Source organism: Vibrio sp. TRT 21S02 (genome assembly GCF_050113675.1).
Lineage (GTDB): Bacteria > Pseudomonadota > Gammaproteobacteria > Enterobacterales > Vibrionaceae > Vibrio.
Genome location: NZ_JBNJOI010000007.1, coordinates 173,014 through 220,367 on the forward strand (window position 1 = coordinate 173,014; position 47,354 = coordinate 220,367).

Below are 47,354 nucleotides of genomic sequence, written 5' to 3' on the forward strand. Positions count from 1 at the left end.
TATTAAACTGAGCATCAAACTGAATCGAGTCATCACTGGAGATACGTTGGCGATTACGACGACGATCGTTATACGCAGGCATCATCGGAGGCCTACCAGCGAAATTGGTTGTGTCGTAATTGTCTGAATGGCTTTCGGTCTGCTGATAACTGAGTTTCCACAGCAACTCATCAGCAACCACTGTATTCATGGTCCATTCATGTTCGAAGCCAATACGCATTCTGGTATTGTTATCTTTTGCCGATGAGTCGGAATAAACAAACGTCGGCATGATTTCATAGCCTTCTTCGGAAGCTAAGAACGAATCATACTGGTAATCATAATATTCAAATGTTAAGCCAAGTCGGTGGGCTTCGTTAGCTTGATAGAAAGCTTTTATCAACCCATTGTATAGCGTTGAATCCGCGGGATCCGCTGCACCGCGATCCGGCCCCAGAATATTCGCCCCATCCCCATGCGTCTGATACTCATTGCCATCCGCATACGTGAGCATGGTAATGGTTTCCCAATCGCCCTGACGCATCGCCCAAGTTAGCGTATTCTTAAACTCGTTATTGACTGAGGCATAGCTGGTTTTGATGCCAAAGCGATGTTCGTCTCCTTCTGTTACCAAAACATCATCCGGATTCTTGGTACGGAACAACACAACACCACCCAATGCATCTGAGCCATACAGGCTGGACGATGGCCCCTTATTCACTTCCACTGCGACCAGAGTATCGGTTTCAATCGTGTTAGGGAATTTGCGTTGCTGGCTTGCGCCTGGGTTATAAGGCACAGGTTGTTGCACCCCATCCACCATAACTTTAACCCGACTGTCTTCCATACCACGGATATTAAAACCAGAGACGCCAAAGCGTCCACTACCTTGAGCATCAACGCCCGGCGTGTATTTCAATGTGTCTTTTAGCGTTGAAGTCATGGTCTCATCCAACTGCTTGCGATCGACAACCGCAACAGAAGAAGAGATATCTTCCTTATCTTGTTCAATCCGCGTTGCGGAAACGACAACTTCATCAAACGAGTAGACTTCTTCAGCAATGGCAGGAGCGGCGAGCACAGCACCAACAACCAGAGCTAATTGTGTTTGCTTAATCATGAATGTATCCATTTCAATAAGGTAAGTTACACTCGGCTATAATGATTGATGTTTGAGTGAACTTAGTTCTTCGTGTAGTTATTGCTTCAAACGTGCTTTCTCTGCTTTTACATGCCCTTCTGTCAGATGGACAAAATCAAGCAAATCATTCCCAGAAACTTCAAACGCCTGCCCAAACCCTTTCACGTAACGTCCGGATTCAGGAACCAACCGATACAAATTGAAATCACCAAGCTGGCTCAGGTTGTCAACAATGTCTCCAAAGCGTGCTTTTAGTGAAGCCACGCCACGAGACCACGCGTGTTCCTCTTTGTTTACTAATTCCGCATGCGTATCAAACGTTAAGCGCTTGCGAGCATAGACTTGCTTGCATTCACTTTCATCTTCAATCATCAAAATGGAAACATTGCGGTTGGTTTTAAGATTTTTGCCATGTGCAGCAAGATCACTCACTAGGATGTAATAGGCTTGGCTATCAAAAGCGAAAGGCGCATAAGTTGCATTAGGCGTACCGTCTGAACTGATTGTCGCCAGTTGCAACGTTTGTCTGGAATCACGAAACGCTTGGATCTCAGGTTCTAAACGGTTTTGTAGGCGCTCACGGCGGATTTCTTCACGCTCTGCTAGTGGCTCTTGTTGTACTTTTGTTGGCTGACTTTGATCCTTCATGCGGCAAACTCCGTTTTCATCTGCGTAAATGCCTCCACTTGTTCCGCGAGTAGTTGACGCTTTTTGTCTCGTCCTACATACACCTTAAAGACACAATCACCTTCACCATTGAAAAAGCCAATGTAATGACTTTCCATGCCGCGAAACGGTTTGCTGACAAAGGCAATATGCTGAACTAAATCTAAGCGAAGGTGACCATGGAGCTCACCTTCCTTCCCCATCAAGTTGTAATAACCATGAGCTAATTTGCCTTTTGGAAAGCGGGCTTTGCTTTCAAAGATGGAACCAAACGAGTGAACAATCGTGGTTACGTTGCCCCATTCTGGTAACTGCTCCAAAATGGTTTGCGCATGTTCTCCGGATACGCGAGTGACCATCTCATCAGGCAGGGCAAAAGTAATCGCGCCTTCAGATAGTCCCAGTTGGTGTGACATCTCTGAAACAGGTGTTGCGGTATCCTTGGCAAGGGCTTCATTCACTTTATGTTTTACTTCTGTTTCAGAACAAGTGGTGTACATGTTTTCTCCAATGACTTCGTGTTTACTTAAGCGACATCAGCCACTGCTGTCGCTTGACTTTGAATAACTTTGATAGCGTTACTGGCGAGATTGACAGACCAAAACTGGCCAGCGAGTGTGAGTTCAACGGCTTGTGGAGTAATGTTGACTAAACCACGCGTTTGCCAAGCTTTGAAAAGTGGCATCAACGCATCAAACCATTCACCGAAATGGTGTTTGAGCAAAACACCCTGATCAAAAGCGGCCTTAAGGTTATTATGAATCGCAGCATTTTGATCGGCACGAAACGCCATCGCAGCGGGAATGAGGGTTTGGTCAATCGCTTCAATATATGACGTCATATCTCGATACTGCATCGTGCTGATGCCGTTAAAGTGACCTCCCGCACCTGCCCCTATCGGCAGCACCTCTGCATTAGTTTTTGCCAAACTATTGTAGATGCTGCGCTCCCGATTCCCTGATGCCCAATGATTGACGCTAAGCCTTCTTTGATGATGCTCAGCCATATACGCCACACCCATTTCAAACATGGTAGCTTTGGTGGCGGTGTCTGCTGGGTTGGGAAGTTTCCCTTGTTCGATCAGGCGAGCCATCGGCAGGTTTTGCAGCTCAAGCAATTGGTATAGATCAACACCATCTACGCCTGACTCCAGATAAAAAGCCAAGTCACGCTGCCAGAGTTCTAACGTTTGATGTGGCAAACCGTAAAGTAAATCGATCACAATGGGCGCGGCGTTATAACGCACCATTTTCTGCAAGGTCTCCATCACCACATCGCCATCGTCTAGACGTTTTGCGGCCCGACGCACCTTGGTATCAAAACTTTGAACACCAAGAGAGAAACGGTTAAATCCACCTTCTAATGCGGATTCAAATTTTGCTTCATCAAATCGATTGACTCGCCCTTCAAGGGTAATTTCACAGTCAGGTGTCAATGGGAAGTGATGATGTATCAAATCACCCAATTGCTGAATTTGTTCAGCGCTCAAATCAGTAGGGGTTCCCCCACCGACATACACCGCTTGAAATGGATGACTCTGCGTCCATGGATAAGCAGATTTTCGCTTGATCTCAGCAACCAATGCTTGAAAGTAATCAGCGATCAGTTTGTCACTTGAGGCGTATTGGAAGAAATTACAGTAGGTACAACGTACGCGGCAAAACGGAATATGAATATAAAGACAACGACTCCCTGACTGACCACGGCTGTGCAGAGCAGCGTCTATAGCCACTTGCGTTTTTTCAGGCGATATCGGCACCATCGCACCACCAGCATGTGGCCCTGTTTTAGCAGAAAACGCAAAACGCAGCGGATCAGGAGAGTCTCTCCCCACTATCTGCTCATCTGATACATCAAAAATCATTGGCTTCATAACTACCGCCTTATGCTCTTAACTTTAGGCTTGGCTTTTTAAATAAGCTCAAGCAATAAAAATTAAAAAAAGCATACGTTTATAAAATTGTTAATAAGAATATTGTTCGCTATAATACCGATCATCAATGATAATACAAATGATATTTGATCTCATTCTTATTTGATAGATAATAAGCATTGTTTGTCCTATGATTTCCTCAACACGGTAGCCCAAAATGGCAAAGTTTCGGTATCTTATCGCTGGCTTGATTGCATGCCTTATTCATGGCATTGCACTCTCTTATACGCCAGAAAAAAAAGCCATAAAGGTGTCCACCGAGCAAGGCAATCAATCATTACAAATTCAATTAATGACGCGCGTTATCCGTGAACCGAGTGTAGAAAAAACTGCCGTTGATAAACCGGAACTCCAAAAAGCACCCACCGAACCCGTGGTTACAAAACCAACGCCAAAAACAGCGCAGAATGCAAAAACACTTGATAAGAACAAAGCGGCAGTAAAGAAGGTTAAACCTTTGCCCACGAAACCTAAGGTCATCCCAACTAAACCCAAGGCTACCGTGCAAAAGGTCGCTAGCATAACGCCAGAAAAACCGTCGCCAATCACTGAAAAAAAACCACCTAAACCGAAAACTGAAACTCCGACACAAGCCGCAGCGGAGAGCCGAGCCCCCGTATTGGTTAACAAGCCAAAATTCAGCGCCCGCCCAACACCGGTGACGTATCCCAAGCTGGCACGTAAACAAGGGCTCGAAGGAAGAACAATGATAGAAGTCTGGTTAGATAAAGACGGAAAGCAGATAAAACGCAGAATCCTTCAATCCAGTGGGCATCGCGTACTCGATGAGCGCGCACTAAAAACCATCAAGCAATGGCAGTTCTCTCGGCAGGTTGAACAAGGACAAGCCATTGCCCATCGCGTACATATTCCAATTAATTTCCAATTACAGTAGTTACTACTATGCAAACTCTGAGCACTATACAAAACCAACTGGGCATGATGACATGGCCTTTGATCATCATGTCGTTTTTAACCATGGTTATCCTGATTGAGCGCACCATCTATATGCTGCTCAATAGCCGTACTCACACAACAGAAATCCTAAAACGAGTACATCAGCTTGATTTTTCCAATCCGAATCACGTCGATGCTTTTATCGAACAGAAACTTCAAGGAAAGCAACTGATCTTTCAATCAATGCGTATGTTGCTCAGCCACCGTCACTTTACCAAGCCTTTGCGAGAAGAAGCCGTTGGGATCTGGCTATTTAAAAAACGACAACAGTTTCGTTCTGGTATCCGCCTGCTTTCAATGATCGGGGTGATCAGCCCGTTAATAGGCTTGCTCGGGACCGTTTTGGGGTTAATGGAAATGTTTAAAGGCATCACTTCAACAGCTGGTGCTATTTCTCCAGCCACCTTGGCTGATGGACTTGGCCTTGCCATGACCACGACTGCAGCTGGCCTTATCATCGCACTTCCAGCCATTACCGGAGCGCAATTGCTCAGTATGTGGGTTGAGAAAACGCTGGCGAAGATTGAATACACTTTAAACCACAGCAATTTGCATATTGAAGGGATCTCTATCGATCCCTTTGCTGGCAATCCAAGCACGCATCGCGTGATCACCGACGAGGTGGTGTAATGATTCAGTCACACTCTCGTTTCAACGATGAAGAATTTAAACCCGATCTCACACCAATGATCGACATCATCTTTATCGTCATGGTCTTTCTACTGCTCACTGCAAACGTCAGCGTTCAAACGCTCAATATCGACATTCCCAAAACGGAAGAAGTCACTCAATTATCCAGACCGGACAAACCCGTGATTTCAATTGGGATCCTGCATGGCGAGGAACAAAAATGGGCACTCGACGGTCAGCGTTTCAGTCACTGGGATGCCTTTACTCAAGCACTTTTAACAGCTCGTAATGAAGCACCAGATAAACCGTTTGTGATCGCAGCAGATAAAAAAGCCGATGTGGAGTCCATGCTCAACTTACTTGCCTTTATGCAGAAACACCAAATTTCCGCCACCAATATTGTTATGGAAGAACAACGATGAAAACCCTTATTTGGGCACTTAGCCTACTCCTCTCATCGACAACAGTGCTTGCTCATCATGAAGCAACACATCAGAACCGCATTATTAGTGCTGGCTCCAGTATCACGGAACTACTCGTGGCACTTGGCGCCAAAGACCAACTCGTTGCGGTCGATGTCACCAGTAAAAAGTACAATGTCGATGATCAACTGCCTCAAGTGGGTTATCACCGCCAATTATCCGCTGAAGGGCTCATGGCACTCGCTCCAACACACCTTATCGGCTCGCATGAAATGGGGCCAGAAAGCACATTAACTTTGCTCAAGAATGGCGGCATTAACGTTGTTACTGTGCCATCAGGCGACACCGAACAAGATCTGTTTGCTCGCATTGATAAGATTGCGCAGATCACAGGCACAGAAACCAAAGCGAAGGCGCTCAAAAGCACGATACATCAAAAGCTGACAACCATGCAGTCACGTCATATTGAACAAGCACCCAAGGTCATGTTTGCCATGCTGACTAAAGGACGACCAGCAACCATTGCCGGTGATGAAACCACCATTGATACCATCATCAGTCTCGCCGGTGGCAACAACCCGGCTAGAACCGAAATGCGTTCCTACAAACCGGTTTCGCAAGAAGCCATCGTGGAGATGCAGCCCGACTATCTACTGGTCACCAAGCGAGCTTGGAATGCACTTGGAGGTAAGGAAGGCATTCTCAAAGAATTCCCACTTTTAGCAGCCACACCAGCCGCCAGCCAAAACCGTATTGTCGCCGTCAATGGCAGTGCCATCATTGGTGGCTTGGGGCTTGAGAGTTTGGAGTTAGTCGATGAGCTCTTTCAGAGTTTTACTCAAACATCAGCCCAATAGACAGGCTCTAAGATGACTGACGCGCGTATGCTTTCAGCCAAATCATTGTGTATTGTTGCCGCCATCGCTTTATACCTAGCCATGGTTGCTTCCATCAGTGTCGGACCGATGAACATCAGTTTTTGGGATAGCATGAAATCACTGATCCCTGCCAGCAGTGACGGATTGCCGGCCCATATCACCATGATCGTGCAACAAGTGCGCCTGCCGCGAACGTTGCTTGCCATTGCTGTGGGTGGGATTCTTGCAATCAGTGGAGCGGTGATGCAAGGGCTATTTCGCAACCCTTTGGCTGATCCGGGCATTATTGGTGTGTCTTCCGGGGCGGCATTAGGCGCTGCGATTGCCATTGTTCTGTTTGGCGAGCTTGCCGCTCAATACCCTAACCTCTTACTGTTTGGAACTGTCCCTATGTTCGCCTGTATTGGCGGCGCATTAACTACCTTTATCGTCTACCGACTTGGCACTGGAAGCACAGGCACCTCCGTGACAATGATGCTGCTTGCTGGCGTAGCGATTTCAGCATTAGCAGGCGCTGCCTTGGGCCTACTCAATTACTTTGCCGATGACCAAGCACTGCGCGATCTCTCTTTATGGACCATGGGATCATTAGCCGGTGCCAATCCCAAAGGCTTATGGCTTGCGTTTAGCACTTTACTGATATTATTTGTGGTGTATTACCGCGATGCCAATAAGCTCAATGCCATGCTACTTGGCGAAGCCGAAGCTCGTCATATGGGTATTAATGTTCAAGCACTAAAACGCAGGCTCATTATCCTTGCAGCCGCAAGTGTTGGGGTCACCGTCGCACTAAGTGGCATGATTGGTTTTATTGGTTTGATCGTGCCTCACTTGGCACGCATGATGATTGGGCCAAATTATAAATCGCTGTTGCCCGTGACTTTGCTGATGGGTGCACTATTACTTTTGATCGCCGATATGATGGCTCGGACTGTGGTTGCCCCATTGGATATGCCAGTGGGTATCGTTACTGCCTTGCTCGGTGCACCATTTTTCGTCTGGTTGCTGATCAAACAAAAAGGACACCTCTAATGTTTGCCGTATTTAATCAGACTAAGCAGAATCAACCTGAGCAAGAGATTTTATGTCAAGGCCAACAAACCGTTGCAATTCAGCAACTTTCAGTGTCTTTAGGTGGCCGAGATGTTTTACAAGATATCGACCTTACCCTAAACCGCAGCGAATTTACTGCATTGCTCGGCCCAAATGGCACAGGCAAAAGCACGTTGCTGAAAGCATTAACTGGAGAGCTTGCAGCACAGGGACAGTTCGAGGTGTTTGGCCAACCGCGTGACACTTGGCCAACCAGCACACTAGCAAAACATCTGGGGGTACTGCCCCAAAACAGTTCATTATCATTTAATTTTACCGCCAGAGAAGTAGTAGCACTTGGCGGTATTGGCCTCACCATGAGTAACACTGAACTTGCTCAGGTGGTGCAAGACTACATGACACGAACCGACGTGTTCCACTTAGCTCTACGCGCCTATCCCACTCTTTCGGGTGGTGAAAAACAACGTGTTCATTTCGCCCGAGTACTGACTCAGTTGCATCAAAGTGGCAGTAACAAAATCCTGCTACTGGATGAACCAACCTCGGCACTGGATATTCATCACCAGCACAGCACACTTGCTCTGGCCCGATCTTTAGCAAAAGCAGGCGCAACGGTTGTTGCCGTGTTGCATGATTTGAATCTGGCGGCACAATACGCAGACAGATTGGTGATTTTGAATCAAGGAAACATTGTCGCCGATGCCCCACCTGCATCAGCATTGCAGGTCGATATCATTGAACAGGTCTATCACCACAGAGTCGCGGTGATACCTCACCCAGAATATGGTCATCCCGTCGTCATAGCTTCTTAAACAAATCTAAAACCAGATTGAAAGAAATCCTCCCATGGGTTTCTTTCACACTTCTATCTTACAAGTCATTTATTTAAAACATGATAAGCAAAACTTATCATCAATATAAACTCTAATGATTAGTGATAAATCATTCAAATTAATAACCTATTCGCATACCAAATATGAACGGGACACTTAATAATGAAAAAGTCACTTATCACTCTAGCACTGCTATCTGTTTCTTCTGCTTCTTTTGCATTCAACGTTTGGCAAGGCATCGCGACAGTAGACATCACAGAAGGCCACAAAGGGAACTATGACGTTGTTTACCATAACTCGACAGGCGAGAAAATTCTTGGTTCTATCGATAGAAATGGCAAAGTGCAGATCGGCGGCGTCTCAGGTATTGTGATAAAAAACACAGATGGCACCTACACATTTCAAAACGAAAAAGGTTCATCACTATTCACTGTAAATGAAAACGGAAATGTAATTAGTGGACATATACCAGATATGTCTCCAGGTGTTCCATCCAATCCAATTGAAGACAACGATGTGTCTCAGAGCTTACCGGGATGGGGAGTAGACACCCCAAACGTTGATACCGACTATCCACATGTCGCACCAGATTACGGCCGCAGCATTGCTGCAGTAGAGCAAGACTTGTTCTTGTTTAAACAAGAAGTTAACCAACGCTTTTTAACTATGGAAGATCGCATTGACCAAGTAGGGGCAAGCCTACACGCTGTAACAAATGCACGTCCAATGGTAAGCGCGGGACAAACCGCTTTTGGTGTTGGTATGGGCTTTTCAGGGAGCGTTGAGGCCATCGCTGTCGGTGTTGGTCATGCGTTCGGAGACTCAGGCTGGAGTGCATCTGGCACAATAAATCATGCAACAGGCACTGGTAATGTAGGCTCTGATACGTCGGCTGGTTTCGGTGTTCAATTTGCTTTTTAACAGCAAAAAAATGGCCGCCTATATGGCGGCCAACTCTTATATGGTGAGGTTACTTAGTGATGACCTCTGGCCCCATTAAGGTCGTCGGTAACCAAGTGGACACCCAAGGAACATACGTCACGATAATCAAGAACAAGAACATCACCGCAACCCATGGCAATGCGGCTTTCACCACTTGCATCATCGACATTTTGGCGACCCCGGCGGTCACAAACAAGTTGAGACCAACAGGCGGGGTGATCATGCCGATTTCCATGTTCACCACCATCATGATACCAAGATGAATTGGATCAATACCGAGTGCGATCGCAATTGGGAAAACCAAAGGGGCAACGATGATCAATAGCCCTGAAGGTTCCATAAATTGGCCACCAATTAGCAGCAATAAATTCACCACAATCAAGAAGGTGATTGGTCCAAGCCCGGCAGAAAGCATCGATTCAGTGATCATTTGAGGGATGCGTTCTTCTGTCAGTACGTGCTTTAAGATCAGCGCATTGGCGATGATAAACAGCAACATAATGGTGAGCTTACCCGCCTCGTAAAGCGTGTGTTTGGTGTCTTTGTGGACAAAAGCTTGCAACACTTTCACCAACATCGGCTTGGTGTTCTGCTGATCAGCAAACGGGCCCATGTCTTTGTAAACAAAGTTAGCAATCAAGAAAGAGTACACCGCGGCCACGGCAGCGGCTTCCGTTGGGGTAAACACACCCCCGTAAATCCCACCTAGGATGATCACCACCAGCAATAAACCCCAACTGGCGTCTTTAGCTGACTCAAACATTTCCTTCCAACCAACAAATGGCTGTTTAGGTAAGTTCTTCACTCTGGCTGCGATATAAATTGCGATCATCAACATCACACCCGCTAAAAGGCCCGGGATCACGCCACCCAAGAACATTCGGCCCACTGACACATCAGTCGCCGCGGCATACACCACCATAACGATTGATGGCGGGATCAAAATCCCCAGTGTACCTGCGTTACAAATTACCCCAGCGGCAAATTCTTTGGAGTAGCCGTTTTTGATCATCCCCGCAATAACAATACTACCGATGGCCACAACCGTTGCAGGCGAAGAACCTGAAAGCGCAGCAAACATCATACATGCCACGACCGACGCCATTGCTAAGCCGCCGCGGAACCAACCGACCATCGCAATCGCAAAACGGATGATCCGCTTCGCCACGCCACCGGTCGACATAAAACTGGAGGCCAAAATGAAAAACGGAATCGCCAATAAGGTGTAGTGCCCAGCAAAAGCGTTAAACAATGTTTGAGCAACAGAAGCCAACGAGGCATCAGAATGCATCATCAAAAAGAGGATACTGGATAGTCCCAGTGAGACAGCAATTGGCACACCAATAAGCATGAAGCCAATCACCATTATGAATAAAATCAGAATATCCATGGTTTAGCGCTCCTTGCCATTTTGATTGTTATCAGATTTTGCCACCATCGCCTCGCCGGCTTGTGCCATATCGGCTTTTAACGCCTCTAAATCTTCTTCTGCTTCATGGCCAGCAATCAAGCGATCAAGTTTACCCGTCGCGATTTGAATCGTTGCTTGAAGAAAGCGAAACGTCAGCAAAGCCATGCCGATCGGTAATGCCATGTAAGGAATAAAACGAGGTAACTTCTCGTAGCGTTCGCCTTCGTTGAGCCAATCTGCAAGAAACTGCAGCATTTCAGGCATCGGAATATCGTCGGTTTCATACCACGCACGTTCAGTGGCAAACGGATACCAATAATTCCATGACCCAATGAGCAACAATATTGAAAACGCTAAGCAGCAAGCCGCTGCCAACAGCGCATACACTTTACGTAAGTTATCTGGGGCAAGGTTAATGATGACATCGACGCCAATGTGGAAATGCTTTTTCACGCCGTAGGACGCGCCAACCAGCACCATCCAAGCAAACATGAAAACCGTAAGCTCTAATGCCCAAAGAATGTTGTCGTTAAATACGTAGCGAAAAATCACGTTGGCAAATGTCAGCAACGTCATCGCTCCAAGAAAGAATGCAATCAAGCTCTCCTCAATTGCATCGGTTACTTTTCCGACCTTAGAAAAAATAGACTGATCCATATACTACTTCGCTCTAATTATAATGTTGCATGCCACCGAAAAGCAGGAGCTCTCGTTCCCGATACGAAGAGCCCCTGTTCGGTGATTTAGTTGTTTGAAGCTAATGCCGCTTCAATCAGATCAGAACCGATGTCCTTTTCAAACTTCTTCCATACTGGCTGCAGTGCCGTTACCCAAGCTTGGCGTTGCTCTGGCGTCAACGCGCGCACTTCACCACCCGCTTCAATAATGTTGTTCTTATTGGCTAAGTTCACGGCGGTAGATTCCGCATTACGCTGCTGAGTTACCTCTTGGATAATGGTGTTGAGCTGCTCACGCTGATCAGCTGGTAGCCCTTTCCAAAAGTCATTCGATGTCACAACTAAGTAATCAAGAATTCCGTGATTGGTTTCTGTGATCCCGTCTTGTACCTCGAAGAACTTTTTACCGTAGATGTTCGACCACGTATTTTCCTGACCATCAATAACTTTGGTTTGTAGGCCACCATACACTTCTTTGAATGACATCTTCTGTGGGTTAGCACCAAGCTGTTCAAATTGAGCAACTAAAACATCCGAAGCTTGAACACGGAATTTCAATCCTTTGGCATCCGTTGGAGAAAGTAGCGGTTTATTTGCCGACATTTGTTTCATGCCGTTGTGCCAAAATGCCAGACCTTGTAAACCGCGGCGCTTCATTGCATTTTTCAGTTTTTCACCAGATTCTGAGTTTTGGAAACGGTCCACCGCTGCTACGTCTTCAAACAAAAATGGCAGATCGAAGATACGGTATTTTTTCGTGAACTTTTCAAACTTGGAAAGAGAAGGGGCAGCAAGTTGCACGTCACCATTTAACAGCGCTTCCAGCACTTTGTTGTCATCATAAAGCGTCGAGTTTGGGAACACCTGCATACACACCTTGCCATTCATCTCTTCATTCACGCGTTGTTCCAGCAGTGAAGCAGCAATGCCTTTTGGGTGTTTGTCGGTATTGGTCACATGGCTAAATTTAATGACGGTTTCACCCGGATCACAATTTGCCATTGCATTAAAACTGGTGAGTGCGACAGCAGATACAGACAGTAGAGTCAAAGGCTTAAACATCGTTATTCTCCTTATTAATGAAACAACCCCATCTTTGGGTGTTGATAATCAATAAAGAGCAAAGAACAGACCAAGAATTTACATTTTAATAACATTCGTTATTTTTCAATTAGTTAGAAGAAAAATACGGGATTTATTGAGGTAAGTTAGACAAGTACATCATCTATTTTGGGTGGGAAATGACCCATGATAAAAAAGAAACGGGTGGGAATTAACACAATTCCCACCCGCAGAGCAGGAGTTCATAAATGTGAGGAGAGGGACAAGTGGAAGGAGACTAAACCATGCCCTCTCCTCCATCTAAGATTAGTAGGTACGCTGTTGATGTGCCACATAAACCGATAACCTTGCAGCCATACAAAAACCTCTCGTACCACTATGTATAAGCATAGACGCTATTGATAGATTTGTAATCACAATCAAATGAAAGGGGTACATCCTCAACCTAGTGGCAAGCAACACCAGTTTATCCCCCGCAAGCACCGCAGCCAAAGCCGCGGATTGAGGATGTACGAATTCGAATTAGAAGTCGATGCGTTGCTCTGTTTGCGCGTCAAAATAAACGGCTTTATCTAAGTCAAAATGCAGCCCTGCCAATTGCCCCACTTGGACATCAAACTCTGGCGATAAGCGACACGCCACTTCTTGATCATTGACTTTAATCATCGCAATAGTGTCTGGCCCCGTGGGTTCCAGAACCTCTAATTGAATATCAAGTTGAGTGGTCGCTTGTGATTCAGGATTTTGCTTTTCGGTAATGTGCTCAGGGCGAAGTCCAATCACAATCTCTTTGCCATCTTGTTCACGCATAGACGCTGGCAGCTTAATGTGATGCTCTTGATTGTTGCTGCCCTTCACTTTAATTACTGGCTGCTCCTGTTGATCCAAATCCACCATGGTTTTAATGAAGTTCATTGACGGTGACCCCATAAAACCAGCAACAAACATATTGTTTGGTTTGGTATATATCTCGTGAGGCGTCCCTAGCTGTTGTAAAACACCATCTTTCATCACCGCGATACGATCAGCTAATGTCATAGCTTCAATTTGATCGTGCGTGACGTAAACAATGGTGGTGTTGAGCTGCTGATGCAGACGTTTGATCTGATGGCGCATTTCCACACGAAGCTTGGCGTCAAGGTTCGAAAGTGGCTCATCAAATAAATACAATTTAGGTTTGCGAGCCAGCGCTCGACCCATTGCGACTCGCTGACGCTGACCACCCGACAATTGGGAAGGTTTACGATCCAGTAAGTGGTCAATTTGCAGCATTTCTGCCACGCGCTGTACTTCTGCATCGATTTTCGCTTGCGGCATTTTGCGAATTTTTAGCCCAAACTCGATGTTGCCACGCACCGTCATATTCGGATACAGCGCGTAAGACTGAAACACCATCGCGATATCACGATCTTTCGGTTCAATTTGAGACACATCTAAGCCATCGATAACAATCTCACCCGAGCTAATATTTTCAAGCCCAGCAATGGTGTTCATCAAGGTGGATTTTCCACATCCCGACGGGCCAACCAAAATCAAAAACTCTCCCGAGTCGATGCTGATATCAATCCCTTTTAAAGTCTCTTGATCCGCTTTTGGATAGGTTTTGCGGATCTGTTTAAGTTCAAGTGTTGCCATGTTAATTATCCTTTTACTGATCCCGCTGTTAATCCACGGACAAAGTATTTCCCTGCTAAAACATAAACCAACAACGTCGGCAGTGCGGCAATGATGGCGGCCGCCATATCAACGTTATATTCCTTCACCCCGGTACTGGTGTTCACCAAGTTATTCAGCGCGACGGTAATTGGCTGGGTTTCTGAGCCGGAATACACCACACCAAATAAGAAATCATTCCAAATCGCGGTAAACTGCCAGATCACCGTCACCATGATGATCGGAGTCGAGATCGGCAGCAGAATTTTGAAAAAGATGGTGAAGAAACCCGCGCCATCCAGCTTCGCGGCTTTGATCAGTTCATCAGGGACCCCGATATAGAAATTGCGGAAGAACAAGGTGGTAAAAGCCATGCCGTATATCACATGCACCAGCACAAGCCCGGTGGTGGTATTGGCTAAACCCAGTTTCCCGAGCACGGCTGCCATCGGTAATAAGATGACTTGAAACGGGATAAAGCACCCGAACAGCAACAAGCTGAAAAACAGGTTTGAACCACGAAATTGCCATTTGGTCACAACGTAACCATTAAATGCCCCTAATAGGGTTGAAATCGCCACCGCTGGGATCACCATTTGAAATGAATTCCAGAAATACCCTTTAACCCCTTCACATTTCACGCCGGTACACGCGCTATCCCAAGCCTTATACCAAGCATCAAATACCCACTCTTTTGGCAAACTCATCAAGTTACCCGCTTTGATGTCTGGCAAGGTTTTAAACGAGGTGATCACCATGACAAACAGAGGCATCAGGTACACTAAGCAGAAAAAGGTTAACGCGCTGTAGATAAACAGCCGTGCAAAATTGATCTGACTACTCATGATTTTTTCTCCCTCAATTCGGAATAGAGGTACGGCACTAGAATCGCCAGAATGCCAGCAAGCATCATCATGGCACTCGCTGCACCAAGACCTATCTGACCACGAGTAAATGAGTGGGCGTACATAAATAACGCAGGTAAATCCGATGAATAACCCGGTCCGCCAGCGGTCATTGCCGTCACTAAATCAAAACTCTTAATCGCAATGTGAGAGGTGATGATCACCGCACTGAAAAATACAGGACGCAGGCAAGGTAAGATAATGCGCCAATAAATGGTGGGTAGGCTCGCCCCATCAATTTGCGCCGCTTTGATGATCGAGGAATCAATGCCACGTAGCCCAGCCAAAAACATGGCCATCACAAAACCAGAAGACTGCCACACCGCCGCAATCACCAGCGTGTAGACCGACATCTCGGAATCCACCAGCCAGTTAAAAGAAAAGTCACTGAATCCCCAATCTTGCATCAACTTTTCGATACCAAGACCCGGGTTGAGAATCCATTTCCACGCTGTACCGGTCACAATAAACGACAGCGCCATCGGGTAGAGATAAATTGTGCGAATCGCGCCTTCCTGACGAATGTTTTGGTCCAGCAAAATCGCGAGCCCCACACCCAGTCCAATGGCGACCAGCATGAACAACAATCCAAAAATACCAAGGTTGGTGATCGACGTGATCCAGCGATCATTGTCCATCAACTTTTCATACTGATCGAAACCGATGAAGTTGAAACTTGGTAAAAAGCGCGAGTTGGTCATCGACAGCGCTGCTGTCCAGAATATGTAGCCATAGATGCAGACAATAGTGACCAATACCGTAGGTGCTAATACGATTTTTGGTAACCAATGTTGCAACTTATCGGCAAAACTGAGCTTCGGTGCTGACTTCTTGCCAGACCGATTCAATACATGCTCCATAACGAATCCTTACGTTTTAATGCTGAGCATTGTTCCGGCTCAGATAAGGAAAGGGCGAGACAGGCTCCCCACAAGCCTGACCGCCCTTGGGGGTGTACGGTGGTTCAGGCCAATTAAATGGCTGCTTTAACCGCTTTAGCCAGCTTTTGCGCCGCTTGTTTTGGATCCGCTTTTGGATCATTGAAGAAGTTCGTCACCACATCAAAAATCGCACCTTGTGCGTAACTGGTGGTCGATAGGCCATGCGCCATGCTTGGCACCAAGTCACCTGATTTCGCGCTGGCTTTAAAGGTTGCCATTGAATCGAGGGCACATTGGTCAAATTTCGCCATGTCCATATCCAAACGAACCGGGATAGAACCCTTGTTGAGGTTAAATACTTCTTGGAAGTCTTTCGTCAGAATAGTACGCGCCAAATCTTGCTGCGCTTTTTGATTGTCTTTATCGCTTAGCTCAAAGAAAGCAAAGCTATCGATGTTAAATGTGAACTGACCATCCGTCCCCGGAGCTGGCGCACAAATGTAATCTTTACCCGGTACTTTCCCGGCAGCACTGAACTCACCTTTGGCCCAGTCGCCCATGATTTGCATGGCGGCTTCACCATTGATCACCATCGACGTCGCGACGTTCCAATCACGTCCCGGTGAATTGGCATCAATGTAATCACGGATTTTTTTGAACTTAGTGAACACTTCCACCATTTTGTCACCAGAAAGGACGTCCATGTCGAGGTCAACAAAGGCTTTGTTGTAGTCTTCGCTACCTAAAACGTCTAACGCGACCGCTTCAAAAACCGTAGCGTCTTGCCAAGGTTGACCACCATGAGCCAATGGTACAAACCCTGCTGCTTTGATTTTTTCTGCCGCGGCAAAGAACTCATCCATTGTGGTCGGTAGGCTAACACCAGATTTTTTCAATACTTCTGGGTTAGCCCAAATCCAGTTTACACGGTGAACATTGACCGGTACTGCAACGTACTCACCATCAAACTTCATCACTTGGGTTACTACCGATGGAAGAATGCCATCCCAGTTTTCTTGTTTGGCCGTGGCATCAAGTGAAGTGAGAAAGCCTAAACCACCCCACTCTTGAATATCGTGGCCTTTGATTTGCGCAGCTGATGGCGGATTACCCGATACGGCGCGTGTTTTAAGCACCGTCATGGCAGATTCACCACCACCACCGGCGACCGCAAAATCTTTCCATGTATGGCCTTGCTGTTCGAGCATTTGTTTGAGTACCGCAGCCGATTTCGCTTCGCCACCAGCAGTCCACCAGTGTAGTACTTCGACCTCACCAGCTTGAGCAAAGCTGGCGGCAGACATCAGCGAAAGAGTAAGTAGGGTTTTGTTCATTTTCATTGTTATCTTCCATGTATTGGATTAGACACTGGGTCGACAGCTCTCTGACCCCAAGCATTCTTGCCTGTATAAAAACCAGTCTATCCAAATAGAATTTTTTGATTGAAACAAACCGTAATGCCAATGTAACACGTTTGTTACACTACACCTCTAACCCCGGTGGAATAAAGACTTGTGCCCGAAGACCGCTATTTGGCAAGTTATCAATAATGAGATCTCCGCCATGTCCGTGAAGGATATTACGGCAAATTCCCAGCCCTAAACCGTGGCCTTTATCATCTTTGGCTAAGCGAAAATACGGCTCGAACACCGCTTCTAATTTGTCTTCTGGGATCCCTTGTCCTTGATCAGTTATCGTTACAGTGATCCACTCTTCAGAACGTGAAATCGTCACCTCGGTTTCACCACCGTACTTAACCGCATTTTCAATAAGATTACTCAGCACACGCTTTATCGCCAATGGCTTTGCTACCACTGGCCCTATATTGACTGGCGTAAAGTGCACCCACTCTTGCGCTTGGTTATGCTGCTCGATGACCGAATCGATCATGTCATTAAGATCAATGTAGGCGTTATTTTCGTGCATATCCGTATCTTTAACGCACTGCAATGCCCCTTTCACCATCATCTCCAACTCATCTAAGTCTTTGTTAAACTTGCTGCGTTTCACATCACTTTCTAACAGTTCCGCTCGCAAGCGCAACCGAGTGATTGGAGTTTTTAAGTCGTGAGAAATGGAAGAAAACAAGTGTTCTCTGTCAGCGACATAACGACGGATCCGCTGCTGCATCCGATTAAACGCCCGAGTTGCCGTCACCAACTCACTGGCCCCATCTTCTTGGATTGGGGGTTGATCAATATCCATACTCATTTCATTTGCTGCTTTGGCTAAACGCTTAAGCGGCTTCACCTGACGACGCACCAATAAATAGGTAAGAATGAGCAAAATCGTAGTCGAGAGGAACAAAAACACTATCTGTTCCCTGTCAATCAAAGTGTCATCAAGCGTGACGTATGGCGCTGGCAAAAGCGCAGCAATATAAACCCACTCCGACGGTGCGATTTCGATTTGCACCACCAAGACTGGTGGGTCAATCGGCGACAAGGTAAGTGTATGATGCGCCCAAGATTTAGGAAGATCATGCAAGTAGATGTCGTTTTTCAGCAAACGCAAATTATCTGGATGAGAAAAGTCCACTGAGATGGCAGAGGCCTTGGGAAGTTTATTGTTCAAGACCTGTTCAATGGCGGCTATCGAGGCCATTTTTAATTGAGTGTCGGCAATCGGTTCTACAACCAACTGAGCTTTATTAAAAGAAACGAAAAAGCGCGTCCCGCCCATATTACGGATTTGGTCGAGCACAATATGGCGATAGCGCACCGGCAGAGATTGGAAAAAGGTCACGGTGGAGGCAAACATATTGGCCATGCTTTCAGATGCATCACGAATACCTGCCAGCTCTTTTTGTTTTGATTCGCTATACCAAATCGCTGTTGCTATCCCTTGCGCCAATAATACAGCCAACAAGGTCAGCCCCAACGTTCTTGACACCAAAGAGTTGGGCTTCAAGCTTTTCAACCAGCGCCATGGATTAATGTTCATAGCTGACCGGCACTGCCAAAATGTACCCATTCCCACGCATGGTTTTTATGTATTGCGGGTACTTGCCACTGTCGCCCAATCGCTGGCGCAAACGGCTTAACTGCACATCAATCCCGCGTTCAAATGGCAAGGCTTCACGCCCTCGCGTTGCAAAAGAAATGGTATCGCGATCCAACACTTCATTCGGGCGATTTAAGAACAGCATAAGCAACGCAAAATCACTGCCAGATAAGTCATGGGTTTGCTGATTCTCAAGGTGAGTAATTCGATGAGCCAAAGTATCCAATTGCCAGTCACCAAAGGTGATTTGCTTGGGTAAACTGTCGCTTGGTTTCTCTTCTGGTAATTGAACTCGTCTTAGCACCGCTTTAATCCGAGCCGTTAAATGACGTGGGTTGAATGGTTTGGCAATGTAATCATCAGCACCAATTTCTAAGCCAATAATTTGATCGGTATCGTCCGAGACCGCCGTTAACATAATAATCGGGATACTTGACTCTCGCCGCACCTGTTGGCACAGCGTAAAGCCGTCATCACCCGGAAGCATGACATCCAATAGGATCAAATCAGGAAAGCCGTGATTGTTCAGGTGTTCTCTCAACTGTTCCCCATCGGCAACCGCCATCACCTGATAGCCAGTTTTTGTTAGGTATTCGTCTAACAATTCCCTAATTTCTTGATCATCATCGACAACAAGTATTTTCGCGTTCATTGCTCAGACCGCTCGCTACTACTGAAATTAAGGGTAGTTTAGATAGTTGCCTCTCGCATTCTTATTGATAAGTTTGAAGAATTTGAACAGATAGCAGATTTACATCACATCTTTTTAACAAAAAAGACATTAAAGCAATTCCCTCTCCAAAAACGACACTTTATGTCTAAGCTTTAGCTTAAAGAACGTCAAACTTAGGCATGAATAATAATGAAATTACTTGCTGATATTACTGGTGTCATGTTGAGCCTAGATATCACTACCTCTACTTCTGCTCGCATTAAGTCCTTAAATCAATACACACGGAAATAGGTAGAGATTATGGGGCTGGCAAAAAAACTGACTGCACTAATTGTTGGGATCACGTCATTCATCATTCTGATCACAGCCATCATAATGTATAAAATCGCTGAGCAAGCGTTTGAGCGTAGTGTAAATCAACAACTTTCCGGTACGCTTGAACTCGTCAGTGGCATCATCGAAGAAAACAATACCGCCACTTTATCCATCGCGGAACTCAACGCCCAAAACCGGAACATTAAAAAGGCAATTGATACTGGCATTAATCGAGGCATTGCTCAGTCACTCAATGATGTTGTCAAAACACACGACTTCATTAACTACATCATCATTGTTGATTACGACGGGACCGTATTCGCAGCATCAACCATCACCAGCAATAACCGACGATTCAACAGTGAGCCCTGGTTGTTAACCAATGTGGAAAAGTTTGATGTTTTCTCTAGCCTGATGACAGATAGAGCGCTCCTAAGCCCCCCATCGACAGACCCGTTGATTTCATCCGATGATAAAAACACCTTGTCTCAATGGGTGGCCAGTCCGATTTACCTGCGAAATCAGTTGGTCGGCTGGGTAATGCTCTCGCTCGACTGGGAAAAGCGCTACTTCTCTTTACTTTCTGCAACTTACGAAAAGCTAAGACATGCGTATTATCCGATTCAAGCCATTGAATTAAGCTTTGCCAACTCAAAACAAAAAATTCAAGTCAGTAATCATGAACCGATTTCAGCCGTGATCACCAAAGAACATGATGTCGCGGTCGGTATGGCACAATACCAATTGAAGATTCACTTTGACCATCAAGCCGTATTCGCCGCTTTAATTCGCATTCGTGACATTGCCACACTGATATTAGTCCTTTCTGCTGTTGTACTATCAGTAACGCTGTTCATGAGTTTGCAACAGCTCCTGATCCATCCCATCACTCATCTCATTGAGCAAATCAACTTACTCGGAAGCAATGGCCTTGGTTATCGCCTGCCTCGCTTTAACATTCGCGCTATCGACTCCATTGCCCAGTCCATCAATACGTTAACGGGAAAAATCGAGCAAAATACCACCTCATTAAAACGGCTGGATTTAGAGGTAAAGGAAAAAGAGCGCCTAATGAGCCAGCAGCAAGAAACAAAGCAACGGCTCGAAGCGGTGCTTGATACGGCTGCTGACGGCATCATCACCATCGACAGTCAAGGGACCATCTTAACCTTTAACCAATCTGCACAAATGATTTTTGGTTACTCCGAAAATGAAGTGGTTGGCCAACCCGTCGAAATGCTGATGCCCAATCAGTACAAAGCCCACCATCAAGGCTATATCGACCGTTATCGCGCCACAAAAGAAGCCAAAATCATTGGCATCAGAGACACCCTTGGGCAATTAGGGCGCGAGGTCATTGCCCAGCGAAAATCGGGGGAACAGTTTCCAATACAGCTTTCCATTGCCCCAATAGAAACAGAAGAAGGCATGTTCTTCTCTGGCATGGTGCGAGATATTGGTCCATTAAAAGCATCACAGGATGCATTGATTAAAGCTAAGGAGAATGCAGAACGAGCAGTAAAAGCTAAAAGTGGACTAATGAGCCAGCAACAAGAAACGAAACAACGCCTTGCCGCAGTGCTCGATACCGCCGCAGACGGCATCATCACCATCGATAGTCAAGGGACCATCTTAACCTTCAACCAGTCTGCACAAATGATTTTTGGTTACTCCGAAAATGAAGTGGTTGGCCAACCCGTCGAAATGCTGATGCCCAATCAATACAAAGCCCACCACCAAGGCTATATCGACCGCTATCGCACCACGAAAGAAGCCAAAATCATTGGTATCAGAGACTCCCTTGGGCAATTAGGACGCGAAGTTATTGCTCAGCGAAAATCGGGGGAACAGTTTCCAATACAGCTTTCAATTGCCCCAATAGAAACAGAAGAAGGCATGTTTTTCTCTGGCATGGTGCGAGACATTGGTCCATTAAAAGCATCACAGGATGCTCTGATTAAAGCCAAGGAAAATGCAGAGCTGGCAGTAAAAGCCAAAAGTGAATTCTTGGCTGTTATGAGCCATGAGATCCGTACACCGATGAACGGGGTTATCGGTATGCTGGATTTGTTAATGTCTAATAACCTCAATCACTCACAACAACACCAAGCCTATCTCGCGCACAGTAGTGCTTTATCTTTACTGAGTTTGCTCAACGACATTCTTGATTTCTCTAAAATTGAAGCCGATAAGTTAGAGTTTGAAAAACACGATTTTGATCTGCGTAGTTTACTCGGTGAATTCAGTGAGAGTATGGCAGCAAACCTGACGAACCCTGATATCGAACTGATTTTAGATACCATTGATATTGAGCAAAGCCGTGTGGTGGGTGACAGTTCCCGCATCCGACAAATCTTTGCTAACTTAGTCGGTAATGCGATGAAATTTACCGAAAAAGGTGAAATACTGATCCACGCTGAACTCAACGAACATGATAAAAATCACTGGCGTCTCGATGCTTATATTTCGGATACAGGCATAGGAATTCCGGCCGATAGAGTCGATAGCTTGTTCGATAAGTTCAGTCAGGTTGATGCATCCACTACCCGTCGATATGGCGGCACCGGACTGGGGTTAGCGATTGTAAGAAAGCTGTGTCAGTTGATGGACGGCGATGTCTCTGTCACCAGTGAAGTAGGCAAAGGCACAACATTCAGTTTTAATGTCCTCGTAGGAAAATCCAAGACATCAACCGTTGTCGTACCCGATACCAATATTTCTGAACTCGATATTCTCATTGTTGATGACAATGCCATTAACCGAGAGGTGTTGCTAAAACAACTGCAACGTTGGGGGGCGAATGCCGTTGAAGCGAAAGGTCCTGAAGAAGCTAAAGCGCAGTGCCAACTTCAGTTTGAAACACATGGCAAAGAGTTTGATGTCGCATTTCTAGACATGTTGATGCCGCTGCAAGATGGCATCGAACTCAGTCAAGAGTTACGCCAGCATCCCCATGCCCAACGCACTAAGCTCATTATGATGACATCGTTAGATAACATCAGTGCTCAGAATGAGTTTAAACAGCTAGGGTTCAGTGGTTATTTCATTAAGCCTGCGACCACCAAAGACTTACTTCAAGCGCTTCGAGTGATTGGGAGTGAGGACTTCGATGAGCGGCAACCGCTTGTTACCCACAACTACTTACTTGGCCTCGATAGCGCACCAGTTGATGAAATGCTAGAAAGTACATTGCATGTGTTGGTTGTTGAAGATAACCGCGTGAATCAAATCGTAATTACTGGTTTCTTAAAGCAGCTAAAATGCAGCTACGAAATCGCAACAAACGGTCTTATTGCTCTGGAAAAACTCCAAGCATCCAATACGTTTGATCTGGTGTTGATGGACTGCCAGATGCCAGAAATGGATGGCTATGAAGCCACTATTAATATTCGTAATGGCGAGGCTGGCAGCCAAGCTCAAACCATTCCGATTTTAGCCATGACCGCCAATGCAATGGAAAGTGATCGCAAAGCCTGTATTGAAGCGGGTATGGATGACTTCCTTACTAAACCAGTGAATAAGCAATTCCTGGAGAAAAAGCTATCCAAATGGGGCAAAAAGCACTCGAAAGCATCATGAAGAGCAGCTGATTTCAATACCCTTACCCCATTCTGGTGGCAGGTTGGCATAAGTATTGAAGCCGGGCTGCTCATCAAACGGTTTTCTAAGTAATTCAGCAAGCTGATTCACTTCACTAAAATCTCCCTGTTCTGCTTTGTCGATGGCAATTTGAGCAAGGTAGTTTCGCAAAATGTATTTAGGGTTTACTTGACGCATTTTGTGGCAGCGCTGCTCAGCCGTGACAGCTTGCCCATCGTTCGCTATCTCTAGCTCACAACGGGCCATATACGCAGTTAACCATGAAGCTGCGCTGTCACGGTCAACAAACAAATCCAACACGGCTTGTTCCGGCTGGCAATCAAGCATCGATAGTTGACGCATAAAGCGGGTGTAGTCAGTGCGGTTTTTCTGAAGTAACTCAAACATGGCATCAAACAACTCACCGTCGCCGTCCAGCTTACAATGTAATCCGAGTTTGCTGCGCATTAGTTGGCTAAAATAGAGGCTCAGTTTGTGTTCATATTGCCCTAATATCCGTTCAAGATCCGGCTTTTCAATCAGCGGCGAAAGGGCGTGGGCCAATGCAGACAAATTCCACAACGCAACACGAGGCTGTTGATCAAACGCATAACGTCCTTGGTAGTCTGAGTGGTTACAAATATAGCTCGGATCATACTCATCGAGAAAAGCAAAAGGACCATAGTCGAACGTTTGCCCCAGCACAGACATATTGTCGGTATTCATCACTCCATGAGCAAAACCCACTGATTGCCAGCAAGCAATCATATAAGCCGTTCGGTCAACAATCTGTTCAAACATCGCCACATAAGGAAGCGCCGCATCGCAATACTCAGGCCAATACCATTCAATGACCTTATCGGCCAATAGCTGCAAATACTCGTGCTGATTGGTATAGAAAAAATGTTCGAAATGACCAAATCGGATATGGCTCTCTGCCATCCGAATTAGCAATGCACCTTGCTCAGTTTTCTCTCGATATACAGGCGTATCACTAACCATCATTCCCAATGCTCGGGTGGTCGGGATACCAAGCCCAGCCATCGCTTCACTGCACAAATACTCTCGAATGGTAGAACGTAGCACAGCGCGACCATCACCCATTCTTGAAAATGGCGTCAGCCCTGCCCCTTTGACGTGGATATCAAACACTTTTCCTTGATCGTCTTCAATTTCAGCCAAGAGCAAACCACGTCCATCACCAAGATCTGGGTTATAAACACCAAATTGATGACCCGCGTATTTCATCGCCAAAGGATTAAATTCAGCCACCGCATCTTCACCACTAAACTGACGCAAAAGCGTTTCATCCGCTTGCTGTGGTAAATCAAACGTCATCGCAAATGGTGCATTCCATGCGACCCAACGAGTATTCGTCAGAGGCTGTAAGGCAACCTTATGATAAAACGCAGCGGGCAGTTGGGAGAATCGGTGAGATAAGTTAAGCGTGCTCAGGTCAGACATAAAGAATCCATTCACATGTTGATAAACCGAAAATAGCACAGCTTAACAAAGCAAACTAGTGAGGCTAAGCATTGCAGTCTACTACACGATAGTAACCACAAACTTAATATGGATTCTTAAGCCATAAATCTTAAGATATTTGATTTAAAATCGCGGTTTATATCAGCGTAAACACACTCAAAAGACCAACGAAGCAAAACAGACATGTACGGCTAACGACACCGAAATGGGAAGGTTGGATCATTTCTTGATGCTGCATCATTTCTCCTTGTTCTATTTTTATGACACCACAATGACACTATGATGAATTCTGACCCAAGATGCCAATGTAAGACGATGAATTTTTTGTGACACTGCGGCTGCAATACCTAAGTTTACACCTTTCGATAGATCTTCATTTTTTCCCAACGCCTTACCACGTTGTTGCATATTTTTTCTTGCCCTATCGCAACTTAACCAAAACCACACCAAACTTAAGATTGAAACAAAAGCAACACCTTGGTGCTAGGCCATTTCATACATTAAACCTTTTGACCAAAAAATAGACGATCTCAAAAACAAAACAGAGACACGATTACAGAACGAGATAGCATAAATAGGTTATTTGCATATTTTTCATCATCTTAAAAAGAGCGATGAATGAGATTCTATTTTTTAAGAAAAGGATTTTTAACGTGTTGGCTAAGAAAACGAAGCTTAGTGTCATTCTTGCAGGTGCATTAGGGCTAAGCGGCTGCTTTTGGGACAGCGACAATGATACAAACAGCGCGCCCACAGTAACTTTGGTGTCAGAACAAACCCAAACATATGGACTAAGAGAAATCTCAGTTCAGGTTAATGCCTATGACCCAGATGGCGATGCACTTTCATTTAACTGGGAGCAATTGTCAGGCACACCTGAACTGGATTTAAGTAATATTGATGAACATGGCAACCTTACCGTTGTGTTACCAGACGTCGCCTCAACGGAAACCTTCAAATTACAGGTTAACGTGAGCGATGGTGAGTTCACCGTGAGTGATGAGATTGATATCAATGCAGACAAATCGAACCCGATCCCGTCTGCTAACATCATGGGCAAAGCCACCATTGCCAAAGTAAGAAACTGGCCTATCGCAAATCAACCTAACTTGTCTATCTTAACCAGTGATGGCTCGGTAGGATTGAACCCAATCTGGAAAGTCATTGAGTCACCAGAAAATAGCCAATACACCCTGACAAGTCCTAACTCTCACAGCACTGGATTCTTTGCCGATACATCTGGCGAATATCGCCTGGAGTTAGTCCTAGACAACGAACAAGATTTATCAGCATTTGCTCACTACACCATTAACGTGATTGACGATATCGACGGTGATGGGTTAAGCGATTCAGACGACCTAGACGCCGACGGTGATGGCTATTTAAATGATGACCTCTTCCCACTCGACAAAGCTTCACACTCTGACAGCGATGGCGATGGGGTAAGTAACTACCACCAGCACGATGAAGATGGTGATGGCGTTGTCGATCAACTAGATGGCTACCCATTTGATGCATCCAAAGACAGCTGGCCAGAACACATTGAAAGCCCAGTCAACAATGATGGTATTGCTGTTTCAGAGACGGTGACGGCCTTCCCTTCATTTATCTCTGGAACACTTCAAACCAATAGCGGTTATGACCAAGATTACTACCGCCTCACACTGCCACAAGGCAGAGTTTCTATCCAATTAAAGACATCGCTGCCATTTGCTGGCTTTATCACCTTAGTTGATGCACAAGGTATCCCCGTTGCCTTTATGGAACACACATTACCAGGACAACGGATTATCAGTGCGGTGATCCCATCTTCCGGTAACTACTTCTTTGCGCTTGGAGCAAATATCAGCGAAACCATAGACTATCAAGCTTTGGTTTATCTTGATTCTGACCAAGATGGTCTGTCTGATGAAATGGAACAAGCATTAGACAGCAATTTCCTCAGTGCAGATAGCGATGCTGATGGTGTTAGCGATGGTATTGAATTCTATGGTCGCGCGACACCAACACTTGATATGGATGGCGACGGGCTACCGTCATGGTGGGATCTCGACAGCGATAACGACCTGATTGCAGACCAATTAGAAATGCTCAACGTCGCCTTAGATGTCGATAACGACGGCGCAATCAACAGCCAAGATGAAGACAGTGACAATAATGGTCAACTGGATAGCGTTGAGGTAGGTTTCAACTTTATGGAGCCAAGTAACATTGATGGCGACCAGTTGTTTGACTTTGTCGATGCCGACAATGATAACGATATGGTTGATGATACCTTGGATTCTGAGCCAAATATTGCCATGTTGAATTCGGTTGCTCGCGACAACAAACCACTTGAAATCACCCAAGTGACAGACAGCCGTAACCAAATTACCTTCCAATGTTTACCTTCCCAAAGCGTATCCATTTCGCTATCGAACTTTAACCATTATTCAGGGTTAAAAACGGTGGTACGTAGCCAAGGGGAAAGTTCAGTTATCCCACATACTGTCGAGCAAGACACATTACAAATTGATTGTCAGACACTTGGTATGGGGAATCATCTTCTACTTGTGACTGACGGTGAAACACGTACCGGGGAATACCCGATTGAAGTGTTGCAAGACAATGCGCTGCTACTTAGCCAAGTGTCCTTATCCGGTAATCAATTAACTCTGCACGGCACTAACTTAAATCAGCCATTTGTACTGCACTATTCGGCAGGCACCCTCGATATTGACAACCGTTATTCCGATCAAAGCTATACGCTCACCTTGCCAAGTAACTTTGTCTCTGGTGAAATTTATCTGGATCATGCATACGGCAGCACTCAATCTTTCTACGTGAGCTATAAGCAAACCGCTAGCCACAATGTTACATCTGAACTGCCAACAGGCATTCAACCGGAAGATGTTTATTTATCCACCTCTCTAGACAATGAAGTGCCATTCAATCCTAATGGCAACACATTGGATATTGATGTCGCACAACCTGAAATTGCGACACTATCAAAATACATTGGTGAGGAGATCTACACGCTAGGCTATGCTCCTGTGCTGCCATCTTCAAGCTCAATCCAAATCAATGCCACCACCACCGCGGTTGGTTACTTGTGGCACAGTATTAATAACGACTGGAGCAACGCATCAGCAGAGCAACAATTGCAAGCAATTTACGCCTTAGACAGTGTTCAGCAACTGGGTGAATTAATTTATAACGGGTTAGCCAGTGATCTTGATTACTTGCTATCTGATGAAATCTATTTGTCCCCGCTGTACCAGCAAGCGCTGACAGACATCAAAGCCAGTCTAGTGGCTCAACCCAATGCTCTACGCCAAGGACGCTCCAACTCACCTATCGTGATCACGCCCGAGCAAGAAATTGACGACATTGGCGTAAAAATCGATGGTGACAATCAATTCAATATCGAAAACGACACCAAATTGCATTTGTCTTTTCAAGTGGTGAGTAGTGAAGGTAAGAGCATTTGCCAATATGGCTCTGGGATGTGGAGTTCCAATTTTGTTGGCCCTCAAGAGACCATGTGGCATATCGCTTCGACGGGGATTTGTGGTGGTTCTGTCGTGCAAGACTCAACGGTCCGTGTATTAAGTGCGGGTTCCGACGCAAGCTACGATGCGATGCTGACGCCCGGGCAGATCAGCGCTCATGAAAAAAGTGTTCGCCAGTACCTTGTCGGCAGAACCATCATCGATGGTGTGGTATTGCCTCAGCTAATGTTCATCCTTGACAACGCTGGCCTGCTCACCATCAATAAAAACCAACTTGCTACCATCTTTTTAACCGAAGCTCCTTGGTTTATGACTGAAGTGATGGAATTCACTACAGGCGGTCAATCACTGGAAGAGTTCCGATACGACGTTTTAGTTAAGCTAAAAAATGACTTTTTAAGTTATGGCCCAGTTACCCAAGCCATCTTTAAAGCCGCAGCGCAAAACCTGACCGCAGAAGCCTTAGCCAAACTGGCAGCAAAAGCGGTGAAAAAAGCCATCCCTGTGATTGGACAACTGCTTATCGTTAAAGACTTCACTTTAATGGGAGTTGATATCGGCAAAACACTCACTGATCTTTCATCAGTTGACGTTGTGATAGATTTTCAAGTGGAAGTAGAGCTGGAAGTCACTAGTGTGGAACCTGCGGTGATCATGCCAGATGGAGAACCAAAACAAATCATCATTGACGGACGTGGCTTCCAGCCCGTCAAACCTGATTTTTGGAGCAGTAAAAAGTACCCAATGGTCACGCTCACTAGCACACTTTCAGGTGAAGCCCGCCAATACAAGCCATACTATATCAACCATGACGGTACAGAAATGTGGATCATGGCAGGTGCCAGTTTGTTTAATACCGATGATGATGTGTTTGATCTATCAGTGAAACACTCTGCTTTTGATCTGCCAGCAGAAGAGTTAAAAGAAGCTATCACCGTAGAGGCTGATTTGGTGCTCAGCAGCGTATCCAAAACTCAAGCTGCATCCAATGATATTCTCACCGTAAAAGGATCGGGATTTTCTAAGTTCTCTTCAGAAAATATGGTGATGTTTGGTCAATATCAGGTCGCAATTTTAAGCCTAAGCAGTACGGAACTCTCTTTCCGAATTCCAAAAGATCTTGACCCAGGGACCTATGCAATTAAAGCAAAACGTCTCGACATCAATGACAGTAAATGGTCTAACGAACTTGAAGTAGAGATCGCTGAAGCGGATGTTGTTATTACCGTATGTGACAACGGCGGTTTGAAAGATGATAACTTTGCACTGGATGTAGATGGACAACGTGTGGGACAAACAGCGACCAGTAACAGCAAGTACTGTTTTGCCTTCCCAATAACGCTACCAACTGGGGTACATTCAGCGACCTTAACTGGTCTTGATGCTCCGGATGGCATCGGCACATACAGTATTTCGTTTTCTGGTGTCACCGATGTTTCCGGTGCACCGACATCAGGAAGTGATTTAGTTCCGGGATCTGCCCCTAAGCAATACTCATTTAAAGTGATACAGCCTTCAGCTCCTAGCGTATTTATGGTACCTAAGAGCATTCCAAGACGACTTGGGGCTGAGTAACGTTTACTACTTACTAATAGGCCAGCACATCTGTGCTGGCCTAAGAGATCAAAACAATGGAACAAAAAGATAAGGATTATTGGCAATACGGTGATAAATGGAGCAAAGCCTTTCCGCTGCGCTTACCGCCAGCACAAACCTTACGCACTTTCTTCATTCTAAGTGGTATTTTGTTTGCGCTTTGGGGCATGTCTCTGATCACCTTATATGAAGATATCATTGGCGTTCCCAGTGCGGGTGGCAATAAAGGGGGCGATCCTTTAAATAACTACATCGTCTTACCTTTACTCAGCTACCTTGTCTGGATCTGGCGCTATACCGCCCCATTATCGTTATGTCACTACCACAAAGACAGTTATAATCGGCCCGCTTTAAATACGCGACAACATTGGCTTGCTACAACAGCAACCCTCATTCTAGGGTTTGTTGCGACACTGGTGTGCTACTATCTTCTGGTTCCAGAGCAATACCGATAACAGGCTTAGCGATCTGCTGGGTGATTCACACCATCATTCACAATTACCTCTCCGAGTTCATAAGGGTTGACCCCTTCTAAACATCCGACATTAAAACCATATTCGTTCGGGTTGGAACGCCGTTGATGATGAGTATAAATACCACAGTGGGCACAAAAATAATGCTTCGCCGTTTTGGTATTAAACTGATAGAGCTTTAACGCATCTTTTCCCTTTACTATCTCGATTCCATCTAGGGAAACCGAAGCGACTATCGCCCCTTTGCGGCGACAAATGGAACAATCGCAACGTCTTGGCTTCTCAATACCGTTGGGCAATGACAAAAGCAATTCAACAGCGCCGCAGTGACAACTCGCTTTATGCTCCGGTTTGATTTTGGTCTTTCCTACTTTCTGAATCATCCTAAATTCCTTTTTGAAAGTTTTTACCTTCCACCCGCTAAATCAATAAAAGAACCTGTCGCATACGATGCTTCATCAGACAACAACCACGCAATGGCATTAGCCACTTCTTCAGGAGTGCCTCCTCGTTTTAGTGGAAGGTGAGCGCTAAGACGATCCACCCGATCCGGCTCACCACCATCGGCATGCATATCTGTATAAATACACCCCGGGCGGACCGCGTTCACCCGAATACCAATCTCGGCCACTTCCAGCGACAAACCTTTAGTTAAACTGTCCATCGCCCCTTTCGAAGCAGCATAATCGATGTATTCAAATGGCGCTCCGATTCGTGATGCCGCGGAAGAAACATTCACAATAGCCGAGCCTGCCGACATGGTTTTCAGCGCTTCTTTACAACACAGAAAACAACTCAGAACGTTTGTATTCATTACGGTTTGAAAGCGTTCTGCTGAGATCTCGGTAAGTTTCGCTTGGGTAAATAAAATTCCGGCATTATTGACAAGGTGGGTCACCGGACCAAACACCTGATTTGCTTGTTGAAACAACTCCGTCACTTGATGTTCATCAGCCACATCCGCTTGAACCGAGATAGCTTGTCCACCTTGAGCGCGTATCTTTTTCACTACCTCATCAGCAGCACTGTGATTACGCAGATAATTCACCACAACGGCGTAACCTTGACTTGCCAGCAATACCGCCGTTGCCGCCCCGATCCCTCGGCTAGCGCCTGTAACCACAACAACCTTGTCCATCTTAACCTCCTGTTATAAAAGAAAACCTCATAAAAAAACGAGCCCTTTCTGGACTCGTTTTATATCGTAGATTACTGGTTAACGCCAATCGCTACGTTTGATGGCATACAGACAGTGTCGCTGTAATGGATGTCCTTGCGGAAGTTTAGGATGATTAAAATCTTGTTGTAGGTTCTTCATCTCTAGTTTCATCATCACCTGTTGCGAAGGCTGATTAGGCAACGCAGTAAAAGCATACACGGTATCGAGATTGAGTTGTTCGAAAGCAAACTTGAGCGCTGCTCGAGCCGCTTCTGGTGCGTAACCTTTTCCCCAGTGGGGCTGCGCCAAGCGCCAACCAATTTCAACCAAAGGAGCATTGGGAATACCGCTGTCTTGCGCTTGTTGGTGCAGTCCGACAAAACCAATAAACTCTCTCGTTTCTTTCAGTTCAACGGCCCAAAAGCCCCAGCCTTTCTGATCAATAATGTCAAAAATTCGCTGCGCCATCGCATCTGATTCATCGTGACTCAGCAAAGCTGGAAAATAACGCATGACCTGTGGGTCAGCGCCCATCAGACGAAAAGCTTCGCGATCTTGTGCTTTCCACTGTCGCAAGCGTAAACGTGCCGTTTCCATCACACCAAACTCCATTTTAATCAAGATAAATCGTTTATAACTGGAGAGTGTATTTATAGCAATGAATCGCTTTCCCGTTTAATCGCGCGTAGTTTTTTACGCACTCTCCTTTCAGGAATTGATTGTTTGCGAGAACTTTTTGTGAGGCAATATTATCAGTAGCCGCAAAAGCAACGATTTTTTTAAGACCTATTCGGCGTGCTTGTTGCAGAATTTCATTAACCGCAAATGATGCCACACCACGGCGCGTGTATTGCTCACCGATACGGTAGCCTAAATAAGCAGAAGCCGTTTCCATGCACAAACTGTGTAAATTCACGCGTCCTATCACTTCACCTTCAGTACCACACACCAGCATGGGTAAACATTGACGTTGTCGATAGTCTGAAAGAAAGTCGAGCACATGGCTACGCACCCCTTCAAAACAGTAAAATCCCCCTTCTCTCGGCGGAATAAATTGCTCAAACCATTTTCGGTTTTCACTTTCAAAATCCAGCAGCGATGCGCAATCTGATTCATGTAATAATTTCAGATACATGTTTAATTTTCGTTATATTGAATTATGTGCATAAGACTAGCAGAGTCTGCATAAAAAATCGCCACAAACTGCCGTAAGTTTTATGTCGGACAAATCGGATATCGATCGTTCGTATTCACCCAAAAGCATATAGACATTTAGACGTCTAGACGTTGACAACATCCGCCAGTCAGATTAGTCTGCTCGCCCTTATCATTTATTTAGCGCATTTGAATGTCTGGCTCAAAAAACACAACTCAATCTGCTGCGCCCTCGGCGATAGCCCTCATGCCCTTAGTGGTGTTCCTAGCACTGTTTATTGGCGTTGGAACCTACCTATCTTTACAGGGCGTTGAATTTGCTTTCTACCAGTTACCAGCACCTATCGCCGTACTTCCCGCCATCATTCTGGCTATCGTATTAAGTAAAGAGTCACTTAACCGCGCGATTGAACAATTTATGCGTGGCGTTGGCCACCCAGACATCATCGCCATGTGCATGATCTATCTGTTGGCAGGCGCCTTTGCCGCTGTAGCTAAAGCATCGGGCGGTGTTGATGCAACTGTTAACCTTGGTCTGTCCGCTATTCCAGCGACCATGATCCTACCGGGTATTTTCCTGATTTCAGCCTTTATTGCCACCGCCATGGGCACTTCGATGGGCACCATCGCAGCTGTTGCCCCTGTCGCTTTAGGCATTGCGCAATCAGCAGGCATGAGCCTACCTCTTACAGCAGGGGTGGTGTTAAGTGGCGCAATGTTTGGTGATAATCTTTCCATTATTTCCGATACCACCATTGCAGCAACCCGCTCTCAAGGTTGTGAAATGCGCGATAAATTTAAAGAGAATGTCCGCATCGCCATTCCTGCTGCTCTGTTTGCACTAGTTATCTTCGCCTTTAATAGTGCGGCAACCCAAACACCGGAAACTGGGCCTATTGAGTGGCTTAAAGTGTTGCCGTATATCACGATATTAATTCTCGCAATTTCTGGCCTCAATGTGTTTATTGTCCTCACCATCGGGATTCTGCTTGCAGGTGGCGTGAGCCTAATCAGCACGGAAAGCTATGCGCTAACTGACTTTGGTAAAGACATCTATCAAGGCTTTGGCAGCATGCAAGAGATATTCTTGCTCTCGATGTTGATTGGTGGCTTAAGTGAGCTGATGCGTCGCCAAGGTGGGCTGGCTTTTCTTACTCAGTTGGTTGGTCGCATGATCCGAGTTTTCGGTTCGACACACTCTGCCAAAGCAAATGGTCGCGCGAGTGAAATTGGTATTGCGAGCTTGGTTGCGATGGTGAATGCGTGCACCGCAAACAATACCGTGGCGATCATCGTTTCAGGCAGCGTTGCGCGCCAGCTGGCTGAAGAACACAATGTGACGCCAAGACGCTCCGCCAGCTTGCTGGATATCTTCTCTTGTGTGATGCAGGGAATGTTGCCTTACGGTGCACAAATATTGCTACTCGGCTCCGTATTCAAGCTATCACCCATTGAGATCGTAGCGAACTCCTACTATTGCTTCTCACTGGCTATCGCCGCCATTGTCGCGATTTTCATCAATCACCCAGCGAGAAGAACGGCAACACAGGCCAGCTAAACATCAAAACGAGAAGAGCGCCACTTAGGCGTTCTTTTTGAATCTATGCTATACATCAGAAACGTAAAAGCCCCGATGACTCATTGAGCTATCGGGGCTTTAGAATAAATGGCACGCCCTGTAGGATTCGAACCTACGACCACATCCTTAGAAGTGATGTGGTTTTATGGTTTCAAACGATAACACAAGATTAACCAACAAAATAAAATCAATCACTTACAGCAAACCCAGATAGTAATCATACTACTTAAGATTACATACAACTACACTAAATCACTTCCTTACTTGACTAGTTACTTGACTAACTTTACTGTTAGTCAAGTTGCGCTAGTTCGTGAGTTGAGGTGATGAAATGTTAACTGTAAAAGAGATAAAGGGATTACAGCCGAAGAAAAGTCCATATTACGTGTGGGACAAAACAGGAGAACGAGGAAAAGGTCGGCTCGGAGTTCAAGTCATGCCCTCAGGTTCAATCAACTTCAAATTCCGCTACTTCAAAGGCCCTAATAATGCTCAGTTTATACCTCTCGGGAAATTTCCAGGTATGACCCTTTCCCAAGCTCGTGACCTTTGCAAAGAATATAGTGACCTATTATCTCAAGGAATCGATCCAAAAACCGAACGAAAGAAACAAGCCGAAGAAAAAGCCAAGGAAGAGCGTGAACAAAAAGAATTAGGAACGTTTGAGCAACTCATCAATTTTCATACGCAGCACAAAAAAGATAAAGGTAACCGCTCATATCAAGACGAATATCAAAAAATCGTTGCCAACGTATTCCCTTATGTCGACATAAATAAAAAAGCTAAGGACTTTGAAGCCGAAGATTTTCTCGACGCTTTAGCAATCCCTATAGACCAAGGTTACGATTCGAAAAGCAACAAAATCCGTTCAATTCTTCATGCTGCTTTTAACTTTGCTTTGGAGTATGACAATGACCCCAAATATCGCAATCGAGGCGCAAAATTCGGAATAAAAAGCAACCCTATATCTAATATCCCAACACAATCCGAAAAAGTCGGAAACCATTACCTGTCATGGAAAGAAGTAATTCACCTTCTTTATGACATGGAACATCGGTATGACGATTTAAACCTCGCATATCAAACTAGGCAGGTATTAAGGCTTTGTTTCTATCTCGGAGGACAGCGCCCACACGAAGTAGTAACGATTAAGTGGGCGAATATCAATTTTGCTCAAAGAACAGTTCTAATCACTGAAGCTTTCCAAAAAACTAAGAAGAACCACATGGTTCCACTCACTGAATCTGCGATCAAAATACTAGAAGAAATTAGAGAACAAACAAGCAGTACTAATAGCCCATTTGTTTTCTATAAGAAAACAAATACTGATGAACATATGCCAACTAACACAATTGCTCAAGCGCTAATTACGTACAAAAAAGTGACAAAAGTGAGGTCGTTTGTCGCTAGAGACTTTCGTAGAACGGTAAAGACTTTAGGTGGCGAAATCAAAATCTCAAAAGAGTATCGTGACCGTATACAGGGACATGCCATTAATGATGTGTCAGGCAGACACTACGACATGTACGAATACATCGATGAAAAGCGTTCAGGGCTAGAGAAATGGGAAGAGGCGCTCAATTCACGCCTTGAGGATTATAAGCTCATATACTTTGAGAAAGAGCTTCCTTGGAAGAAGGAGAACCTAACCTCCTAATACAACTATACCCGTGATCATTGAAGATGCTTGATTTCTCATAAAATCAGGATCATGCTACGCACCATGAAAATAATACTGACTCCTCAACAGAAACAACAACTCGAAGAGATGCACGACTCAACTCGTGATGGTCGAGTGCGTGACCGCATCAAAGCGGTTTTACTCGCGTCTGAAGGTTGGAGCCAGGCGATGATTTCTCAAGCTCTTCGTATTCACGAATCGACCGTCGCTCGTCATCTCAGTGATTACGTTCTCTCTGAAAAACTAAAGCCTGAAAATGGTGGTAGCCAAAGCCGACTTTCTGCTGTGCAAACCATGCAACTTATCGAACATCTGGCTGAGAAAACGTACTTTCATACCCACCAAATTGTCGCTTATGTACAAGCTGAGTTTGGTATCCGTTATACCGTTGCAGGAATGAACAAGTGGCTACATCATCACGGCTTCTCATATAAAAAGCCGAAAGGTGTACCGCACAAGTTTGACCCAGAGATGCAGCAAGCCTTTATCGAACATTACAACGAGACGCTAAGAAAAAGTGAAGACCCAGTGTTGTTCATGGATGCCGTTCATCCTACGCAGTCAACAAAACTCAGTTATGGCTGGATACGAAAAGGCCAAAACAAAGTGATTGAGACAACAGGCAGTCGAAGTCGTCTTAATATTATCGGTGCTTTACCGCTCCAAAATATTGGCGCAACCGTGACAGAAACGTATGACACGATAAACAGCGAGAGCATCGTTCGCTTCTTCTGGAAGCTCAAAAAGGAACATTACCCGTTGGAGCAAAAAGTACACCTAGTACTTGATGGTGCCGCCTATCATCAGTCAGAAATGGTAAGAAATGCGGCAAAAGTGCTCAATATCGAGCTTCATTACTTACCGCCATACAGCCCAAACTTAAATCCAATAGAGCGGTTATGGAAAGTGATGAATGAGTATGTGAGGAACAATATTTACTTCTCCTCAAAGGCTGACTTTACAACGGCTATTAATGAATTTTTCAATGTAACTCTGCCAAAAGTTGCAGGCTCACTGGTATCCAGAATTACGGATAATTTTCAGATTTTGAGACCTGCATCTTCAAGTTGAGCGGGTATAATTTTATCTACGAAACCGCCAAAAAAGACTCGATAGCTCAGCCACTGTACCAAGCCTTTGCCCTTTTCGAATTACAGGCGTGGCTGACAACTAACAAAGCGAGCGGTAGCTTGACCATCCCCAAAAATATCAAAACAGTCGTGCAATAACTTGCACGACTGTGAGGCTTTTCTTTAAATACTGATTTATTTTTTTGTCAATTGAATCTTCTTGACGGTCTTTAAGACACCGTTAAATATCTTATCTCTTACGCTTTCATTGATATCAGTTGGTAGCGAGTTTCCGACAGAATCAATCACCGCCCTTGCCGTCGATTCGAACTCATCAAGCAATAAGCGAACCTTTTCTCGCCTAATGTTCGGGACGTTCATAGTGTGAAAGGTATCTTCGAAATGGCGCGGTTGAAGTTGGTGCCACTTCCATTTTCGACCACTAGTACCACGTAAGCTCATTGCCATCTTGATCTTACGCTCACTCAAACCACGCCCACCTGCCAGTGGATGTGCCGAAATAATGTCATACAGTGGTGCAAGCTGATATCGACCAGATGCGGCTATACTTACAGAGAAATTCTTTCCATGCCCGTCAATGGCAGCTAGTAGCCAAAACAATATCTGAGAACGTGCAAAAGTAACAGTATCGTTGATTTCGTATGAGTATCGCAAAATATCAATAGATTCTTCTATGCCGATACCACCGTCAATTTCATATTTTCTAGCTGAGGGAATCCCTTTTGCCTGGCAAAAATCCTCATGGGGCAAGCGCAAGTAATAGCTGTTATCAGAAGATAATTTTCGGTCAAATCGCTCAACAGACAAGGCACGAACATCACCAGCACGAATAATGTCACAGTTTGCCGTTTGAATGCCGAACGCCTTTGCTAGCCTCATACAAATCAACTCATTATCTACACTAGCAGACAAATCAATAACATTGTTCTGAGAAACAATTTCACCTATTGGCAGCTTGATAATATGCGTAGTTGGAGTCATTCCCTGTGGTAGCATCCATCTTCCATCGTGAAACAGTAAGGCTGTCTTTTCCTGCGCTCCCGCTATCGAGATCCTAAAATCATCTTCCTCTTTCAGCATCCCCAAAGGAGCGTCCTCCATATATCCCTTTAGGATTCTAACCAATTCCTTTTCGGATAACGCCTTTGCGGTTATAACTCGATGATCATCTACATCAAAGCCTTCTGGAACTAGCGTGATAGCACCAACAGCATCTCGACCAACCTTAGCTAATAGGTCGAATGGCTGTTTAGTATCTGCTTTATAGCGAGCAGCTATTCTATCTCGTATCTGCTGATTATCTGGCAGCAAGTTATCAAAGAAGTTAATAACCTCACTGCCAGTATACATACCCTTCCTGAGAGGCATAGAAAGCGAGATAGGACGACCATTTGGTGCTGAAACCCAATCCGAATCGTAAGTGAAAACATGTGCGCCGTTTGTGCGCTTTTCAAGTACCCCAACCTTTACGCCATTCATGTAAGCATGAAGTCGATTCACCATTCGTCAACAGCCCCTTTAGTTTCAGTAATGTGCTTGCCTTTAGGCACAATATGCATTTCTAGCCCATTGATAGACAGGAGCTTGAATAATGTTTCTATCGTGGATTTTTCAGGGTTGCTTTCAAAATTTGATACCGTTGCTTGCCGCAGACCAAGATCTGTTTGCTTTAGGCCGTTGTCCTTTCGGGCTTCGCGTAACGCATTGCCGAGGGCTGTCGGTGTGTTAACTAGCATTATGATACCCTTAGTTAGATATGGAGATAGTGTGCATTATATACCCCATAGAGTATATGATGCAAATATACTCTATGGGGTATATTAAAACAATATACTTCACAGAGTATATTTAATATTTATACTCTAAAAAGTATATGAGCAGAAGTTAGTCAGAAATCTGTCCAGAGCACATATCATCCAAGAGTTTTAAGTAAAACGACTTAGTGAAATAGACCAGTCGTAAATAGCTCAACTACATTGTTTGCGATATCTGGTGTAATGCTAAAACTCAAGAGCGCACTATCGTTCGCAACTCAGAAGAGATCCTTCTTAGTTGCCTAAATCACCTTTGCCCCAAACTTTCTTAGGACTACATTGGTACACCGTTAGTATGGCTGCAAAACACTCTGAGCCAATCCTCTTGAAATAAACTAGCGTGCTTGAGCATACCTATTGCATAGACTCATAGTTTTCATGTTGCATTCGCACTATATGCATTGATGAGAATATGTATTGATAATCGGTTTAACACGTAATGTTAGATTTTTCAGTGAATAATTTTCTCTAAATCACAATGATTTAGTTGTAACTGATTGATAAAAATGCAAAATGGCGAGCATAGAGATGAAGCTATTGGGCTAGTCGCCCGAGTATTAAATTTTTGAGGTTTATATTGAAAGTCCTAAAACAAGAAGCATGGGATAAACTACCTTTCCCTGATTGGAGAGCAAGGTTTTTTCTTGAGTGTTTTTCTGAATCTCTATCAGTGGAAACACCACATTTTCATCAAGCCAAGATGATGGGTGTACTTGACTTAGCAAAAGAAGTATTAGAAAACATTAAAGTTTATGAGGAAAATGACAAGGGCAAAGGGTATTTAACTTCATCATTAAAAGAACTTAAGTTAGCTCTTGAGCGAGACGTTGTATCCAAAAGTATTTTTGGTGATATTTTAGATGTTTTCGATGATTGTGCCAAAAACTTTAGTGCTGATAAATTTTCTAGATCGCTTATTATTCAATTAAGTATTCTATGTAAAAGAATTATTGAACAGCATGATTTGTACTTTGATACGATTAAGGCACTCTTAATTGAATCTATTTGTGATAATCGTGATATAAGTGAAAAGGGAAGAATTACAGAAGAAATATACTCATTAACAAGAGCATATGTTACATTTCTTTTGAGTTCTGGGTACTCTCCAACATATTTATTTAATAAGACACAAGTGCTTACTAGAGTGTCCAATTATAATAACAGAATATATAAAGACCAAGTTGATTTTTTCTTTAACTCTTTGGACTGTAAGGTTAGACCGTTTAAGGTATTTTTTGGCATTAAAACCAATAAAAAAGAAACCATTAAGAAATACACTCCAGTTAAAGGGGTTAAGATATTAGATAGCATTCCTGATAAGCACTATACAATATCGACAAAGACGTTTTCAAAATTCTCCCCTGATTTTTATTTTCAAATATCGATTGAGACTTTAGATTATGTTGGTGCATCGCTATTAGCTAATGAAAAAATAGAATCCGAAATTGATCTTTTAAAAACATTACTATCTAAGACTAACTTATCAATCCACGATAATTGCTATGTTGATTATAAAGCTAAAGGGCATACTTACCAACGTGATGTTAATGTCAAGTTGTTAAACAGCTTATTAACTTACGATTTGAGGAATAGTCAATTTAATCAGTATGTTAACTATGATTTTAGAAGCCGATTTGAAATTTCTTCTCAGAAAAAAATTGAGGGTGTTCTTAAAAACTTAAGACAGGTTAAGGAATCCGCACGTTTAGAGCAGAAATTGTTAAGTTTATGGATTGGCCTTGAGTCACTATCTTATTCAGGGGATGAGAAAAGTATAATAGCCTCCGTAATTAACTTCTTGCCAAAATTATATGCAATACAATCAATAAGGCAACGTGTAGAATATGTTCTTATACTGCTGGAGAGTTATCACGTTAGCATTCCAGATACGGTTAAAAAACGTCATAATATTAATGATGATATTTTTTCTAGGAAAATTTCATTGGATGACTTCTACAAAATAGTAACTTGCGAGTCAAGTGCTAAAGAGGTATGTGCATCAATCATTAGTTTAGATTTTTTATATTTTAGGTTTTTCGCTCTTTATAACATTGTTTCCAATAAGAAGGAGATAAGAAAGAGAATTAGTTATACCCGAGAGGATATCGAGAAACAATTATACAGAATATATCAAAAGAGAAATAATATAGTACATGTTGGGTTTTCTGATAGTTTAAGTCACTATGCAATAAACCACCTGTCGGATTACGTAAATACTCTTCTCTTAATTGTGCTTGACACAGTGAAAGGTGCAAATTATTTATCTAACTTAACCTTGGACGACGTAATTCTTTCGAATCAATTAGTTGTTGATAATAAAATAAAATCTATTGATAAGAATCCATTTGATAAAATTGGCGACTTAGAGTTTTCTGTGATTATTTAATATGACAAATAATCAAGATTTCAAGGTGCCTTTCAACCTTTTTTAAACGATTTAGAGCAAGAGGCCAATCACGTTTCTGTCCAAACACGAGTTTGGATTAACTGACTAAGTAGAGCACTGGTCACTCTTAATAGAAAAGCTACAGAGCTAAGCTCTGTAGCCTAGCTAACTCTGCACCAATAGATAGGTCACTCTGAACAGGTGGGGAAATAGGCACTACAGAGCTTCTAGTGAGATCAATACAAAATTAATCGTTATCAGTATTATCAAGAACACTGTTCTCGTAAATTTACAAATAAAATCGCCATTAATTTTTTTGTTTTTTGTTTTTTGTTTTTTTAATATGAAAAAACAAGTTATGTTTGAACACTGTTCTGAAAATTTTCAGTCCTAAACTTACCTATTTACATCCCTAAAATAATACTAGTCACCCTTATGGATAAAGGCTTTCTGGAAAAATAAATTGCTTTAGTTATCCCTAAAAATCCGATGAAGAACAAAGCGGATTTTTTTAATGCACGAAAAACCGCTTTACGTGCAACCCCCAATGCACGAAAGTTCACTTTACGTGCGAAGAAATAAAAAATGTCACACGAAGCACTAAAACTGTCTTTTGCGACACAGCAATTGCTCTCTGCGACAACGAAAAAAAATCAACAAGAGCAAGTTTTGCTCATTTGTTTTTAATTATTCTGGCTTACTCCTTATATTAAATCTATAACCGTTATAATAGTTATAACAGTCATAATAGTTATAACAGTCATAATAGTTATAACATATTTTTTTGAGGGAATGTAGTTTTATTTAAGTCCAAGAATTAATAATTCGATAAATAAAAACGACAATATAAAAACAATTATTATTAAAACAAAAAATTGAAGATATTTAATAGAGATATTATTTCACGAAAAATCATGCTGCTTGCCAGCATGAATATATTAAAATTTGTAATTATTACACAATCAAATTTTATAGTGAACCTCTAACATACTAAATTATTTTATTCTTCAATTTGTATACAGCAGTTCGCGACACGCCAAGCCTTTTTGCAATATCATTCATCGTAAGAGATGGGTCATCATCTCTTTCTTTTAATAGCTGTTTCAACTGTTCACGCTTAGCTGTGTTAGTATTGGTGCCTTGTTTCGCTCCGCTTAGAACGGGGAAATTATTAACTATCGCAAACGCTTCATATCTGCGTAAACAATTTAAGAGTGTCAAAGATTTTTGTATGTTGTTGGAATTCTCTAGCCATATATACGCATCTTTTATTTTCCATAAGTTTGCCTCTATTTCCCCTCCAAGCAATCTAGCAACATCAACAATCCATTTATCGTAACAAGAGGCCGAGTCGCCAGTAGCACGAACCTGCTTGTAAGCATGGGGGTAATGCTCGCGTGCAAATGTAAGTACAGCTTCGGAATAGCTTTGCCAATCAGCTTTATCTCGATCAAGTTTGAGTAGTTCAGACATAATCAATCTCGGTTCTATTGAGAATAAATTAAGCCAACGGAAAAAAATTCTTGCATCCAGGTTTTCTTTGCCTTGTTTATAGTCTTCTAGCTTACTTTGCGCATCTTCATCATCACTATGGCGATAGACGGCAGAAATCAATCTTCTTGTGGCTTTCTTATATGCTAAAGCACTCCTAGAAGAGTGATGATCTCGACAATAGTATGGAGACTGATTCACTCGTTTGTAGCAAAGCGCACAGAAAGGTAAAGCCAAAGTAGTGTGTTTTGTTTGAGTATTGTCAGATGATGGCCTTTGAGGTGTCAATCCCTTCGCTTTAACGAGCATTTGCTCAATCACATCAATGTATTCGATAACTTCATCGTTTTGATCTTGAAGTAATCCTTTTGGTGAGAGATTCGATGTTGGGGTTCTGAAGCTAATAAGCTTATCAATTGATGCAGACAACCCTCCTGCAAAACGAACGAACTCCTTAATGGTATTCGGCTTTCGATCCGCAAAAGTCTTAAGAAAACGAAGATTTAACATTAACACTTCAGACACTTCTAACTCTAAATCAACATCAAATGCTTCAATAACAGATATACCATTTGGACTCTTCTTTTGAGTTAGCTTTTTGTTTTCACTTCTAGATCGTGCTTCAAGTTTCTTAAGGTTGTCCTCCAGTTTCTTTTCAAGTACTACCGCAGCTACCTTATCCATCAGTGTAAACCCCATTATGTCTTTTCTTTAATCTACAACACTTGCGTTTGTTTTCATACGATTACATCAAACAGAAACATAAAAACAAAAATGAGAAGAATAAAAATGATAGATAGTAATTTTATAAGAGTTAGTGAGTTGGCTACGTACTTGAACATAAGCAAAGTAACAGTTTGGCGTTGGAGAAAAGAAGGTCGCCTTCCTGCTGCTCGTGCAATCAGCCCGAAAATTGTGGGCTGGAAACGAGAGACTATTGAACGATGGCTCGAAGAACAAACAACAGAGCTACCGTACTAAGAGGTATAAGTGAATGAACATACAAACTAACGAACGCACTTACATTACAGACTTACGTACCAAGCTTAAGCAGCAATTTATTCAAGAGATGCATAACGCGAACAAAGATCCCGATAAAGGCATTACCTTCGACGTAATGCTTGACGCTTACGAAGCTGCAAAAGCGGAAGGAAAATGTTTTGAGAACCCAGCCCAATTACAAGCCGCGGTTGGTGGGAGGTATGTAAAAGCTCAAATAGCATTTCAAGTACTCGCTTCTGCTCAACCTAATACGAATCGATATAATCGAGAAGTTCCTCAGTGGTTTTCCAGCCCACTAGAAGCCGCACTAAAACTCGACATAGTGGCATTGTGGCAAGCTGTAGAGAGTGACATTGCTAGTATTGTAGAAAGTCGAGTAAAGATAGCAGAACACTGTTCTGAACAGAAACGACTACAAGCATTACAATCTAGTGAGTTGGTCGAAGAGCTTCAAGACAAACTTGATGAGCTGAAAGAACTACCTGCGCAACTTAGTGAACTAAAGATCGACAATGAGCGCTTAAAAACCGAAGTGAGCAGACTTGAAAACAAAGCCTCAACTTTACAAGCTAGTTCAGACTCTTCATTTGCCTTTCAACGCGACAATGCTGTATTGGAAGACAACAATGCGAAGCTTAAATCTGAAAATCAGAATATGAGAAAAGAACTTGAGCGAACTGCCGCCCTCTTGCAAGAAACGCTTATCAAGAAAGCTAACTTAGAAGGTCGCTTAGAAGAACGCGGCGAGTTTTCTAACACTACCAACGAAAACGCGCCCTCAAGCTAATTCTGAATCACGATGAACCATTCCCACTCGTGGGAATGGCTATAAAATACTACCTAAAATCGAAATTTAATGCACAGAATGCTGTTCAGTGCGATCGCAAAGGTCAACTTTATGTGGATATTGGAATGAACAATGTTCGCGCTATCACACATTAAAAGCGAGAAGACTCATGTTTCGTTTTTCTGTCGCTATTCCCATTACATCGAAATCGTCGACTCAATTCTCGAAGCGTTTGCAGCCGAACAAAGCTTAGTCATTGAAAGCAGAGAAAATTCCCCCACAAATTAAAGCAAGATCCCATAGCACCTCACAAATCACTATCGAACCGCTGACTCATTCCCACGCATGGGAATGACGACAAAGAGAGTCCAACTACGAACTGGTTCCTAAAGTGCAGACCGCGAGTTAAGAACCACCCTTTTTACAAGCTTAGCGCCTATCTTGACTAATAATCTTCTCCAAAATTTCTTTTTTATATTCAGTAAGTAATGCTTCACTCTCTAGCTTTTCTATTTCGTTGTTCAAATGTTCACCATGAACTGGAAACAGATCCAACAGTTCTTTATGTGCGACTATTTGAACATTAATTTCAACGATTTTGGTGTTTAACTGATCTTGGTATTGTCGCTCTTCGCTAACAGGCTCTGGCTCTAAATACCCTTGGCCGACTCTATGCTTTTCTTGTGTGACTTTTTTGCCCCCGACGGCAACAAATTGAGCGTTATTTATTCGAGGAGGGCTTAATCGCACAACCTTTCCTTCTTGTTCGAGTATTTTCAAAATTCGATAAGACTGATTATTAAATCTCTCAATTTGTTCATCAGTACAGTAATACTCATCAAGCATCGGTTTAAGCAGTGCTTGGTAGCTATACAGGTCAAAATATTCGTCAGTCTCAAAAGACTTAAGGCTTTTGAGGCCGATTTTGTATAACTGCATTGTCCCAACTCTCATACATAAACACCTGCTGTCACTTAAATATTGGTATAATATATTATACTAGGATTATTTGGTCAATCAGTTGTTAGATAGCGTATAAATATGGAGTTATGTACACTTGATAAAGTAGTAATGAAAAAGAATAAGAAATGAACAATCTGGCAAAAGAAATATCAAAAAACATTGCAGCTCAGAGACAGAGATGTGGTTTATCAAGCACTGAAGCAAGCTTAAAAGCGGGATTTAGCAGAAGCTACCTAAGTAAAGTTGAGAAAGATGGTGTCAGAATCACAATTGAAAAGCTTTATCAGCTAGCTCGAGTTCTCGATTGTGAGGTGGCTGATCTTTTACCCAAAGATCGACCTGACTTACTGGATTAGGAGAAGCTTAAGCCCTTAAGCTTTTTCACGAACAACTACACTGCTCTCGCAGTGTAGATTTCTACCTGTGTAGTTCCTTTACCTATTTTAGAAAAACACCATCCACTTCACTGATAAGTCAGTATCTTTTCTGCTTTTATGCATCCTTTGGTATAGTCATGAAATGCATTTGTACTGAGCTGGCTAATCGCATGAAATCGACAATTAATAAATCAAAGCTATCTGAAACCGACATCATCACGAAATTCATTCTTCCTGCTATCAAAGATGCTGGATGGGATGATATGTCTCAAATCCGTCAAGAGGTAAAACTACGTGACGGTAAGGTCATCGTTCGTGGTCAGGCAGCGGCGAGGAAAAAGGTTAAGTCTGCGGACATCGTCCTTTACCATAAACCGAGCATGCCTCTAGCAGTTGTCGAAGCAAAAGCGAATAAGCATGAAATCGGCAAAGGTATGCAACAAGGGCTTGATTACGCCAACCTACTTGAAGTCCCTTTTGTCTTTGCCTCAAATGGTGACGGTTTTATCTTCCACGACAAAACCAACCCAGCTCAACTCGAAACTGAAATTCGACTTGAAGACTTCCCGACACCTCAGCAACTATGGGGCAAGTACTGCGTTTGGAAAGGCTACAAAACCGAGCACCTTCCTGTCATTACTCAAGATTACCATGATGATGGTAACGGTAAGTCTCCGCGCTACTATCAACTACAGGCGATAAACAAAACCGTTGAAGCGGTAGCAGCAGGACAAAACCGTGCACTCTTGGTTATGGCAACGGGTACGGGCAAAACTTACACTGCTTTCCAGATTATTTGGCGACTATGGAAATCCCGAGCCAAAAAACGCATCCTGTTTTTGGCGGACAGAAACATTCTGGTCGATCAAACTAAAACCAATGATTTCCAACCGTTTGGCCCAGCCATGACCAAAGTCACAGGGCGAACAGTCGATCCCGCTTACGAAATCCACCTAGCTCTGTATCAAGCTCTGACAGGGCCAGAAGAGCATCAAAAAGCATACAAACAGGTCGATCCTGATTTCTTTGACCTTATTGTCGTTGACGAGTGCCATCGTGGCAGTGCCGCTGAGGACAGCGCATGGCGCGAGATTCTTGAATATTTCGGTTCAGCGACTCAAATAGGGCTAACCGCGACACCAAAAGAAACCGACATCGTGTCTAACACCGAGTACTTTGGCGACGCCATTTATACCTACTCTCTAAAGCAAGGTATTGAAGACGGTTTCTT

Annotated in this window: 41 protein-coding genes (1 of these 41 running past the window's edge); 18 read left to right on the plus strand and 23 right to left on the minus strand. The window is 43.9% G+C overall.

What is annotated here, in order from left to right:
- The 4 genes from ACQEXU_RS11845 to hutW all read right to left on the minus strand — a co-directional run.
- Window positions 1–1,099, minus strand: partial view of a TonB-dependent hemoglobin/transferrin/lactoferrin family receptor gene (locus tag ACQEXU_RS11845; RefSeq protein ID WP_427010961.1) — the 5' portion only. 1,070 nt of this gene lie to the left of the window's left edge; the window shows 1,099 of its 2,169 coding nt (coding positions 1–1,099); the start codon lies at window positions 1,097–1,099; its stop codon lies beyond the left edge, outside the window.
- A gap of 78 nt (window positions 1,100–1,177) precedes the next feature.
- Window positions 1,178–1,768: a heme utilization protein HutZ gene (gene hutZ / locus ACQEXU_RS11850; RefSeq protein ID WP_427010962.1), complete on the minus strand. Its 591-nt coding sequence runs from the start codon at window positions 1,766–1,768 to the stop codon at window positions 1,178–1,180.
- The gene (gene hutX, locus ACQEXU_RS11855; protein ID WP_427010963.1) at window positions 1,765–2,286 is read right to left on the minus strand and encodes a heme utilization cystosolic carrier protein HutX; all 522 of its coding nucleotides are present in this window, start codon (window positions 2,284–2,286) and stop codon (window positions 1,765–1,767) included. Before hutX ends, hutZ begins: the two co-directional genes overlap by 4 nt.
- Window positions 2,287–2,312: 26 nt before the next feature.
- The gene (gene hutW, locus ACQEXU_RS11860; protein ID WP_427010991.1) at window positions 2,313–3,650 is read right to left on the minus strand and encodes a heme anaerobic degradation radical SAM methyltransferase ChuW/HutW; all 1,338 of its coding nucleotides are present in this window, start codon (window positions 3,648–3,650) and stop codon (window positions 2,313–2,315) included.
- A gap of 226 nt (window positions 3,651–3,876) precedes the next feature.
- Between hutW and ACQEXU_RS11865 the strand changes: the two genes are divergently transcribed.
- The 7 genes from ACQEXU_RS11865 (at window position 3,877) to ACQEXU_RS11895 (ending at window position 9,413) form a co-directional block, all read left to right on the plus strand.
- Window positions 3,877–4,614 (plus strand): TonB family protein, encoded by a 738-nt coding sequence (locus ACQEXU_RS11865; RefSeq protein ID WP_427010964.1) that lies wholly within the window; start codon window positions 3,877–3,879, stop codon window positions 4,612–4,614.
- Window positions 4,615–4,622: 8 nt separating this feature from the next.
- On the plus strand, window positions 4,623–5,306 hold the full coding sequence (locus tag ACQEXU_RS11870; protein WP_367988537.1) for a MotA/TolQ/ExbB proton channel family protein: 684 nt from the start codon (window positions 4,623–4,625) through the stop codon (window positions 5,304–5,306).
- A complete protein-coding gene (locus ACQEXU_RS11875) occupies window positions 5,306–5,728 on the plus strand; it encodes an ExbD/TolR family protein (protein WP_427010965.1) in 423 nt (140 codons plus the stop codon). The genes ACQEXU_RS11870 and ACQEXU_RS11875 overlap by 1 nt, the downstream gene beginning before the upstream one ends.
- Window positions 5,725–6,585 carry a heme/hemin ABC transporter substrate-binding protein gene (locus ACQEXU_RS11880; RefSeq protein ID WP_427010966.1) on the plus strand — a complete coding sequence of 287 codons (861 nt, stop codon included), beginning with the start codon at window positions 5,725–5,727 and terminating at the stop codon, window positions 6,583–6,585. Before ACQEXU_RS11875 ends, ACQEXU_RS11880 begins: the two co-directional genes overlap by 4 nt.
- 12 nt (window positions 6,586–6,597) lie before the next feature.
- A complete protein-coding gene (locus tag ACQEXU_RS11885) occupies window positions 6,598–7,638 on the plus strand; it encodes a FecCD family ABC transporter permease (RefSeq protein WP_427010967.1) in 1,041 nt (346 codons plus the stop codon).
- On the plus strand, window positions 7,638–8,471 hold the full coding sequence (locus ACQEXU_RS11890; RefSeq protein ID WP_427010968.1) for a heme ABC transporter ATP-binding protein: 834 nt from the start codon (window positions 7,638–7,640) through the stop codon (window positions 8,469–8,471). Before ACQEXU_RS11885 ends, ACQEXU_RS11890 begins: the two co-directional genes overlap by 1 nt.
- Window positions 8,472–8,654: 183 nt before the next feature.
- Window positions 8,655–9,413: a hypothetical protein gene (locus ACQEXU_RS11895; protein WP_427010969.1), complete on the plus strand. Its 759-nt coding sequence runs from the start codon at window positions 8,655–8,657 to the stop codon at window positions 9,411–9,413.
- 49 nt (window positions 9,414–9,462) lie between these two features.
- On the opposite strand, the gene ACQEXU_RS11900 is transcribed toward ACQEXU_RS11895, so the two are convergent.
- The 9 genes from ACQEXU_RS11900 to ACQEXU_RS11940 form a co-directional block, all read right to left on the minus strand.
- Entirely contained in the window at window positions 9,463–10,824 is a 1,362-nt protein-coding gene (locus ACQEXU_RS11900; protein ID WP_427010970.1) for a TRAP transporter large permease, read from the minus strand.
- A 3-nt stretch (window positions 10,825–10,827) separates the two neighbouring features.
- Complete coding sequence (locus tag ACQEXU_RS11905; protein ID WP_427010971.1) at window positions 10,828–11,502, minus strand: TRAP transporter small permease; 675 nt, start codon at window positions 11,500–11,502, stop codon at window positions 10,828–10,830.
- Window positions 11,503–11,588: 86 nt separating this feature from the next.
- Window positions 11,589–12,584 carry a TRAP transporter substrate-binding protein gene (locus ACQEXU_RS11910; protein ID WP_427010972.1) on the minus strand — a complete coding sequence of 332 codons (996 nt, stop codon included), beginning with the start codon at window positions 12,582–12,584 and terminating at the stop codon, window positions 11,589–11,591.
- A gap of 522 nt (window positions 12,585–13,106) precedes the next feature.
- Window positions 13,107–14,219 carry an ABC transporter ATP-binding protein gene (locus ACQEXU_RS11915; protein WP_367988528.1) on the minus strand — a complete coding sequence of 371 codons (1,113 nt, stop codon included), beginning with the start codon at window positions 14,217–14,219 and terminating at the stop codon, window positions 13,107–13,109.
- Window positions 14,220–14,224: 5 nt separating this feature from the next.
- Window positions 14,225–15,082 carry a carbohydrate ABC transporter permease gene (locus ACQEXU_RS11920; RefSeq protein WP_367988527.1) on the minus strand — a complete coding sequence of 286 codons (858 nt, stop codon included), beginning with the start codon at window positions 15,080–15,082 and terminating at the stop codon, window positions 14,225–14,227.
- The gene (locus ACQEXU_RS11925) at window positions 15,079–16,002 is read right to left on the minus strand and encodes a carbohydrate ABC transporter permease (protein WP_427010973.1); all 924 of its coding nucleotides are present in this window, start codon (window positions 16,000–16,002) and stop codon (window positions 15,079–15,081) included. The genes ACQEXU_RS11920 and ACQEXU_RS11925 overlap by 4 nt, the downstream gene beginning before the upstream one ends.
- 113 nt (window positions 16,003–16,115) lie before the next feature.
- Entirely contained in the window at window positions 16,116–17,363 is a 1,248-nt protein-coding gene (locus tag ACQEXU_RS11930; RefSeq protein WP_427010974.1) for an ABC transporter substrate-binding protein, read from the minus strand.
- Window positions 17,364–17,505: 142 nt separating this feature from the next.
- Window positions 17,506–18,966: an ATP-binding protein gene (locus ACQEXU_RS11935; protein ID WP_427010975.1), complete on the minus strand. Its 1,461-nt coding sequence runs from the start codon at window positions 18,964–18,966 to the stop codon at window positions 17,506–17,508.
- Window positions 18,956–19,678 carry a response regulator gene (locus ACQEXU_RS11940; RefSeq protein ID WP_427010976.1) on the minus strand — a complete coding sequence of 241 codons (723 nt, stop codon included), beginning with the start codon at window positions 19,676–19,678 and terminating at the stop codon, window positions 18,956–18,958. Before ACQEXU_RS11940 ends, ACQEXU_RS11935 begins: the two co-directional genes overlap by 11 nt.
- A 321-nt stretch (window positions 19,679–19,999) precedes the next feature.
- Between ACQEXU_RS11940 and ACQEXU_RS11945 the strand changes: the two genes are divergently transcribed.
- Window positions 20,000–23,593 carry a PAS domain S-box protein gene (locus ACQEXU_RS11945; RefSeq protein WP_427010977.1) on the plus strand — a complete coding sequence of 1,198 codons (3,594 nt, stop codon included), beginning with the start codon at window positions 20,000–20,002 and terminating at the stop codon, window positions 23,591–23,593.
- Here ACQEXU_RS11945 and ACQEXU_RS11950 read toward each other — a convergent pair.
- Window positions 23,588–25,057, minus strand: a complete 1,470-nt coding sequence (locus ACQEXU_RS11950) for a protein adenylyltransferase SelO (RefSeq protein ID WP_427010978.1) — start codon at window positions 25,055–25,057, stop codon at window positions 23,588–23,590. The two genes, ACQEXU_RS11945 and ACQEXU_RS11950, sit on opposite strands and share 6 nt — an antisense overlap.
- A 279-nt stretch (window positions 25,058–25,336) precedes the next feature.
- Window positions 25,337–25,486, minus strand: coding sequence for a hypothetical protein (locus tag ACQEXU_RS11955; RefSeq protein WP_427010979.1), 150 nt, complete (start codon window positions 25,484–25,486; stop codon window positions 25,337–25,339).
- Between the two features lie 245 nt (window positions 25,487–25,731).
- Between ACQEXU_RS11955 and ACQEXU_RS11960 the strand changes: the two genes are divergently transcribed.
- Together ACQEXU_RS11960 and ACQEXU_RS11965 are read left to right on the plus strand one after the other, a co-directional pair.
- Window positions 25,732–30,144, plus strand: coding sequence for an IPT/TIG domain-containing protein (locus ACQEXU_RS11960; RefSeq protein WP_427010980.1), 4,413 nt, complete (start codon window positions 25,732–25,734; stop codon window positions 30,142–30,144).
- 56 nt (window positions 30,145–30,200) lie between these two features.
- On the plus strand, window positions 30,201–30,620 hold the full coding sequence (locus ACQEXU_RS11965; protein WP_427010981.1) for a hypothetical protein: 420 nt from the start codon (window positions 30,201–30,203) through the stop codon (window positions 30,618–30,620).
- Window positions 30,621–30,625: 5 nt separating this feature from the next.
- Here ACQEXU_RS11965 and ACQEXU_RS11970 read toward each other — a convergent pair whose 3' ends face one another.
- The 4 genes from ACQEXU_RS11970 to ACQEXU_RS11985 form a co-directional block, all read right to left on the minus strand.
- The gene (locus ACQEXU_RS11970) at window positions 30,626–31,021 is read right to left on the minus strand and encodes a GFA family protein (RefSeq protein WP_427010982.1); all 396 of its coding nucleotides are present in this window, start codon (window positions 31,019–31,021) and stop codon (window positions 30,626–30,628) included.
- A gap of 23 nt (window positions 31,022–31,044) precedes the next feature.
- Window positions 31,045–31,776 carry an SDR family oxidoreductase gene (locus ACQEXU_RS11975; RefSeq protein ID WP_427010983.1) on the minus strand — a complete coding sequence of 244 codons (732 nt, stop codon included), beginning with the start codon at window positions 31,774–31,776 and terminating at the stop codon, window positions 31,045–31,047.
- Window positions 31,777–31,854: 78 nt separating this feature from the next.
- Window positions 31,855–32,394, minus strand: coding sequence for a GNAT family N-acetyltransferase (locus ACQEXU_RS11980; protein ID WP_427010984.1), 540 nt, complete (start codon window positions 32,392–32,394; stop codon window positions 31,855–31,857).
- Window positions 32,395–32,428: 34 nt separating this feature from the next.
- Window positions 32,429–32,932, minus strand: coding sequence for a GNAT family N-acetyltransferase (locus ACQEXU_RS11985; protein ID WP_367988515.1), 504 nt, complete (start codon window positions 32,930–32,932; stop codon window positions 32,429–32,431).
- 213 nt (window positions 32,933–33,145) lie between these two features.
- Here ACQEXU_RS11985 and ACQEXU_RS11990 point away from each other — a divergent pair, with 213 nt between their 5' ends.
- The 3 genes from ACQEXU_RS11990 to ACQEXU_RS12000 all read left to right on the plus strand — a co-directional run bounded on the left by ACQEXU_RS11990 (window position 33,146) and on the right by ACQEXU_RS12000 (window position 37,283).
- Complete coding sequence (locus ACQEXU_RS11990) at window positions 33,146–34,510, plus strand: Na+/H+ antiporter NhaC family protein (RefSeq protein ID WP_427010985.1); 1,365 nt, start codon at window positions 33,146–33,148, stop codon at window positions 34,508–34,510.
- Window positions 34,511–34,862: 352 nt separating this feature from the next.
- Window positions 34,863–36,188 carry a tyrosine-type recombinase/integrase gene (locus ACQEXU_RS11995; RefSeq protein ID WP_074544455.1) on the plus strand — a complete coding sequence of 442 codons (1,326 nt, stop codon included), beginning with the start codon at window positions 34,863–34,865 and terminating at the stop codon, window positions 36,186–36,188.
- A gap of 66 nt (window positions 36,189–36,254) precedes the next feature.
- Complete coding sequence (locus tag ACQEXU_RS12000; protein ID WP_427010986.1) at window positions 36,255–37,283, plus strand: IS630 family transposase; 1,029 nt, start codon at window positions 36,255–36,257, stop codon at window positions 37,281–37,283.
- A 194-nt stretch (window positions 37,284–37,477) separates the two neighbouring features.
- On the opposite strand, the gene ACQEXU_RS12005 is transcribed toward ACQEXU_RS12000, so the two are convergent.
- Both ACQEXU_RS12005 and ACQEXU_RS12010 read right to left on the minus strand, forming a co-directional pair.
- The gene (locus tag ACQEXU_RS12005) at window positions 37,478–38,806 is read right to left on the minus strand and encodes a type II toxin-antitoxin system HipA family toxin (RefSeq protein WP_072603483.1); all 1,329 of its coding nucleotides are present in this window, start codon (window positions 38,804–38,806) and stop codon (window positions 37,478–37,480) included.
- Window positions 38,800–39,039, minus strand: a complete 240-nt coding sequence (locus tag ACQEXU_RS12010; protein ID WP_017788886.1) for a helix-turn-helix domain-containing protein — start codon at window positions 39,037–39,039, stop codon at window positions 38,800–38,802. The genes ACQEXU_RS12005 and ACQEXU_RS12010 overlap by 7 nt, the downstream gene beginning before the upstream one ends.
- 655 nt (window positions 39,040–39,694) lie before the next feature.
- Between ACQEXU_RS12010 and ACQEXU_RS12015 the strand changes: the two genes are divergently transcribed.
- Window positions 39,695–41,503, plus strand: a complete 1,809-nt coding sequence (locus tag ACQEXU_RS12015) for a hypothetical protein (protein WP_074544456.1) — start codon at window positions 39,695–39,697, stop codon at window positions 41,501–41,503.
- A 990-nt stretch (window positions 41,504–42,493) separates the two neighbouring features.
- Here ACQEXU_RS12015 and ACQEXU_RS12020 read toward each other — a convergent pair.
- Window positions 42,494–43,678, minus strand: coding sequence for an HTH domain-containing protein (locus ACQEXU_RS12020; protein WP_074544496.1), 1,185 nt, complete (start codon window positions 43,676–43,678; stop codon window positions 42,494–42,496).
- A 105-nt stretch (window positions 43,679–43,783) separates the two neighbouring features.
- Here ACQEXU_RS12020 and ACQEXU_RS12025 point away from each other — a divergent pair, with 105 nt between their 5' ends.
- Window positions 43,784–43,975: a helix-turn-helix transcriptional regulator gene (locus ACQEXU_RS12025; RefSeq protein ID WP_074544457.1), complete on the plus strand. Its 192-nt coding sequence runs from the start codon at window positions 43,784–43,786 to the stop codon at window positions 43,973–43,975.
- 13 nt (window positions 43,976–43,988) lie between these two features.
- Window positions 43,989–44,783: a DNA repair protein gene (locus ACQEXU_RS12030; protein ID WP_074544458.1), complete on the plus strand. Its 795-nt coding sequence runs from the start codon at window positions 43,989–43,991 to the stop codon at window positions 44,781–44,783.
- A gap of 429 nt (window positions 44,784–45,212) precedes the next feature.
- Here the strand turns inward: ACQEXU_RS12030 and ACQEXU_RS12035 are convergent, their stop codons facing one another.
- A complete protein-coding gene (locus ACQEXU_RS12035; protein ID WP_025612551.1) occupies window positions 45,213–45,737 on the minus strand; it encodes a hypothetical protein in 525 nt (174 codons plus the stop codon).
- A gap of 134 nt (window positions 45,738–45,871) precedes the next feature.
- On the opposite strand from ACQEXU_RS12035, the gene ACQEXU_RS12040 reads away from it, so the two are divergent.
- Window positions 45,872–46,102 (plus strand): helix-turn-helix domain-containing protein, encoded by a 231-nt coding sequence (locus ACQEXU_RS12040; protein ID WP_025571346.1) that lies wholly within the window; start codon window positions 45,872–45,874, stop codon window positions 46,100–46,102.
- A gap of 191 nt (window positions 46,103–46,293) precedes the next feature.
- A partial coding sequence (hsdR, locus tag ACQEXU_RS12045; protein WP_427010992.1) for an EcoAI/FtnUII family type I restriction enzme subunit R occupies window positions 46,294–47,354 on the plus strand: 1,061 nt, incomplete at its 3' end.

Bases quoted from the DNA above. Each gene is read 5' to 3' on its own strand.
- ACQEXU_RS12035 (WP_025612551.1), bottom strand. From the start codon at position 45,737: ATGAGAGTTGGGACAATGCAGTTATACAAAATCGGCCTCAAAAGCCTT.
- ACQEXU_RS11910 (WP_427010972.1), bottom strand. From the start codon at position 12,584: ATGTTTAAGCCTTTGACTCTACTGTCTGTATCTGCTGTCGCACTCACC.
- ACQEXU_RS11880 (WP_427010966.1), top strand. From the start codon at position 5,725: ATGAAAACCCTTATTTGGGCACTTAGCCTACTCCTCTCATCGACAACA.
- ACQEXU_RS11995 (WP_074544455.1), top strand. From the start codon at position 34,863: ATGTTAACTGTAAAAGAGATAAAGGGATTACAGCCGAAGAAAAGTCCA.
- ACQEXU_RS11870 (WP_367988537.1), top strand. From the start codon at position 4,623: ATGCAAACTCTGAGCACTATACAAAACCAACTGGGCATGATGACATGG.
- ACQEXU_RS11970 (WP_427010982.1), bottom strand. From the start codon at position 31,021: ATGATTCAGAAAGTAGGAAAGACCAAAATCAAACCGGAGCATAAAGCG.
- ACQEXU_RS11915 (WP_367988528.1), bottom strand. From the start codon at position 14,219: ATGGCAACACTTGAACTTAAACAGATCCGCAAAACCTATCCAAAAGCG.
- ACQEXU_RS11955 (WP_427010979.1), bottom strand. From the start codon at position 25,486: ATGCAACAACGTGGTAAGGCGTTGGGAAAAAATGAAGATCTATCGAAA.
- ACQEXU_RS11945 (WP_427010977.1), top strand. From the start codon at position 20,000: ATGGGGCTGGCAAAAAAACTGACTGCACTAATTGTTGGGATCACGTCA.
- ACQEXU_RS11940 (WP_427010976.1), bottom strand. From the start codon at position 19,678: ATGAACGCGAAAATACTTGTTGTCGATGATGATCAAGAAATTAGGGAA.
- ACQEXU_RS12000 (WP_427010986.1), top strand. From the start codon at position 36,255: ATGAAAATAATACTGACTCCTCAACAGAAACAACAACTCGAAGAGATG.
- ACQEXU_RS11985 (WP_367988515.1), bottom strand. From the start codon at position 32,932: ATGTATCTGAAATTATTACATGAATCAGATTGCGCATCGCTGCTGGAT.
- ACQEXU_RS11905 (WP_427010971.1), bottom strand. From the start codon at position 11,502: ATGGATCAGTCTATTTTTTCTAAGGTCGGAAAAGTAACCGATGCAATT.
- ACQEXU_RS11925 (WP_427010973.1), bottom strand. From the start codon at position 16,002: ATGGAGCATGTATTGAATCGGTCTGGCAAGAAGTCAGCACCGAAGCTC.
- ACQEXU_RS11965 (WP_427010981.1), top strand. From the start codon at position 30,201: ATGGAACAAAAAGATAAGGATTATTGGCAATACGGTGATAAATGGAGC.
- ACQEXU_RS11875 (WP_427010965.1), top strand. From the start codon at position 5,306: ATGATTCAGTCACACTCTCGTTTCAACGATGAAGAATTTAAACCCGAT.
- ACQEXU_RS11935 (WP_427010975.1), bottom strand. From the start codon at position 18,966: ATGAACATTAATCCATGGCGCTGGTTGAAAAGCTTGAAGCCCAACTCT.
- ACQEXU_RS11900 (WP_427010970.1), bottom strand. From the start codon at position 10,824: ATGGATATTCTGATTTTATTCATAATGGTGATTGGCTTCATGCTTATT.
- hutW (WP_427010991.1), bottom strand. From the start codon at position 3,650: ATGATTTTTGATGTATCAGATGAGCAGATAGTGGGGAGAGACTCTCCT.
- ACQEXU_RS12030 (WP_074544458.1), top strand. From the start codon at position 43,989: ATGAACATACAAACTAACGAACGCACTTACATTACAGACTTACGTACC.
- ACQEXU_RS11890 (WP_427010968.1), top strand. From the start codon at position 7,638: ATGTTTGCCGTATTTAATCAGACTAAGCAGAATCAACCTGAGCAAGAG.
- ACQEXU_RS11885 (WP_427010967.1), top strand. From the start codon at position 6,598: ATGACTGACGCGCGTATGCTTTCAGCCAAATCATTGTGTATTGTTGCC.
- hutZ (WP_427010962.1), bottom strand. From the start codon at position 1,768: ATGAAGGATCAAAGTCAGCCAACAAAAGTACAACAAGAGCCACTAGCA.
- ACQEXU_RS12040 (WP_025571346.1), top strand. From the start codon at position 45,872: ATGAACAATCTGGCAAAAGAAATATCAAAAAACATTGCAGCTCAGAGA.
- ACQEXU_RS12005 (WP_072603483.1), bottom strand. From the start codon at position 38,806: ATGGTGAATCGACTTCATGCTTACATGAATGGCGTAAAGGTTGGGGTA.
- ACQEXU_RS11990 (WP_427010985.1), top strand. From the start codon at position 33,146: ATGTCTGGCTCAAAAAACACAACTCAATCTGCTGCGCCCTCGGCGATA.
- ACQEXU_RS11975 (WP_427010983.1), bottom strand. From the start codon at position 31,776: ATGGACAAGGTTGTTGTGGTTACAGGCGCTAGCCGAGGGATCGGGGCG.
- ACQEXU_RS11920 (WP_367988527.1), bottom strand. From the start codon at position 15,082: ATGAGTAGTCAGATCAATTTTGCACGGCTGTTTATCTACAGCGCGTTA.
- ACQEXU_RS11950 (WP_427010978.1), bottom strand. From the start codon at position 25,057: ATGTCTGACCTGAGCACGCTTAACTTATCTCACCGATTCTCCCAACTG.
- ACQEXU_RS12025 (WP_074544457.1), top strand. From the start codon at position 43,784: ATGATAGATAGTAATTTTATAAGAGTTAGTGAGTTGGCTACGTACTTG.
- ACQEXU_RS12020 (WP_074544496.1), bottom strand. From the start codon at position 43,678: ATGGATAAGGTAGCTGCGGTAGTACTTGAAAAGAAACTGGAGGACAAC.
- ACQEXU_RS11930 (WP_427010974.1), bottom strand. From the start codon at position 17,363: ATGAAAATGAACAAAACCCTACTTACTCTTTCGCTGATGTCTGCCGCC.
- ACQEXU_RS12010 (WP_017788886.1), bottom strand. From the start codon at position 39,039: ATGCTAGTTAACACACCGACAGCCCTCGGCAATGCGTTACGCGAAGCC.
- ACQEXU_RS11895 (WP_427010969.1), top strand. From the start codon at position 8,655: ATGAAAAAGTCACTTATCACTCTAGCACTGCTATCTGTTTCTTCTGCT.
- ACQEXU_RS11865 (WP_427010964.1), top strand. From the start codon at position 3,877: ATGGCAAAGTTTCGGTATCTTATCGCTGGCTTGATTGCATGCCTTATT.
- hutX (WP_427010963.1), bottom strand. From the start codon at position 2,286: ATGTACACCACTTGTTCTGAAACAGAAGTAAAACATAAAGTGAATGAA.
- ACQEXU_RS11980 (WP_427010984.1), bottom strand. From the start codon at position 32,394: ATGGAAACGGCACGTTTACGCTTGCGACAGTGGAAAGCACAAGATCGC.